58 protein-coding genes (2 of these 58 running past the window's edge) are annotated in these 55,642 nt (G+C 64.8%); 32 read left to right on the forward strand and 26 right to left on the reverse strand.

Going from position 1 to position 55,642, the window contains the following annotated elements; translation table 11 throughout:
• The 6 genes from P6U30_RS14360 to P6U30_RS14385 form a co-directional block, all read right to left on the reverse strand.
• Positions 1-425 carry the 5' portion of a branched-chain amino acid ABC transporter substrate-binding protein gene (locus P6U30_RS14360; protein ID WP_407169640.1) on the reverse strand. Its footprint begins 694 nt before the window's first position, so 425 of the gene's 1,119 nt are visible here — the first part of the coding sequence; it begins with the start codon at positions 423-425; its stop codon lies beyond the left edge, outside the window.
• A 159-nt stretch (positions 426-584) separates the two neighbouring features.
• Positions 585-1,319: an ABC transporter ATP-binding protein gene (locus P6U30_RS14365; protein ID WP_407169641.1), complete on the reverse strand. Its 735-nt coding sequence runs from the start codon at positions 1,317-1,319 to the stop codon at positions 585-587.
• On the reverse strand, positions 1,316-1,837 hold the full coding sequence (locus P6U30_RS14370) for an endonuclease domain-containing protein (RefSeq protein WP_407169642.1): 522 nt from the start codon (positions 1,835-1,837) through the stop codon (positions 1,316-1,318). Before P6U30_RS14370 ends, P6U30_RS14365 begins: the two co-directional genes overlap by 4 nt.
• Positions 1,834-2,667 (reverse strand): ABC transporter ATP-binding protein, encoded by an 834-nt coding sequence (locus tag P6U30_RS14375; protein ID WP_407151705.1) that lies wholly within the window; start codon positions 2,665-2,667, stop codon positions 1,834-1,836. Before P6U30_RS14375 ends, P6U30_RS14370 begins: the two co-directional genes overlap by 4 nt.
• Entirely contained in the window at positions 2,664-3,986 is a 1,323-nt protein-coding gene (livM, locus tag P6U30_RS14380) for a high-affinity branched-chain amino acid ABC transporter permease LivM (RefSeq protein ID WP_407169643.1), read from the reverse strand. The genes P6U30_RS14375 and livM overlap by 4 nt, the downstream gene beginning before the upstream one ends.
• Positions 3,987-4,000: 14 nt before the next feature.
• Positions 4,001-4,918, reverse strand: coding sequence for an ABC transporter permease subunit (locus P6U30_RS14385; RefSeq protein WP_066499910.1), 918 nt, complete (start codon positions 4,916-4,918; stop codon positions 4,001-4,003).
• A gap of 532 nt (positions 4,919-5,450) precedes the next feature.
• Between P6U30_RS14385 and P6U30_RS14390 the strand changes: the two genes are divergently transcribed.
• On the forward strand, positions 5,451-5,975 hold the full coding sequence (locus P6U30_RS14390; RefSeq protein ID WP_407151707.1) for a hypothetical protein: 525 nt from the start codon (positions 5,451-5,453) through the stop codon (positions 5,973-5,975).
• Here P6U30_RS14390 and P6U30_RS14395 read toward each other — a convergent pair.
• From P6U30_RS14395 to P6U30_RS14405, 3 genes are all read right to left on the reverse strand, one after another.
• Positions 5,955-6,347: a carboxymuconolactone decarboxylase family protein gene (locus P6U30_RS14395; protein ID WP_407169644.1), complete on the reverse strand. Its 393-nt coding sequence runs from the start codon at positions 6,345-6,347 to the stop codon at positions 5,955-5,957. The genes P6U30_RS14390 and P6U30_RS14395 overlap by 21 nt on opposite strands.
• 142 nt (positions 6,348-6,489) lie before the next feature.
• Positions 6,490-7,272: a 3-oxoadipate enol-lactonase gene (pcaD, locus tag P6U30_RS14400; protein ID WP_407169645.1), complete on the reverse strand. Its 783-nt coding sequence runs from the start codon at positions 7,270-7,272 to the stop codon at positions 6,490-6,492.
• Between the two features lie 120 nt (positions 7,273-7,392).
• Positions 7,393-8,748, reverse strand: a complete 1,356-nt coding sequence (locus P6U30_RS14405; protein ID WP_407169646.1) for a 3-carboxy-cis,cis-muconate cycloisomerase — start codon at positions 8,746-8,748, stop codon at positions 7,393-7,395.
• Positions 8,749-8,968: 220 nt separating this feature from the next.
• On the opposite strand from P6U30_RS14405, the gene P6U30_RS14410 reads away from it, so the two are divergent.
• From P6U30_RS14410 to P6U30_RS14445, 8 genes are all read left to right on the forward strand, one after another.
• A complete protein-coding gene (locus P6U30_RS14410) occupies positions 8,969-9,415 on the forward strand; it encodes an SRPBCC family protein (RefSeq protein WP_407151711.1) in 447 nt (148 codons plus the stop codon).
• 155 nt (positions 9,416-9,570) lie between these two features.
• Positions 9,571-10,056, forward strand: coding sequence for a (2Fe-2S)-binding protein (locus P6U30_RS14415; protein ID WP_407169647.1), 486 nt, complete (start codon positions 9,571-9,573; stop codon positions 10,054-10,056).
• Between the two features lie 104 nt (positions 10,057-10,160).
• Positions 10,161-10,967: a xanthine dehydrogenase family protein subunit M gene (locus tag P6U30_RS14420; protein ID WP_280977140.1), complete on the forward strand. Its 807-nt coding sequence runs from the start codon at positions 10,161-10,163 to the stop codon at positions 10,965-10,967.
• Positions 10,968-11,015: 48 nt separating this feature from the next.
• Entirely contained in the window at positions 11,016-11,924 is a 909-nt protein-coding gene (locus tag P6U30_RS14425; RefSeq protein WP_407169648.1) for an AAA family ATPase, read from the forward strand.
• A 119-nt stretch (positions 11,925-12,043) separates the two neighbouring features.
• On the forward strand, positions 12,044-13,246 hold the full coding sequence (locus P6U30_RS14430) for a vWA domain-containing protein (protein ID WP_407169649.1): 1,203 nt from the start codon (positions 12,044-12,046) through the stop codon (positions 13,244-13,246).
• Between the two features lie 25 nt (positions 13,247-13,271).
• On the forward strand, positions 13,272-13,595 hold the full coding sequence (locus P6U30_RS14435) for an XdhC family protein (RefSeq protein ID WP_280977144.1): 324 nt from the start codon (positions 13,272-13,274) through the stop codon (positions 13,593-13,595).
• Positions 13,596-13,597: 2 nt separating this feature from the next.
• Positions 13,598-14,299, forward strand: coding sequence for an XdhC family protein (locus P6U30_RS14440; RefSeq protein ID WP_407169650.1), 702 nt, complete (start codon positions 13,598-13,600; stop codon positions 14,297-14,299).
• On the forward strand, positions 14,296-15,900 hold the full coding sequence (locus P6U30_RS14445) for an NTP transferase domain-containing protein (protein ID WP_407169651.1): 1,605 nt from the start codon (positions 14,296-14,298) through the stop codon (positions 15,898-15,900). Before P6U30_RS14440 ends, P6U30_RS14445 begins: the two co-directional genes overlap by 4 nt.
• Positions 15,901-15,972: 72 nt before the next feature.
• Here P6U30_RS14445 and P6U30_RS14450 read toward each other — a convergent pair whose 3' ends face one another.
• Entirely contained in the window at positions 15,973-16,761 is a 789-nt protein-coding gene (locus P6U30_RS14450) for a DUF4239 domain-containing protein (RefSeq protein WP_407169652.1), read from the reverse strand.
• Between the two features lie 445 nt (positions 16,762-17,206).
• Between P6U30_RS14450 and P6U30_RS14455 the strand changes: the two genes are divergently transcribed.
• The 7 genes from P6U30_RS14455 to P6U30_RS14485 all read left to right on the forward strand — a co-directional run bounded on the left by P6U30_RS14455 (position 17,207) and on the right by P6U30_RS14485 (position 24,328).
• Entirely contained in the window at positions 17,207-17,617 is a 411-nt protein-coding gene (locus P6U30_RS14455; RefSeq protein WP_407170450.1) for a DUF2000 family protein, read from the forward strand.
• A 603-nt stretch (positions 17,618-18,220) separates the two neighbouring features.
• A complete protein-coding gene (locus P6U30_RS14460; RefSeq protein WP_407169653.1) occupies positions 18,221-18,946 on the forward strand; it encodes a TetR/AcrR family transcriptional regulator in 726 nt (241 codons plus the stop codon).
• Positions 18,943-19,728, forward strand: coding sequence for an HlyD family secretion protein (locus P6U30_RS14465; protein WP_407169654.1), 786 nt, complete (start codon positions 18,943-18,945; stop codon positions 19,726-19,728). Before P6U30_RS14460 ends, P6U30_RS14465 begins: the two co-directional genes overlap by 4 nt.
• On the forward strand, positions 19,725-20,681 hold the full coding sequence (locus P6U30_RS14470) for an ABC transporter ATP-binding protein (protein WP_407169655.1): 957 nt from the start codon (positions 19,725-19,727) through the stop codon (positions 20,679-20,681). The genes P6U30_RS14465 and P6U30_RS14470 overlap by 4 nt, the downstream gene beginning before the upstream one ends.
• On the forward strand, positions 20,678-21,841 hold the full coding sequence (locus tag P6U30_RS14475) for an ABC transporter permease (protein ID WP_407169656.1): 1,164 nt from the start codon (positions 20,678-20,680) through the stop codon (positions 21,839-21,841). The genes P6U30_RS14470 and P6U30_RS14475 overlap by 4 nt, the downstream gene beginning before the upstream one ends.
• 191 nt (positions 21,842-22,032) lie before the next feature.
• On the forward strand, positions 22,033-23,274 hold the full coding sequence (locus tag P6U30_RS14480) for an adenylate/guanylate cyclase domain-containing protein (protein ID WP_407170451.1): 1,242 nt from the start codon (positions 22,033-22,035) through the stop codon (positions 23,272-23,274).
• Positions 23,275-23,410: 136 nt separating this feature from the next.
• Positions 23,411-24,328, forward strand: coding sequence for a PhzF family phenazine biosynthesis protein (locus tag P6U30_RS14485; protein ID WP_407169657.1), 918 nt, complete (start codon positions 23,411-23,413; stop codon positions 24,326-24,328).
• A gap of 386 nt (positions 24,329-24,714) precedes the next feature.
• Here the strand turns inward: P6U30_RS14485 and P6U30_RS14490 are convergent, their stop codons facing one another.
• From P6U30_RS14490 to P6U30_RS14500, 3 genes are all read right to left on the reverse strand, one after another.
• Positions 24,715-24,945, reverse strand: coding sequence for a hypothetical protein (locus tag P6U30_RS14490; RefSeq protein ID WP_407169658.1), 231 nt, complete (start codon positions 24,943-24,945; stop codon positions 24,715-24,717).
• A gap of 546 nt (positions 24,946-25,491) precedes the next feature.
• On the reverse strand, positions 25,492-25,953 hold the full coding sequence (locus tag P6U30_RS14495) for a DUF488 family protein (RefSeq protein WP_407169659.1): 462 nt from the start codon (positions 25,951-25,953) through the stop codon (positions 25,492-25,494).
• 6 nt (positions 25,954-25,959) lie between these two features.
• Positions 25,960-26,799, reverse strand: a complete 840-nt coding sequence (locus tag P6U30_RS14500) for a DUF72 domain-containing protein (RefSeq protein ID WP_407169660.1) — start codon at positions 26,797-26,799, stop codon at positions 25,960-25,962.
• Positions 26,800-26,925: 126 nt separating this feature from the next.
• On the opposite strand from P6U30_RS14500, the gene P6U30_RS14505 reads away from it, so the two are divergent.
• From P6U30_RS14505 to P6U30_RS14530, 6 genes are all read left to right on the forward strand, one after another.
• On the forward strand, positions 26,926-27,282 hold the full coding sequence (locus tag P6U30_RS14505) for a hypothetical protein (RefSeq protein ID WP_407169661.1): 357 nt from the start codon (positions 26,926-26,928) through the stop codon (positions 27,280-27,282).
• A gap of 69 nt (positions 27,283-27,351) precedes the next feature.
• The gene (locus tag P6U30_RS14510; RefSeq protein WP_407169662.1) at positions 27,352-27,558 is read left to right on the forward strand and encodes a hypothetical protein; all 207 of its coding nucleotides are present in this window, start codon (positions 27,352-27,354) and stop codon (positions 27,556-27,558) included.
• Between the two features lie 247 nt (positions 27,559-27,805).
• The gene (locus P6U30_RS14515) at positions 27,806-28,939 is read left to right on the forward strand and encodes a glycosyltransferase (protein ID WP_407169663.1); all 1,134 of its coding nucleotides are present in this window, start codon (positions 27,806-27,808) and stop codon (positions 28,937-28,939) included.
• 7 nt (positions 28,940-28,946) lie between these two features.
• Positions 28,947-30,449, forward strand: coding sequence for a glycosyltransferase family 39 protein (locus tag P6U30_RS14520; RefSeq protein WP_407169664.1), 1,503 nt, complete (start codon positions 28,947-28,949; stop codon positions 30,447-30,449).
• Positions 30,450-30,528: 79 nt separating this feature from the next.
• Positions 30,529-31,224, forward strand: coding sequence for a DUF899 family protein (locus tag P6U30_RS14525; RefSeq protein ID WP_407169665.1), 696 nt, complete (start codon positions 30,529-30,531; stop codon positions 31,222-31,224).
• A gap of 425 nt (positions 31,225-31,649) precedes the next feature.
• Positions 31,650-32,801 (forward strand): tlde1 domain-containing protein, encoded by a 1,152-nt coding sequence (locus tag P6U30_RS14530; RefSeq protein ID WP_407169666.1) that lies wholly within the window; start codon positions 31,650-31,652, stop codon positions 32,799-32,801.
• A gap of 60 nt (positions 32,802-32,861) precedes the next feature.
• Here the strand turns inward: P6U30_RS14530 and P6U30_RS14535 are convergent, their stop codons facing one another.
• A complete protein-coding gene (locus P6U30_RS14535; protein WP_407169667.1) occupies positions 32,862-34,274 on the reverse strand; it encodes an amidase in 1,413 nt (470 codons plus the stop codon).
• Between the two features lie 185 nt (positions 34,275-34,459).
• On the opposite strand from P6U30_RS14535, the gene P6U30_RS14540 reads away from it, so the two are divergent.
• Complete coding sequence (locus P6U30_RS14540; RefSeq protein WP_407169668.1) at positions 34,460-35,956, forward strand: AMP nucleosidase; 1,497 nt, start codon at positions 34,460-34,462, stop codon at positions 35,954-35,956.
• 22 nt (positions 35,957-35,978) lie between these two features.
• Here P6U30_RS14540 and P6U30_RS14545 read toward each other — a convergent pair whose 3' ends face one another.
• Positions 35,979-36,608, reverse strand: coding sequence for a glutathione binding-like protein (locus P6U30_RS14545; protein WP_407169669.1), 630 nt, complete (start codon positions 36,606-36,608; stop codon positions 35,979-35,981).
• Positions 36,609-36,618: 10 nt separating this feature from the next.
• On the reverse strand, positions 36,619-37,212 hold the full coding sequence (locus P6U30_RS14550) for a cysteine hydrolase family protein (RefSeq protein ID WP_407169670.1): 594 nt from the start codon (positions 37,210-37,212) through the stop codon (positions 36,619-36,621).
• Positions 37,213-37,337: 125 nt separating this feature from the next.
• On the opposite strand from P6U30_RS14550, the gene P6U30_RS14555 reads away from it, so the two are divergent.
• Both P6U30_RS14555 and P6U30_RS14560 read left to right on the forward strand, forming a co-directional pair.
• A complete protein-coding gene (locus tag P6U30_RS14555) occupies positions 37,338-38,177 on the forward strand; it encodes a LysR family transcriptional regulator (RefSeq protein ID WP_407169671.1) in 840 nt (279 codons plus the stop codon).
• A 296-nt stretch (positions 38,178-38,473) separates the two neighbouring features.
• Entirely contained in the window at positions 38,474-39,280 is an 807-nt protein-coding gene (locus tag P6U30_RS14560) for a Crp/Fnr family transcriptional regulator (protein ID WP_407169672.1), read from the forward strand.
• A gap of 16 nt (positions 39,281-39,296) precedes the next feature.
• Here P6U30_RS14560 and P6U30_RS14565 read toward each other — a convergent pair whose 3' ends face one another.
• The 5 genes from P6U30_RS14565 to groES form a co-directional block, all read right to left on the reverse strand.
• Positions 39,297-39,494, reverse strand: coding sequence for a hypothetical protein (locus P6U30_RS14565; RefSeq protein ID WP_407169673.1), 198 nt, complete (start codon positions 39,492-39,494; stop codon positions 39,297-39,299).
• A gap of 21 nt (positions 39,495-39,515) precedes the next feature.
• On the reverse strand, positions 39,516-39,737 hold the full coding sequence (locus P6U30_RS14570; protein WP_407151737.1) for a hypothetical protein: 222 nt from the start codon (positions 39,735-39,737) through the stop codon (positions 39,516-39,518).
• Between the two features lie 214 nt (positions 39,738-39,951).
• Positions 39,952-40,383, reverse strand: coding sequence for a phasin family protein (locus tag P6U30_RS14575; protein WP_407169674.1), 432 nt, complete (start codon positions 40,381-40,383; stop codon positions 39,952-39,954).
• A 462-nt stretch (positions 40,384-40,845) separates the two neighbouring features.
• Positions 40,846-42,492 carry a chaperonin GroEL gene (groL, locus tag P6U30_RS14580; RefSeq protein WP_407169675.1) on the reverse strand — a complete coding sequence of 549 codons (1,647 nt, stop codon included), beginning with the start codon at positions 42,490-42,492 and terminating at the stop codon, positions 40,846-40,848.
• A 46-nt stretch (positions 42,493-42,538) separates the two neighbouring features.
• The gene (groES, locus tag P6U30_RS14585; RefSeq protein ID WP_407151740.1) at positions 42,539-42,853 is read right to left on the reverse strand and encodes a co-chaperone GroES; all 315 of its coding nucleotides are present in this window, start codon (positions 42,851-42,853) and stop codon (positions 42,539-42,541) included.
• A 378-nt stretch (positions 42,854-43,231) separates the two neighbouring features.
• Here groES and P6U30_RS14590 point away from each other — a divergent pair, with 378 nt between their 5' ends.
• Together P6U30_RS14590 and P6U30_RS14595 are read left to right on the forward strand one after the other, a co-directional pair.
• Positions 43,232-43,522 carry an usg protein gene (locus tag P6U30_RS14590; RefSeq protein WP_407151741.1) on the forward strand — a complete coding sequence of 97 codons (291 nt, stop codon included), beginning with the start codon at positions 43,232-43,234 and terminating at the stop codon, positions 43,520-43,522.
• Positions 43,523-43,676: 154 nt separating this feature from the next.
• On the forward strand, positions 43,677-44,243 hold the full coding sequence (locus P6U30_RS14595) for a cupin domain-containing protein (protein ID WP_407169676.1): 567 nt from the start codon (positions 43,677-43,679) through the stop codon (positions 44,241-44,243).
• A 96-nt stretch (positions 44,244-44,339) separates the two neighbouring features.
• Here the strand turns inward: P6U30_RS14595 and P6U30_RS14600 are convergent, their stop codons facing one another.
• Positions 44,340-45,590, reverse strand: coding sequence for a NupC/NupG family nucleoside CNT transporter (locus P6U30_RS14600; protein WP_407169678.1), 1,251 nt, complete (start codon positions 45,588-45,590; stop codon positions 44,340-44,342).
• Positions 45,591-45,705: 115 nt separating this feature from the next.
• On the opposite strand from P6U30_RS14600, the gene P6U30_RS14605 reads away from it, so the two are divergent.
• A complete protein-coding gene (locus P6U30_RS14605) occupies positions 45,706-46,929 on the forward strand; it encodes an MFS transporter (protein WP_407170452.1) in 1,224 nt (407 codons plus the stop codon).
• A 172-nt stretch (positions 46,930-47,101) separates the two neighbouring features.
• On the opposite strand, the gene P6U30_RS14610 is transcribed toward P6U30_RS14605, so the two are convergent.
• Both P6U30_RS14610 and P6U30_RS14615 read right to left on the reverse strand, forming a co-directional pair.
• A complete protein-coding gene (locus P6U30_RS14610) occupies positions 47,102-47,863 on the reverse strand; it encodes an SDR family oxidoreductase (RefSeq protein WP_407169679.1) in 762 nt (253 codons plus the stop codon).
• Positions 47,860-48,636, reverse strand: a complete 777-nt coding sequence (locus tag P6U30_RS14615; RefSeq protein WP_407152516.1) for a peptidase — start codon at positions 48,634-48,636, stop codon at positions 47,860-47,862. Before P6U30_RS14615 ends, P6U30_RS14610 begins: the two co-directional genes overlap by 4 nt.
• Positions 48,637-48,996: 360 nt before the next feature.
• Here P6U30_RS14615 and P6U30_RS14620 point away from each other — a divergent pair, with 360 nt between their 5' ends.
• On the forward strand, positions 48,997-50,595 hold the full coding sequence (locus P6U30_RS14620) for an ABC transporter substrate-binding protein (protein ID WP_407169680.1): 1,599 nt from the start codon (positions 48,997-48,999) through the stop codon (positions 50,593-50,595).
• Between the two features lie 149 nt (positions 50,596-50,744).
• On the opposite strand, the gene P6U30_RS14625 is transcribed toward P6U30_RS14620, so the two are convergent.
• Complete coding sequence (locus P6U30_RS14625) at positions 50,745-51,038, reverse strand: GYD domain-containing protein (RefSeq protein ID WP_407169681.1); 294 nt, start codon at positions 51,036-51,038, stop codon at positions 50,745-50,747.
• A 445-nt stretch (positions 51,039-51,483) separates the two neighbouring features.
• On the opposite strand from P6U30_RS14625, the gene pdhA reads away from it, so the two are divergent.
• The 3 genes from pdhA to P6U30_RS14640 are packed head-to-tail and all read left to right on the forward strand — an operon-like array spanning position 51,484 to position 54,675.
• Positions 51,484-52,581, forward strand: a complete 1,098-nt coding sequence (gene pdhA, locus P6U30_RS14630; RefSeq protein WP_407169682.1) for a pyruvate dehydrogenase (acetyl-transferring) E1 component subunit alpha — start codon at positions 51,484-51,486, stop codon at positions 52,579-52,581.
• On the forward strand, positions 52,574-53,554 hold the full coding sequence (locus P6U30_RS14635; protein WP_407169683.1) for an alpha-ketoacid dehydrogenase subunit beta: 981 nt from the start codon (positions 52,574-52,576) through the stop codon (positions 53,552-53,554). Before pdhA ends, P6U30_RS14635 begins: the two co-directional genes overlap by 8 nt.
• 20 nt (positions 53,555-53,574) lie before the next feature.
• Positions 53,575-54,675, forward strand: a complete 1,101-nt coding sequence (locus tag P6U30_RS14640; protein WP_407169684.1) for a dihydrolipoamide acetyltransferase family protein — start codon at positions 53,575-53,577, stop codon at positions 54,673-54,675.
• 258 nt (positions 54,676-54,933) lie between these two features.
• Here the strand turns inward: P6U30_RS14640 and P6U30_RS14645 are convergent, their stop codons facing one another.
• Positions 54,934-55,642, reverse strand: the 3' portion of a protein-coding gene (locus P6U30_RS14645) for a transglutaminase domain-containing protein (protein WP_407169685.1). 131 nt of this gene lie beyond the right edge of the window; 709 of the gene's 840 nt are visible here — the last part of the coding sequence; its start codon lies beyond the right edge, outside the window — the gene reads right to left on this strand; the stop codon is at positions 54,934-54,936.

The following is a 55,642-nucleotide window of genomic DNA, read 5'->3' on the forward strand; positions in this document are numbered from 1 at the left end:
CCGCAGACGCGCGCCACGTTCCAGAGCTTGCGCTCGGTGAACAGCGGGTTGGTCGAGGCCGGCGTGATCTGCAGCACGTTGCCGTCGGCGTAAGCTTCCGACGCCGGAATCGATGACGACGAGCAGAAATGACCGGCCACGAACGGAATTTTCGCGCCGCCGATCTTCTCCGCCACCGAGCGCGCCTGCTTGGGATCGCAGGCGTCGTCGTCGGTCTCGAGCGCGAGCTTCTTGCCGAGCACGCCGCCGGCGGCGTTGATATCGGCCACCGCCATCTCGGCGCCGTTCTTCATCTGTCGGCCGAACGCGGATTCGGAGCCCGTCATCGGGCCTGCCACTGCGACGGTGATGTCCTGCGCGAACGCGCTCGCCGACAATGCGAACGAAGCGCCCAAAGCCAGGCCGATGAGCTTCAATGATTTCATGACAAGTCCTCGTGGTCGTTGCCTCTTGGGAAGAACCCGGCAGGCGGGTTCAATAACCGGCTCCATTCTCGGCTGATTTTCCGGCGAAGTCACCGGCAATTTTCAGGCAATTGGATGCTTCGCGCGCAGCATCGTGCTGCAAGGGGATTGCGGCGCAGGCTAGCCGCGGCGGCCGCCTTCCAGATAGGCGGCGCGGATTTCTGGGCGCTGCAGCAATTCGTTGCCAGTTCCCGCCAGTGTGATCAGGCCATTGACCATGACGTAGCCGCGATGGGCGAGCTTCAGTGCATGGTTGGCGTTCTGCTCGACGATCAGCACGGTAAGGCCATCCTGCCGGTTCAGCGTGCGGATGGCCTCGAAGATCTGTCGCGCAATCAGCGGCGCCAGGCCGAGCGAAGGCTCGTCCAGCATCAAGAGGCGCGGCCGGCTCATCAGCGCGCGGCCAATCGCGAGCATCTGCTGCTCGCCGCCCGACAGCGTGCCGCCGCGCTGCGCGACGCGTTCCCTCAGCCGCGGGAACAACGCGAAGACGCGTTCCAGCGCGACGGCGCGTTCGGCCTCGCTGCTGTCAGTGGCATCGGCGCCCATTTGCAGGTTTTCCGCCACGCTCATGCGTGGAAAGATCCGGCGTCCTTCCGGCGACTGCGCGATCCGCAGCCGCGCGATCTCGTGGGTCGGCACGCCGGTGATGTCGTGGCCATCGAACTCGATCCGCCCGGCGCGGGCACGCGGCTTGCCGAAGATCGTCATCATCAGCGTCGACTTGCCGGCGCCGTTGGCCCCGATCAGCGCCACGATCTCGCCGGGATTGATCTCGACGTCGACGCCCTTCAGCGCCTCGATCTTGCCATAGGCGGCGCGCAGGCCGCGGACCGCGAGCAGGGGTGTGGTCATGACCCGCTCTCCTTCTCGCCCGCCGTGACGACGCTAGTTCTCCCTCCCCCTGAAAGGGGGAGGGTTGGGGTGGGGGTTGGCGCCGCTTGCGCCAATCTCTCGATTTGCGCGAGCAGGTCGCTCAGCACACCCTCCAAATTCGACAGCACATCGTTGTTCCAGTAGCGGATGACGGTCACGCCTTTCTCGGCCAGCCATTGCGTTCGGCGGTCGTCGCTTTGCTTGCGTTCCTCAGCATGTTGTCCACCATCGACCTCGACAGCGAGACGCAGGCGCGAGCAATAGAAGTCGACCGTATATGGTCCGATCGGGTGCTGCTTGCGAAACGAGAAACCGTTGAGTTGATCGCGACGCAACGATTGCCAGAGCCGCGCTTCTGCTTCGGTCAAGTTCGCGCGGAGGGAGCGTGCACGTGCCGTCATATCTTTGGTGCGGGAAAAGCGGGACCCCCACCCGCCCGCTTCGCGGTCGACCTCCCCCTTGCAGGGGGAGGTGTCACCTTTGGCGGCCGCGCTCACGGGGTGCTCTCCATCACGGCGATCGCTTCCTCTTCGTCGGCGCCGAGATAGGCGGCGATCACCTTGGGGTCGTCGCGCACGGCTTGCGGGGTGCCCTCGGCGATCTTGACGCCGTAGTCCATGACCACGACGTGATCGGAGATCTCCATCACCACCGACATGTCGTGCTCGATCAGCAGGATCGAGGTGCCTTGCTCGGCGCGGATCGACAGCAGGAGCTCGTTGAGCGCGCCGCTCTCGCGCGCGTTCAGGCCGGCCGCCGGCTCGTCGAGGCAGAGCAGCGCGGGCTCGGTGCACATCGCGCGCGCGATCTCGAGCCGCCGCTGGTCGCCATAGGGCAGGTTGCCGGCGGCGTCGTCGGCGCGCGCCAGCAGCCCGACGCGTCCGAGCCAGGTCCGCGCCAGCTCGATGGCGCGCTGCTCGGCCTGGCGCCACACCGGTGCGCCGATCAGGCCGAGGAAGGTCAGCCCGGAGGCGCGCATCAGCGCGTTGTGCTGGGCGACCATCAGGTTCTCCAGCGCGGTCATGCCGGGAAACAGCCGGATGTTCTGAAAGGTGCGCGCGACCTTGGCCTGCCTGGAGATGCGGAAATCGTTCAACCGCTCGAGCTGAATGACGCGGCCGTCGTCATGAGTCAGACGGATGGCGCCACCGCTCGGCCGGTAGAAGCCGGTGATGCAATTGAAGACCGTGGTCTTGCCGGCACCGTTCGGGCCGATCAGCGCGGTGATCTTGCGCCGTTCGGCGGCGAAGGAGAGGTCGTTGACCGCGACAATGCCGCCAAAGCGCATCATCAGATGGTCGACGGTGAGGATGTTGTCGACGCTCATCCGTGGCCCTCCTTGACGAGGTCGGACGAGATCGCTTGTTGCCGCTCCAGGAATACGGTCGGGGCGCGATGGCCGATCAGCCCGCGCGGCCGCCAGATCATCAGCAGCACCATGGCCATGCCGAACACCAGCATGCGGTACTGGTCGAGGCCGCGGAACAGCTCGAAGCCGCCGATCATGGTAAGCGCGGCCAGCGCGACGCCGAGCTGCGAGCCCATGCCGCCGAGCACGACGATCGCGAGCACCAGCGCCGATTCCTGGAAGGTGAACGATTCCGGGCTGATGAAGCCCTGGCGCGTGGCGAAGAACGCGCCGGCAAAGCCGCCGAACATCGCGCCGGTCGCAAACGCGGTCAGCTTGGTCGTCGTGGTGTTGATGCCGAGCGCGCGGCAGGCGACCTCGTCCTCGCGCAGCGCCTCCCAGGCACGACCGATCGGCAGCCGCCGCAGCCGGATCGTCACCCAGTTGGTGAGCAGCGCCATCGCCAAGATCAGGTAGAACAGGAAGACCAGGCGATGGGTCGGCGAGAACTCGATGCCGAGCTTGGCCGCGAGCCCATCATCGCTGTTGTCGAGCGGGATACCGAATACGGTCGGACGCGGAATTCCCGACACGCCGTTCGGGCCGCCGGTCAGACTCTGCCAGTTGATGATGACCAGACGGATGATCTCGCCGAAGGCAAGCGTGACGATGGCGAGATAATCGCCGCGCAGCCGCAGCACCGGGAAGCCGAGCATCACGCCCCACAGCGCTGCCAGGATGCCGGCGAGCGGCAGGCACACCCAGAACGACAGGTCGAAATTGGTGGCGAGCAGCGCGTAGGAATAGGCGCCCACGGCGTAAAAGGCGACGTAGCCGAGATCGAGCAGGCCGGCGAGACCGACCACGACGTTCAAGCCCCAGCCCAGCATCACATAAGTCAGGACCAGGATGGCGAGGTCGAGAATGTAGCGCTGATTGTAGAATATCACCGGGACAAACAAGGTGAACGCCAGCAGCGCCGGCGCGAGCCAGCGCCCCACGAAGGACGTCGCGGCTTGCAGCGGCTTGGGAACAACCCGGTCGGTATCGACCGGGCCCCACCATTGTCGCAGCAGCTCGATGATGATGCTGCCGCCGAATACGATTCCGACGATGGCGGCGAGATCGCCGAACCGCGTCCAATAGATCAGACTGCCTTCGGGACCGGCCTCGGTGCGCAAGCCGATCATCAGCGAGAACAGGACCAGCGCGACGGCCGCGCTGATCAGGGCTTTCTTGAGGATGAAGGCGCTGCCCGAGGGCTGCGAAGCGTGGGGGCGGGCTGGTGTCGCGCTCACGTAGTGCAGCCTCGTCAGACTTTTTCGACTTCGGGACGGCCGAGCAGGCCGGTGGGCATGAAGATCAATACCACGATCAGGATCGAGAATGCGGCAACGTCCTTGTACTCGACCGAGAAATAGGCTGACCAAAACGTCTCGATCAGGCCGATTGCGAGCCCGCCGAGCATCGCGCCGGGCAGCGAGCCGATGCCGCCGAGCACGGCGGCGGTGAACGCCTTGATGCCGGCCACGAAGCCCATGAAGAAATCGACCAGGCCGTAATAGAGCAGGTACATCATGCCGGCGACGGCGGCGAGCGCGGCGCCGATCACGAAGGTCATCGAGATGGTGCGGTCGACGTCGACACCGAGCAATGCTGCCATAGTCTGATCCTGCTCGCAGGCGCGCATGTCGCGTCCAAGCCGCGTGCGCGAGACCAGCCAGGTGAACAGCGCAAGCACCACGATGGTGGCGAGCACCACCAGGATCTGGATGTTGGAGAGCTGTACCGCGAAGCCCTCCGCGCCTTCATGCAGCGTGTAGCCGCCGGTGATGATCGGCGGTACCGGCTTTACTCGCGCGCCCTGCGACACCTGCGAGAAGTTGGTCAGCACGAATGACATGCCGATCGCCGAGAGCATCGGCGCGAGGCGGAACGAATGCCGCAACGGCCGGTAGGCGATCCGCTCGATGGTCCAGCCATAAAGCGCGGTGATCGCCATCGAGACCAGGAGCACGATCAGGAGGATCACCGGGATCGCGGTGAGGCCGAGCGAGACCAGCACCAGGAACGAGATCAGGGCGATGAAGCCGCCGATCATGAAGATGTCGCCATGGGCGAAGTTGATCATGCCGACGATGCCGTAAACCATCGTGTAGCCGATGGCGATCAGGCCGTAGATCGAGCCGAGCACGAGGCCGTTGATCAGTTGCTGAGCGAAATAATCCATGCGCCGCCGCTAGAGCCCGTTCGATGGAGAACCAGACAGGCTCTCGTTTTGCTTTGAACGCGTTTTCTTCACGCGAACCGGTCTCCACTTCGCTCGAAAACGCTACGTCGAGAGTGACGCGGCGAGGGCCCCGGCAGCCTGAGCCGACGCGTCGTATCATTTTCTAACAGCGGAACTACAGCCGCGGCAACAGTGCCGGCGGCCGCAGGAGGGGCTTGTACATAACTACTTTGGGGGGTGCGGTTCCGTTGTCACACAATGATCGCGCCGGAACCGTTGTTCCATCGAAACTCCGGATCGGGCTGGAGGGTGGCTCGTCCCCATGCTTCCCGAGATGGAGCGAGCGGCCAACCCCGGCCGGCCGTCGGCTGGAACCGCGGCCAGCAGAAATCCTTGCTTCAGAAAAAGAGGGCCCCAAGGCAATCCCCTGGGAGTTAGGGTTAACAAAGGGTTTAAATTGCCGCTAGCCGTCCGACGGCGTTAGCTCGCCAGTCAGCCGCCCGCACAGGGCCGCGCAAGCGTGGGAAGCGACATGTCCAGCAATTGGCGGATCAGTTCATGCAACGGCGCGCTGCTCGCGGCCTACTTCATCCCGGTCTGGACGCTGATCGCCTTCAATATCATGGCCTCGCCGATCCACGGGCTCTATGAGCGGCCGAGCGTCTCGATCGCGCTGTACGCCAGCGATCATCTGCAACTCGCCAAGATGGCGACCGTGCGGCTCGCCTGGCTGCTGGCGTTGGCGCGGATCACGGTGGTGGCGTTCTTCGCGGTCTTTCTTGTGATGCTGACTCGCCCATCGCTGCGCAAGAGCGGCGCCTGCGACGAAGCGCTCGCCGTCGCGCTCTGCCTCGGCAGTGTGCTCAGCTTCACCAGCATGCTGCTGGCCTCGAACGTCGGCGAGCTGGAAGCGCTGCGCATGCATGCCGCCGAGCTACTGATGCTGCTCGGCACCGCGATCGTGATGCTGGTCGAGAAGCCGGTGAGGTCTCCTGTCGATGCAGGCGCTGCCAAGGCATCAGCGCCGGCCGGCAAGCTATCCCTTCAGCAGCCCTAATTCGGCGATGATCGCATTGGCTTCCTTGACGGCGTGATTGGCAGCCGGCACGCCGCAATAGATCGCCTGCTGCAATAGGATTTCCTTGATATCGTCCGGCGTGAAGCCGCCCTCGGTGAGCGCCGCCCGCACATGCAGGCGAAATTCGTCCCACTGGCCGAGCGCGACCATGGTGCCGATCACCAGCAGGCGCCGCGTGCGATGATCGAAGTGCGGCCGCGTCCAGATGTCGCCCCATGCATAGCGGGTGATCAGGTCCTGGAAGTCGGTGTTGAACGCGTTGCGGTTCTTGATCGACTTGTCGACCCATTCGTTGCCGAGCACCTGACGGCGCTGCGTCATGCCGGCATCGCGGCGTTGGTTGTCGTCCATGGCTGTCTCCTTCGTCATTGCGAGCCACCCGGTCGGCGCGGAGCGCCGCCGGATGACAGGCTCCGCGAAGCAATCCATCTCACCACTTGCGGAAGCATGGATTGCTTCGTCGCTACGCTCCTCGCAATGACGCCCTTGGCTGTTAGCGTTGCGTCAGGAAGCCGACCACGGCCTCGGTGAAAGCGTGTGACTGCTCGACATTGGAAATGTGCGCGGCATCGAGCAGCGTCATGCTGGCGCCAGGGATGCCGCTGCGGATCATTTCCGCCGCCGACACCGGCGTCGCCATGTCCTGCCGTCCCGCGATCACCAGGGTCGGGCTCTTGATCTTTGGCAGCAGCGCGCGCTGGTCGAGTGTGGAGAGCGCCTCGCAGCAGGCGAGATAGCCCGCAACAGGAGAGGCGAGCAGCATCGCCTTCAGGCGCGCCGTGGTCTCAGGCTCGCGCTCACGGAAATCTGCGGTCAGCCAGCCGGCGATCACGGTGTCCGCGACCGCTGCGATGCCGCCTTCCTTCACCGCCCTGATGCGGTTCAGCCAGTTGGTCGGATCCGGATAGTAGCAGGAGGTGTTGGAGAGGATGATCTTGCCGAATCGTTCGGGCGCGTTGGCGCCGAGCCATTGCCCGACCATGCCGCCCATCGACAGCCCGCACCAGTGCACCTTCTCGATGTTGAGGTCGTCGAGGATCGCCAGCACGTCGCGGCCGAAGCGCTCCATCGAGTAGGGGCCGGGCGGCACGCTCGATTTGCCGTGGCCGCGGCGGTCGTAACGGATGACGCGGAACATCTGCGTCAGCGCCTTCATCTGCGGCTCCCACATCTGCAGGGTGCAGCCGAGCGAGTTCGACAGCATCAGCGTCGGGCCGCCGTCGCGGCCGTCGACCTGGACATTGAGCAGGCATCCATCGGCGTCGATCATTGGCATCGGCTTAATCCTTTCACGCGCGGCGAAAGCGCGAAGCGCGTCTTTCCTCCCTCGCGCATCCATCTAGCGAAGAGTCTCTTGCGATGGATTGCCCGGTCAAGCCCGGCAATCCCATTCTTGCTACTTTTCATCCAGCGAGGCCAGCAGGCGGTCGATCAGCATCTGCGAAGCGCCCTGATAGGCCATCGGCTCGAACAATCTTGCGATTGCAGCGGCATCGAGATGCGCGGTGACCTTTGCATCCGCGCTCAGCACCTCGCGCAAATGCTTCTTCTCTGCGACAGCCCGCTTGCTGGCGGTCTCGATCACATGATGGGCATCGCTCTTGCCGATTGTCTCGGCGAGCGCCATCGCCACCGCTTCGGCCATGATCAGCCCGCCGGTCGCGTCGAGATTGGCGCGCATCCGTCCCACGTCGACCTCCAGCCCCTCGGCGAGATCGACGATCGCGGCAAGCGCGCCCGAGGTGACCAGCATCAAGGCGGGCAGGGTGGGCCATTCCGCGTGCCACGGACCGGCGCTGCGCTCGTGGTCCTGAACCTGCGCGGCAAAGATCGTCGCCGCGAAGTTGGGCGCCATGGTGGCGGCGCCGAGCGCGCTCGCCGCGGCCACCGGGTTGCGCTTGTGCGGCATGGTGGAGGAGCCGCCGCGGCCAACACCGGCTGGCTCGAAGGCTTCGGCGACGTCGGTCTGCATCATCAGCGAGACGTCGCGCGCGATCTTGCCGCAGGTGCCCGCTGTTATCGCGAACACCGCGGCCACCTCCGCGATGCGGTCGCGATGGGTGTGCCAGGGCGCGGCGGGCAGCGGCAGGTCCAATTCGTTCGCAAGCTGCTCGGCGACCGCAAGCCCCTTGTCGCCGAGCGCGGCCAGCGTCCCGGCGGCGCCGCCGAATTGCAGTGCCAGAGTCTCCTTGCGCAGGCGTCGCAGCCGCGTGCGGGAACGGTGCAGCGCCGCGGCATATTCGGCGAGCTTCAATCCGAACGGCATCGGCAGCGCGTGCTGGAGCCAGGTGCGCGCCACCACCGCGGTGCTGCGATGAGCGCGTGCCAGTTTGGCAAAGCCCGCGACGGCGCGATCGAGATCGGCGAGCAGCGGGTCGATCCCGGCGCGCACCGTCAGCATCGTTGCTGTGTCGATCACGTCCTGGCTGGTCGCGCCCCAATGCACGTAGCGGGCCGCCTCGGCATCGGCCTTGGCGACATTGGCGGTCAGCGCCTTGACCAGGGGAATCGCCAGATTGCCCGATCGCGTCGCGGCGTCCGCCAGCGCGTCGCGGTCGATTGATTCGCCCCGGCAGGCAGCGCCGATCGGCCCTGTGGCTTGCTTGGGAATCACGCCGCGGGCGGCCTCGGCGCGGGCCAGCGCGGCCTCGAAGTCCAGCATGTTCTGCAGGTAAGCCGCGTCGTCACAGATCGCGCGCATCGCGGCGCTCGACAGCATCGGCGCAAGCAGGGGAGAGAGGGCTGTGCTCATGGCGTGCGACCTAACCACTCCGGCGCGCCCGTGCCAATGCCTGGCCGCGGCTCGCGGACGTTATCCAACCACAACGTCGATTACGCAATTTTGTGAATAGCGAGATCGTCTTGCTGCGGTTGCGAATATGCATCGCTCATCCTCCGAAGGTGCCCTTTCCTTTGTTCGCCGGCTGCTTTAGTTGGAAAGACGAAGGTTCTAGCGACAAGGAGGGTCCCCCATGGCCATGACGATGACCGGCGAAGTCCAGCTTGCGGCGGCGCGCCAGACCGTGTGGGACAAGCTCAACGATCCCGAGGTGTTGAAAGCCTGCATCCCCGGTTGCGAGGAGCTCGAGAAGACCGACGAGCATGGCTTCCGCGCCACAGCCAAGATGAAGGTCGGACCGGTCTCGGCCCGCTTCAAGGGCAAGGTCACGTTGAGCGATCTCGACCCGCCCAACGGCTACAAGATATCAGGCGAGGGCGAGGGCGGAGTTGCCGGATTCGCCAAGGGCGGCGCCACCGTCGCGCTGGCCGACAAGGATGGCGGCACGCTGCTGAGCTACAACGTCGAGGCCCAGATCGGCGGCAAGCTCGCCCAGCTCGGCCAACGCCTGATCAACGGCGCCGCCAAGAAACTGGCCGACGAATTCTTTGCCAATTTTGCCAAGGCGGTGCAGGGTTAGCCCTGACGCCAGACTGGATCACACCGGTCCGGCCATGCCCTGGATGAGTGGCTCGAAAGGTTGCTCATTGGGGGGCCCGCCCATATTATGCCGTCTGGAATGATTTTAAACCGCCTGTTCTGCCGATGTGCGGCAGGGCAGATAAGAGAGTGCTGATGGCCAAGATTTCAATGATCGTGAACGGCAATCCCGTTACCGCGAACGTCGACCCCCGTACCCTTCTGGTTCAGTTTCTGCGCGAAAATCTGCGGCTGACGGGGACGCATGTCGGCTGCGATACCTCGCAGTGCGGCGCCTGCGTCGTGCATCTGGACGGCAAGGCGGTGAAGTCGTGCACGACGCTCGCGGTGATGGCCGACGGCCATGAGGTCCGCACCATCGAGGGGCTCGCGCCGGACGGCGCGCCGCTGCATCCGATGCAGGAGGCCTTCCGCGAGCATCACGGCCTGCAGTGCGGCTTCTGCACGCCCGGCATGATCATGACCGCGGTCGACCTGGTCCATCGCAAGGGCCACGATCTCAGCGATGAGGTGATCCGCGAGGAGCTGGAAGGCAATCTCTGCCGCTGCACCGGCTATCAGAATATCGTCGCTTCGATCGCCGCCGGCGCCAAGGCGATGGCGAAGTCGGACATCGCCTAAAACATGATCCGGCCCCGGAGGGCCGCGTTAGCGCAAAGCGTGAAGCGGTTTTCCGAACAGATCATGCTCCAGTAACTATCGCGACACGCGATCAGGACATTCCAATGTACGAATTCAAATATCATCGTCCCGGGACCGTGCGGCAGGCCGCCAACCTCCTGGTGAAGAACGAGGACGCCAAGCTGATCGCCGGTGGTCACACCCTGGTGCCGGTCATGAAGCAGCGGCTGGCAAGCCCGCCGCATCTGGTCGACCTCTCGCACATCGAAGGTCTCGACACGATCGAGATGAAGGGCCGCTCGCTGGTGATCGGCGCCACCGCCAAGCATGCCGATGTGGCGACTTCACCGATCGTCGGCGAGGCGATCCCGGCGCTCGCCGAGCTCGCCGGCGGGATCGGCGATCCGGCCGTGCGTCACCGCGGCACCATCGGTGGCTCGCTCGCCAACAACGATCCGACCGCCGACTATCCGGCGGCGGTGCTGGCGCTGGGCGCGACCATCGTCACCAACAAGCGCCGTCTCAAGGCCGAGGAGTTTTTCCAGGGCCTGTTCTCGACCGCGCTGGAGCCGGACGAGATCATCACCAGGGTGATGTTCCCGCTGCCGAAGAAGGCGGCCTATGTGAAATTCCGCAACCAGGCGTCGCGCTACGCGTTGGTAGGCGTGTTCGTGGCCAAGCGTCCGTCCGACGTGCGCGTCGCGGTGACCGGTGCCGGCTCGGACGGTGTGTTCCGCGTCACCTCGTTCGAGGAGGCCCTGAAGAAGCGCTTCTCGCACAAGGTGCTCGACGGCATGACCGTTCCGGCCGAAGGGTTGAACAGCGACCTGCACGGCAGCGCGGAATACCGCGCGCATCTGATCGGCGTCCTGGCGCGCAGGGCCGTGGAAGCCGCGACCGCCAAGGGCTAAAGACCAAGGCGTGATTTTGCTAACTCCTGCTTCAAGATTGGCCGTTCCATGAGTGCATCGGCGTTTCCCACTTCCGTCGATGCGCTCGTGGAGCTCTTGAGCTCGCGCGGCTATCTTGCCGAACGGTCGCTGGCGACAGTGACCTATCTCGCGCTGCGCATGGGCCGGCCGCTGTTTCTCGAGGGCGAGGCCGGCGTCGGCAAGACCGAGATCGCCAAGGTGCTGTCATCAGCGCTCGGGCGCAAGCTGATCCGCCTGCAATGTTACGAAGGCCTCGACGTCGCCTCCGCCGTCTACGAGTGGAGCAGCGCGGCGCAGATGATCGCGATTCGGCTCGCGGAAGCCTCCGGCGACACCGACCGCGACCAGCTCGCTAGCGACATCTTCGCCGAGCGCTTCCTGATCAAGCGACCGCTGCTGCAGGCGCTCGAGCCCGATGTCGCGGGTCCCCCGGTGCTGTTGATCGACGAGCTCGACCGCGCCGACGAGGCGTTCGAGGCGTATCTGCTGGAAATCCTCAGCGACTTCCAGGTGACGATCCCCGAGCTCGGCACCGTGAAGGCGCCGGCGCCGCCGATCGTGATCATCACCTCGAACCGCACCCGCGAGATCCACGACGCGCTGAAGCGCCGCTGCCTCTATCACTGGGTGGATTATCCCACCGCCGAGCGCGAGCTCGCGATCGTCAAGTCGCGGGTGCCGAACATCTCGGCAAAGCTGTCGCAGCAGGTCGTCCGCTTCGTGCAGGCGCTGCGCAACCAGGACTTCTACAAGTCGCCGGGCGTCGCCGAGACCATCGATTGGGCGACCGCGTTGTCCGAGCTCGACGCGCGCTCGCTGACGCCGCAGGTGGTCGGCGACACGTTGGGCGCGCTGCTCAAGTACCAGGACGATATCGCGCGCATGCAGGGCGATGCGCTGCAGAAGACATTGAAGGACGCGACGAGCGACATCTAGCTCGCGCGTTGCAACCGTCATTCCGGGGCGCGCGAAGTGCGAACCCGGAATCTGGAGTTTGTAGCGCGAGATTCCGGGTTCACGCTGCGCGTGCCCCGGAATGACGAGGCAAAGACAACATGGCGATCAATCACCTTGCGCCGCCGACCGGGCATATGGCCGACAACGTCATCGGCTTTGCCCGCGCGCTCAGGGCGGCCGGGCTTCCGGTCGGTCCCGGCTCGGTGATCGACGCGCTGAATGCGCTGCAGTTGATCGAGGTCGGCAACCGCGCGGATTTCTACGCCACGCTGGAAGCGATCTTCGTCAAGCGCCACGAGCACGCGCTGATCTTCCGCCAGGCCTTCGACCTGTTCTTCCGCGCCGCCGAGGAGTGGAAGAGCATGCTGGACTCGGTGCCGCTGCCCGACCACGCCAAGAAGAAGCCACCGCCGGCCTCGCGCCGCGTCCAGGAGGCGATGTCGCAGCCTGCCACCCGCGACGAGCGGCCGCAGGCCCAGGAGCAGGAGCTGAAGCTCTCGGTGTCCGACAAGGAGGTGCTGCAGAGGAAGGACTTCGCGCAGATGACTGCGGCCGAGATCGCCGAGGTGGTCAGGGAGATCGCCCTGATGCGGCTGCCGCAGGCCGAGCTCGTGACCCGCCGCTACCAGCCGGACATGCGGGGCTTGCGGCTCGACATGCGCCGCACCGTGCGCAACTCCTTGCGCACCGGCGGCGAGATCATCGACATCAGAAAGCTCGGCCGGATCGAGAAGCCGGCGCCGATCGTGGCGCTGCTCGATATCTCCGGCTCGATGAGCGAATACACCCGCCTGTTCCTGCATTTCCTGCATGCCATCACCGATGCCCGCAAGCGCGTCTCGGTATTCCTGTTCGGCACCCGGCTCACCAATGTGACGCGGGCGTTGCGGCAGCGCGATCCGGACGAGGCGCTGGCGAGCTGCTCGTCCTCGGTGGAGGATTGGGCCGGGGGGACGCGGATCGCGACCTCGCTGCACAGCTTCAACCAGCTCTGGGCCCGCCGGGTGCTGGGGCAGGGGGCGATCGTACTCCTTATATCCGATGGACTAGAACGGGAGGCCGATGCCAAACTGGCCTTCGAGATGGACCGATTGCACCGTTCCTGCCGCCGCCTGATCTGGCTCAACCCGCTGTTGCGCTACTCCGGCTTCGAGGCCAAGGCCCAAGGCATCAAAATGATGTTGCCCCACGTTGACGAATTCCGCCCGGTGCATAACTTGACCTCCATCAAGGGGCTGATCGAGGCGCTGTCATCCCCGCCGCCGGCGCATCATCGCAGCCTGATCCGCTCCGTAGCCTAAAGAAGCATCCGAACAGGAGGCCGCCATGCTGAACCGCGACGAAGACATTCTTCAGGCCGCCGAGACCTGGCAGAAGCAGGGCCACGGCGTGGCGCTCGCCACCGTGGTCGACACCTGGGGCTCGGCGCCGCGTCCGGCGGGCTCCAGTCTCGTCATCAATGACGAGGGCACCTTCCTTGGCTCGGTGTCCGGCGGCTGCGTCGAGGGCGCTGTGGTCACCGAGGCGCTCGACGTGATTTCGAGCGGCCAGCCCAAGATGCTGGAATTCGGCGTCGCCGACGAGACGGCCTGGAATGTCGGCCTGTCCTGCGGCGGCACCATCCGCGTGTTCGTCGAGAAGGTCGGCTAGCCGTGAAGCTCGAAACCCTGAAAGAACTGAATGCCGAGCGGGCCGCGCGCCGCCCGGTCATCGTCGTCACCGACACCTCGAACGGCGAGCAGCGCCTGGTGAAAGCCAAGGACATCGCTGCCGATCCGCTCCACGCCGAGCTTGCAAAGCAGTTGCGGATGGGCAAGAGCGGCAATGTCGAGGTCGGGGCTAAGAAGCTGTTTCTCAACGTCTACGCGCCGACCGCCAAGCTCGTGATCATCGGCGCGGTCCATATCAGCCAGGCGCTGGCGCCGCTGGCGCGCGCGCTGGACTATGACGTCACGGTGGTCGATCCACGCACTGCCTTTGCCAGCCCCGAGCGCTTTCCCGACGTGCCGCTGATCGCGGAATGGCCCGACGTCGCGCTGCCGCCGCTCAACATCGATCCCTACACCGCCTTCGTCGCGGTGACCCATGATCCCAAGATCGACGATCCGGCGCTGCTGCACGCCTTCGATCGCGGCTGCTTCTATATCGGCGCGCTGGGCTCGCGGAAGACCCATGCCAAGCGCGCCGAGCGGCTGCGTGCGCAGGGCGCGAAGGACAGCGACATCGCGCGCATCCACGCGCCGATCGGCCTCGACATCGGCGCGGTGTCGCCGGCGGAGATCGCGGTCGCCATCATGGCCGAGATCACCGCGCAGTTGCGCCTTCCGCCCAAAGAAAAAGAAGAAGCGGCATGAAGTTCGGTCCCGCCAGTCCGGCCGACGCGATTGGCGGCGTCACCGTGCACACGCTCCGCCAGGGCTCGCTGGTGCTCAAGAAAGGCACCACGATCGGGCCCGCGGAGGTCGAGGCGCTCACCAAGGCCGGCGTCAACGAGATCGTCGTGGTGCGGCTCGAGCAGGGCGACGTCTCCGAGGACGTCGCGGCCGCCAGCATCGCACAGGCGGTGGCGGGCGACGGCGTCAATGTCGAGCGCGCCTTCACCGGCCGCGCCAATCTGTTCGCGGCGCGCCCCGGCGTGCTGGTGGTCGATCGCGCCGCGGTCGACCGCATCAACGGCGTCGACGAGGCCATCACCTTCGCCACGCTCGCGGCCTTTAAGCCGGTGGTCGAAGGCGAGATGATCGCGACCGTCAAGCTGATCCCGTTCGGCGTCGAAGCCAGGCTGCGCGACGCGGCGGTTGCGGTGGCGGGCAAGGATACGCTGCGGATCGCGCCTTACGTGATCAAGAAGGTCGGCGTGGTCTCGACGATGCTGCCGGGCCTCGTGCCCAAGGTGATCGACAAGACGCTGCGGGTGACCGCGGAGCGGCTGGCGCCGGCGGGAGCCGCGATCATCGCCGAGCGGCGCATTCCGCATGACGAGGCGGCGCTTGCGGCCGCGATCAAGGAATTGCTCGGCTTGGGGGCCGAGCTTGTCATCGTGTTCGGTGCTTCCGCGATCGCAGACCGGCGCGACGTGATCCCGGCCGCTATCACCGAGATCGGCGGCGCGGTCGAGCATTTCGGCATGCCCGTCGATCCCGGCAATCTGCTTCTGATCGGCAGTGCCGGCGGCGTCCCGGTGCTGGGCGCGCCGGGCTGCGCGCGCTCGCCGGTCGAGAACGGCTTCGACTGGGTGCTGATGCGGCTTTTGGCCGGCATCAAGGTGACGCGATCAGATCTCACCGGCATGGGCGTCGGCGGCCTCCTGATGGAGATTGTGACGCGGCCACAGCCGCGCACCGTTCCGGACACCGAGGGCAACCGCAACGTCGCGGCAATCGTGCTCGCGGCCGGGCGCTCGACCCGGATGGGTGGCCCCAACAAGCTGCTGGCCGAGATCGACGGCAAGAAGCTCGTGCGCATCGTCACCGAGCAGGCACTGGCTTCCAAGGCGTCGGAGGTGATCGTCGTCACCGGGCATCAGGGCGAACTGGTCGAGCAGACGCTTGACGGTCTCAAGGTGAAGTTCGTCCGCAATCCGGATTTCGCCGGCGGGATCGCGAGCTCCGTGAAAGCAGGCATCACGGCGGTCTCCGACAATGCCGATGGCGCCATCGTCTGCCTCGGCGACATGCCGTTGATTTCGGCCCAATTGATCGATCGTCTGATCGAGACCTTCGCGCCCGACCGCGGCCACCTGATCGCGGTGCCGGTCAGCGAGGGCCGCCGCGGCAATCCTGTCTTGTGGTCGCGCCGCTTCTTCAAGGAATTGATGACGCTCGACGGCGACGTCGGCGCCCGCCATCTGATCGCCAAGCACGCCGAGGCGGTTGCCGAGGTGCCGGTTGAAGGCGACAGCGCCTTCCTCGACATCGACACCCCGCAGGCACTCGAAGCCGCACGGCGCGGGTAATTGTTGTCGGTGGGATAGCGGCCACAGCCTCGCGCAATTACCACGTTCGGTGGCTGTGGGCCGCTATAGCGGCTACCGGCCTGCCTCCTTGTCCGGCATGATCTGCAGCAATGGCGTGGGCGCAATCGAGATCTCACCGGTGAACGGCCGGTCGTGCGCGGCGATCAGCAACACCGCGGTTGCAACCCCGCTGGCGAACAGTCCCATTGCGATCGCCGATCCGAGCCGGTTGTCGCAGTGGACGAGCGCGATCGCCAGCAGCTCGCAGATGGCCTGCAAATAGAGGCACCACCACTTCACCGGATTGACTTCGGACTGGCTGATGATGATCCGCTGTCGCCGCGCATCCAGCGCCGACTCCAGCGCGGCGACGATTTCGCGCTGCGCCGTCTGCTGGCCCGAGCTCTGCGTCGGAATCGCGACCACAAGCTGCAGCGCCTCGGTGAGGGCGGGAGGAGCCGGCTTGAGCGAGGCCGCTTCCAGCGCCATCATCGGCCATTCCTCGGCGACCGTCCGCTCAATGTAGTCGCGTACGAGGCCGCGCACGCGCGTCGCCTGCTCCGGCGGCAGGGCGCCGGCGAGCAGCACAATCGCGCGCAGCGAACTCGCTTCGCGGCTCACCGCCGCGCCGGCACGGTCGCTGTCGCCCCAGACCTGTGCCGCGACGAAAGCGACGAACAGGCCGAACAGGATGCCAAGCACCGGCAATATGCCGGGCGAGATCGATTTGAATGAAGCCGCGCGCTCCTTCGTCGCCAGGATCGTAACGACTGCGAAAACCAGGATGGCAAGAAGATAGGTAAAGCCAAAGATCACCAGCGCCATCCAGGGCACTGAAAGATTATGTATCCAGTTGCTCATCTTGGGTGTTTCCCCAGCGTGGGTTGAAATGCGTTTCGGCCATACGCTCGATGCGTACGCCACTATTTCGATTGGGGTACGTGGCCCGGATGAGCGCAGCGACATCCGGGGTGCAATGCTACTCAGACGGCGCCGCAAAAGTGACGGTAGTGCCAGGCGGCTTCGGTCTGCAATTCAGATTCAGACCACGAATGGTCTTCAACAACATCGGCCTTGCTGATCATGATGCAATGCCTCGAAATATGCTGGTGGTTGCCGAACCTACTACACGGCCCAGGAACTGACCATTGCCTTCCTTCTCGGTGCGAACGGCTTTGCGCGACCAAGGCGGACGTGTCGGCAGCCGCTCCGAGATCAGGTTCGGGGCAGCTCTCGCCATGCCGCGGCATCTGCCATGTGCGCATTGTGCTGGTCTTGTCCGATGATCTTCCGCTACATTTGCGCCATGCAGTTCGACACCAAGATCGCGGTCGTGATCCGCAACGACCTTGAAGTCTGGCAGAAGCTCAACGTCGCGTCCTTTCTGTCCGGCGGTATCGCGGCTTCCTACCCGGAATGCGTCGGCGAGAATTACGAAGACGGCTCGGGGACAAAATATCTGTCCCTGATCGGCCAGCCGATCCTGATCTACGGCGCTGATCGGCCTGCGCTGTTGCGGGCGCTGGAGCGCGCGCTCACCCGCAACGTGGTGCCTGCGCTCTACACCGAGGACATGTTCAAGACCACACATGACGCCGCCAACCGCGAGTCGGTGAGGGCGGTCGCGCGTGCCGATCTCAATCTCGTCGGTCTCGCCATCCGCGCCGAGCGCAAGGTGGTCGACAAGATTCTCGATGGGTTGAAGTTTCACAGCTAGCAATGGATGCATGGCGTGTCGAGCGTGAGCGTCAATGTGAGCTCGTGTAAGGTGAGCACCCCTGTTCGGGCTCCCTCCCCCCTTGCGGGGGAGGGTTGGGGGAGAGGGGTAAGCCGCGGGCGAGATCATCGATGTGGACAGTGTGCTCGCAACGTCGTTTGCCTGTCGTTGTGACGAATGCGGAGAGGGCGCGTCGTGTGGCTACCCCTCTCCCTAACCCTCCTCCGCAAGGGGGGAGGGAACCCGCCCACCGGTGCGTCCCTGACGCGCCAGTCACTGGGCTGCCCGACGTGGCAAGCGCCTCGCGCAAAAATAGTTCGGTTTATCGTAATGGTGACTCACCCGTCTCGCCCGCCTGAGGGGCGCTTCGCGATCGTCACGAGTGGTCGCCGGGGCGAGCACCTATAAGCCGTAACCCGTCGCGCAGGGAGAGCCGGGATTGCTCCGGTTACGCAAAGCTCGCACGAACCCTGTCGCGAGACGTAGTTGCGCGGCGACAGGCGCGGGATCCCTCGATACCCGGCGGCAGACCCCGGGATACCCGGCGGGGTATTCCGATCTTCCGGTATTGACACTGACTGACCAGTCAGTCATAACGTGACTATGGCAAAGCGCAACAAACCATCGATCGCAACGCCCGCCGCAAGCCGCCGGACCATCGCGAGGGCCGCCTCGGCCAATGTCCCGAAGGTGACCTCGCCGAACCCGCTGGGTGCCGCGCGAGCCGCGAACCGCTCCGAGAGATCGGCGGAGCGGCGCGCCGCGATCGTCGCGGCGGCGATGGAGGAGTTCGTCGCGCGCGGCTTTGCCGCAACTCGGCTCGACGACATCGCCAAGCGGGCGGGGGTCGCCAAGGGCACCATCTACCTGCACTTCAAGGACAAGGAATCGATGTTCGAGGAGCTGATCCGTACCGCGCTGGTGCCCTTGATCGATCGGATGGCCGCGCCGCCCGCCATCGCAGGTCGGGTGCGCGATGCGGTGGAGCGGTTCGCGGAGACCTTTATCCGCGAGATCGTCGCGACTCCGCGCGCCGACATCATCCGCCTGATCGTGGCCGAAGGACCGCGCTTTCCGGCGCTCGCCGACTTCTATTTCCGCGAGGTGGTGTCGAAGGGGCTGGCGGGCATGACCGCCTTGGTCCAGCTCGGGATCGCGCGTGGCGAGATCCGGCAGAAACAGCTTGCGCAATTCCCCCAGTTGCTCGTCGCGCCCGCGATCGTCGCGGTGATCTGGCAGAGCCTGTTCGCCAGGCATGCGCCGCTGGACGCGATCGCGATGTTCAGGGTTCATCTCGATCTGATCTTCGGCGAACGGAGGGCGTCATGACCTCGTCGCACGCGGTGAAGCTGCTGGCGGTGTTCGCGCTGACGGCGGTGCTCGCCGGCTGCAAGGATACGCGGGATCCCGGCTTCCAGGGTTGGGTCGAGGCCGACATGATCTTCGTCAGTCCCGACGAATCCGGCCGGGTCATCAAGCTCAATGTGCGCGAAGGCGACGAGGTCAAGCCGGGCGATCTGCTCTATTCCGTCGACGACGATTTGCAGAAGGCCGATCTCAACCAGAGCAATGCGACGCTGGCCAACGCGCAGCAGAGTTATGACCGCGCTGCGTCCTTGAGGAACACCGGCGCCGGCACCCAGGCGACTTTGGATTCCGCGGTCTCGTCGCTGCGTGTGGCCGAGGCCCGCGTCAAGACCTCGCAGACCCGGCTGGACCGGCGCAAGGGCTTCGCGCCGATCGCCGGTACGGTCCAGCAGATCTATTTCCGCGAGGGGGAGATGGTGCAGGCGCAGCGGCCGGTGCTGTCGATCATGCCGCCCGGCAACATGAAGCTGCGCTTCTTCGTGCCGGAGAGCGAGCTGCCGAAGCTTGCGATCGGAGACGAGGTGAGGGTCACCTGCGACAACTGCGCCGCCGATCTCACCGCCAAGATCTATTTCATCGCCACCACGGCCGAATATACCCCGCCCGTCATCTACAGCCTCGATGAGCGCAACAAGCTGGTCTACCTGATCCAGGCGCGGCCAAGCCGCCCCGATGCGCTGCGCGTCGGTCAGCCGATCAGCATCTATTTCAACCCCAAGACTCCGGTGGCGGACCGGCAATGAACGGCGCCTCGACCAACGCGCGGTCCACCGCACCTGGCATCGCCATCGATGTCGAGGGCCTGTCCAAATCGTTCGGCGGGCGCGAGGTGGTCCATGACTTGTCGATGCAGGTCAAGCGCGGCTCGATCTACGGCTTCCTCGGCCCCAACGGCAGCGGCAAGACCACGACGATCCGCATGCTCTGTGGCCTGCTGACGCCCGACAGCGGCAGCGGCACCTGCCTCGGCTACGACATCCGGCGCGACGCCGACAAGATCAAGCGCAAGGTCGGCTACATGACCCAGCGCTTCAGCCTTTACCAGGATCTCTCGGTGCGGGAGAACCTCGAATTCGTCGCGCGGCTCTATGGCCTGCCGGACCCGCGCGGCGCCGCAGCCGACATGATCGCCCGGATCGGGCTCAGAGGGCGCGAGGAACAGCTCGCCGGCGAATTGTCCGGCGGCTGGAAGCAGCGGCTGGCACTCGGTGCATGCACGCTGCCCAATCCGCAACTGCTGCTGCTGGATGAGCCGACCGCCGGCGTCGACCCGAAGGCGCGGCGCGATTTCTGGAACGAGATCCACGCGCTCGCCGCCGAAGGACTCACCGTGCTGGTCTCGACCCACTACATGGACGAGGCCGAGCGCTGCCACGAGATCGCGTATATCGCTTACGGCCACCTCCTGGTCCGCGGCACCGTGGACGAGGTGATCGCGAACTCCGCGCTATCGACCTACACGGTGACCGGCGACGATCTCAACGGCCTGCCGGCCGAGCTGACCGGCAAGCCCGGAATCGACATGGTGGCGCCGTTCGGCACCAGCCTGCACGTCTCCGGCCGCGACAAGGCGGCGCTTGAGGCGGCTATTGCGCCGTATCGCGACGATGCGAAATGGCACTGGCAGGCAAGCGAGCCGTCGCTTGAAGATGTCTTCATCGATCTGATGGGGCGCTCGAAGGACAATTTCCAATGAGCGCGACTGATACGACCCGAAATGGCGAACAAAGGGAGCCGGCCTTCGGCTTCTGGCGGCGCAGCTATGCGATGCTGGTCAAGGAATTCATCCAGCTTCGCCGCGACCGCGTATCGTTCGCCATGATCATCATGATCCCGGTGATGCAGCTATTGTTGTTCGGCTACGCCATCAACACCACGCCGCGCCACTTGCCGACCGCGGTGCTGTTGCAGGAGGACACCGACCTCGGTCGCTCGATCCTGAAGGCGATGGAGAACACCGCCTATTTCCGCTTCACCCGCGAGGTGCACAACGTCGAGGAGTTCGACGATCTCTTGCAGTCCGGCAAGGTGCTGTTCGGCGTCGAGATCCCGCGCGGGTTCGAGCGCGCGGTGCGGCGCGGCGACAAGCCGGCGCTGCTGGTCGCGGCCGACGCCACCGATCCGGTGGCGGCCGGTTCGGCGTTGGGCGCGCTGGGGCCGCTGGTGCAATCTGCGCTGGCGCACGATCTGCATATCGGCGATCCGCCCGAGATGCCGTTCGAGATCCGCGCTCATGCCCGCTACAATCCGGCGGCGGAATCGCGGCTCAACATCGTGCCCGGCCTGGTCGGCACCATCCTGACCATGACCATGCTGATCTTTACCGCGCTCTCGGTGACGCGCGAGATCGAGCGCGGCACCATGGAGAGCCTGCTGTCGATGCCGATCAAGCCGGTGGAGGTGATGTTCGGGAAGATCATTCCTTACGTGATCGTCGGCTTCGTGCAGGCCGCATTGATCATCGGCATCGGCGTCCTGCTGTTCGGCGTGCCGGTCCTCGGCAGTCTGCTGCTGCTCGGGTTGCTGACCACGCTGTTCATCACCACCAACTTGTCGATCGGCTACACCTTCTCGACCATCGTGCAGAACCAGCTACAGGCGATGCAGCTCTCGATGATGTTCTTCCTGCCGAGCATCCTGCTTTCCGGCTTCATGTTTCCGTTCGCAGGCATGCCGGTCTGGGCGCAATATATCGGCGAGGTGCTGCCGCTGACCCATTTTGTGCGGATCGTCCGTGCGATCATGCTGAAAGGCGCCGGCATGCAGAACCTGCAATATGACACGATCGCGCTTGCCGCCTTGATGTTGTTCGCGATGACGGTCGCGGTGACACGCTTCCGCCGCACGCTGGATTGAGCTTAGGATGTGAGAAGTTGGTTATCGTCGTTCCGGGCGTCGCGGCAGCGACGAACCCGGAACCTCGAGAGTCCGGGTTGGATGCGACGCATCGCCCCGGGATGACGGGTTAGGAAGTGATCGGGCTCTGGCGCAAACAGAAAACTGCGGTGCAACTCGCGTCCGTATCGGCCGACTTCCATCACGCGCTGATGCGCGAGGTCATGCGCACGGAATTGCTCCGCATCAGGGTGCTGATCGGTACCGCTGTCGTGCTCGGCGCAGTCAGTCTCGCCATTGACTTCCTCGCGCCCGAGGCGGTCAGCCGCGTCTGGCGCGGCAATCTCAGCCCCGTCTACGTCTTCTACGTTATCATTCCGCTGATCCTGTTCGAACTGTGGGTGCATGGCGCGATCACCTGGCACATACGCAAGGGACGCGACTTGCCGGTGATCCGCCGCTACATCGGCGTCGTGGTCGAGACGTCGCTGCCGACCGTCGTGCTGGGCATGCACATCAACAGCATGGGGCCGGAGCAGGCGCTCGGCTTCGTGGCGCCGTTGGTCTATTTCGTCTTCATCATTCTCTCGACGCTGCGGCTCGATTTCTGGCTGTCGACTTTTACCGGCTTCGTTGCGGCGTCGGAATTGTTCTACATGGCGGTGTTCTTCCACCCCGCAGGACCCGGCGCGGCGGAACAGGGTGTCTACTATCACGCGGCGCGCAGCACGATCGTCCTGATCTGCGGCGTGCTCGCCGGCGCGGTCGGCATGCAACTGCGCCGGCAGTTCGAGGCCAGCATCGCGGCTGCCACGGCGCGCGACCGCATTACCAATCTGTTCGGTCAGCACGTCTCGCCGCAGGTGGTCGAACGGCTGATTGCCGAAGGGGCGAGTACGGAGAGCGACATCCGGCGCGTCGCGGTGATGTTCGTCGACTTCCGCAGCTTCACCGCCAGCGCCCGCACGCGCTCGCCGCAGGAGGTGGTGGACCGGCTCGACGGCGCCTTCGCCGTGCTGGTCGACATCCTGGATCGCCATGGCGGCATCGTGAACAAGTTTCTCGGTGACGGCTTTCTTGCGCTGTTCGGCGCGCCGCTTGAGTCAGGCGATGCTGCACAGCATGCGGTCGCGGCCGCGCGCGAGATGCTTGCGGCGAACGAGCGCGCCAATGAGTCGTCGAGCTGGCCGCTGCGGATCGGCATCGGCGTTCACGTTGGCGAGGTCGTCGCCGGCAATATCGGCTCGCCGCGGCGCAAGGAATACACCGTGATCGGCGACACCGTGAATTTCGCCGCGCGGCTCGAGGCGCTCAACAAGGAGCTCGGTTCGCAATTCCTGATCTCCTCCGCGGTGCGCGATGCGCTCGGTGACCACGGCAAGGATGCCGTGCCGCGCGGCGAGGTGCCGGTGAGGGGCTACGACCGCCCTGTCCCGGTCTGGCAATTGGGGTAGGCATACCGGCATCGCTGCGCGAGCTGTTTCGGGTCCAAGACTTGATTGCACCGAATGCTCTGAAGAGCGTTCTCTCGCCCGTGTTACGATCCGAGCGTCCGGTCGATGACGATCGGCAAGCGTGAGGACAGGAAAGATGCAGCGGCGCTATATCACCGTCGACGTTTTCACCGACCAGGCGTTCGGCGGCAACCCGCTCGCCGTGGTGCTCGACGCCGGCGGGCTCTCGACGGCACAGATGCAGGCGATCGCGACCGAGTTCAACTATTCCGAGACGACCTTCGTGCTGCCGCCGCAGGACTCGGCGCACGATGCCCAAGTGCGCATCTTCACGGTGCGCTCGGAAATTCCGTTCGCGGGCCATCCCAATGTCGGCACGGCGTTCGTACTGGCAACACAGGCCGCAAAGGCCCCGGCGCGGCTGGTCTTCGAGGAGAAGGCGGGGCTGGTGCCTGTCGAGATCCTCACCGATGGCGGGCGCGTGATCGGCGCCGAGCTGACCGCGCCGGAGAAGCTGCAGCGGACCAACGAGGTGAGCGCGGCCGAGGCGGCCGCGTGCCTCTCACTGTCGGCAAGCGATGTGAGAACCGATCGTCACGCGCCGCAAGTCGTCTCGGTCGGGCTGCCGTTCCTGGCGGTGGAGATCGCCTCGCGCGAGGCGCTGAAACGGGCCCGGCCGGATGCCGCGGCCTTCGACAGGGCGCGGGCGCGCATCGGACGTGATGTCCTCTATTTCTACACACGCGACGTGCCGGCAAGCGAGCAGCCGCTGGATCTGCAGGCGCGCATGTTCCATCCGGGCGCGAGCGGGATGTCCGAGGATCCCGCCACGGGCAGCGCTACGGCGGCCACGGCGGCGCTGCTTGCGGATATCGATCCGCTGCGCGACGGCGAGTTGCGGTTGCGGATCGGGCAGGGCGTCGATATGGGCCGGCCAAGCTTGCTGCTGACGCGGGTGCGCAAGCAGGGCGGGGCGGTCGCATCGGTGCATGTCGGCGGCGGCTGCGTGAAAATGATGGAAGGGGCGCTGAACGTGCGGGGCGCGGAGGGCTAAAACGGGATGAAGCCAAGCTGAATCGGTTTCGCCACAGATGCGGTTCACCGAAGGGGCCCCGACGGGGAGGCGTCGATTTGCGTAGCAAATCGGGTGAGGGGCCGCGGTGTTAACGAGAGACCGTATTCCCTCACCCGGCGCTACGCGCCGACCTCTCCCAAGGGAGAGGTAAGCCCCCGACCGCTTCAGGCGAGCCGGATCTCATCATGCTCGAGGCTCGTGCTTATAAGTCCGCGATGTTCGCTTATCCCCAACAGCGGCGAAGGAGCGGATATTGTGCGCGGTCCGAGAAGGGCCACTTCCGGAAATCTCCGCACGAACGAAACGGTCGGCGACCGAGACTAAAATTGGCTTGCGATCCAGATAACCAGGAAAGGCGTGGGCAATTACGCCAAAGTAACAAGCTCAGCTCGTTTCGCCTTTTTGAGATATTGTTGGCCAACTTCTGTGTAGTCCGCAGGGTCTTTCTGAAACTGGCGTCCCCCGTAGAGGTGCCGCTGCTCCGGCTTCGGAACGAGATTGTTCACCATCTGCGCAGGCAAAATCATATTCCACACCCAGATAATGACGCCCATACCGATCCACAGCGCTACACCGATGTAAACAAAGACGCGCATCCGACGCTCCGCAACTAGTATCGGGTCAGACAGTCAATCACGAACAATAGGGGAAGCTGGGCAATTCCAGCGCCAGCGATGCAGATCGCTGTCAAGACATAGTGTGCAGGCAAGTAGACCTGTTCATCCGTTTCGACGACCCGTCGCAGATACCAGTCCCAGCGAAGAACGACGTAACATGCGAATGCTAGAAGCGGAGCCGTGCCAACGAACTCCAACCAAAGAGAGTGAGAGGAACCTCGCGGATGCCATTCGGGACAGGCGAGCGGAGGGGCGACCAACACCAGTACGGCTGCCGTGCCGACAGCGAGGAGCACACCGACAGAAACTGCAATACGCGCTAAATTCATGGGAACGTGAACGTTACGAAGCCGGAGTGGAGCATTAGGTTGTGCCGGATCGTTCCGTCAACCCGCATCGTGCCAAGTGCTCAATTTTGCATGAACGCGGTGCGACCTCCGCTTCGGGTCCAAACCGGCAATATTCTGATTGAGCGAGCAGAACGTTTCCGCTCATACCCCAAGCCGACGTCTACGCCTTCGTGAGCTAAACCTGCGGCGCCACCAGGTTCTCGATCCTGACGCCCTCGCGCTCCTCGATCGCCTCCGCGATCCAGCGTCGATGGCAGTGCTGGTGGTCGCGCTCGTAGCAGAGGATGCAGACCGGGCCCGATTTCTTCACCAGCGCCGACAGCTCGTCGAGCTCTTCCTTGGCTTGCGTGGTCTTGAGGTGCGCCGAATAGATCTTGTGCAGCAGCTCATACTTGCCGCTGCGTGCTGCCTCACGGCCAGTCTTCGGCGTGCCGAGGCCGCGCAGATGGACGTAGGCGATGCCGCGTTCATCGAGGCCCGCCGCGAGCTGGGTCTTGGAAAAGCCCGGCCGCCGCGACGAGGCGATGGCGCGGACGTCGACCAGCAGCTTGACGCCGGCTTGCTCGAGCTCATCCAGCACTGCCTTCGACGGGGTCTGCTCATAGCCGATGGTGAACAGCGTCTTCGCTCTCGCCATCGCCGCTCACTTCACGCGTTCGATCAATTCCATCGCACCGGCCGGCGCGCGGACCTTGCCCTCGTGGATCACGTAAGCGAACACATCGCGCGGGGCCTTTTTCGGCTTGCCCTTGTCGACGCGGGGCAGGTCGTCCGGCTCGCCGCCACTAGCCCAGTCCTGAAAGCGCTTGGCCCAGGCGTCGAGCTGCTTCGGCGGATAGCAGGTCTTCAATTCGTCATTGCCCTTCTGCAGCCGCGCATAGACGAAGTCGCCGACGACGTCCGCGATCGCGGGATATTTGCCGTGCTCGGCGAACACCACGGGAATCTCGAACTCGCGCAGCAGCGCAACGAACTCGGGCACACAGAAACTGTCATGGCGCACTTCGACGACATGGCGCAATGCGCGGCCGTCGAGCTTGCGCGGCAACAGCTCGAGGAACTTGCCGAAGTCGGCGCCGTCGAACTTCTTGGTCGGCGCGAACTGCCAGAGCACCGGCCCCAGCCGGTCCTTCAGCTCGAGCACGCCCGAATCATAGAAGCGCTTCACGGAATCGCCGGCTTCTGCGAGCACGCGGCGGTTGGTGGCGAAGCGCGGTCCCTTCAGCGAGAAGATGAAGCCATCGGGCACCTCGCCGGCCCATTTGCGAAAGCTCTCCGGCTTCTGCGAGCCGTAATAGGTGCCGTTGATCTCGATCGAGGTCAGCTTCGATGCCGCATAGGCGAGCTCCTTCGATTGCGCGAGCTTCTCGGGATAGAACACCCCGCGCCATGGCTCGAAGGTCCAGCCGCCGATGCCGATATAGATGTTGCCTGCGTCCGTCTTGGTTGTCTTGCTGGGAGCTTGGGCCACGATTGCACTCATCGCGAGAAGGAAGGAGCGGTCAGACTAGTCAAAATAATCGTGATTGGCCAGTTCGCCAGATTTGCGGCGGCGATGCTTATCGTGTTGATCGGTCTTCGTTAGGATGCGACGAACGGGAGAACAATAATGCGCATGCTGGTCGCAGCCGTCCTCTTGATCACCTGCTCCGCCGCTGTTGCCGACGAGGTCGACGATGCACATAAGCTCGCGGTCAGCGGCCGCGACGCTTACTGGAATTGTCTCGCCCGCGAATATCCCCGCGACAGCAACAAGACGATGTCGGACCAGGAGTTCACCTCGCTGATTGCAAGCGTCTGCGCCTCGGAGCGGCAGAATTTCCGGGTGTCGCTGATCGATTTCCTGTCGCTGCAATTTCCGAAGGAGGGACCCGACGCGAATCTGGCGACCGCCAATCGCGCTATCGAGCTCGCGCAGAAGGACATCGTGAACGCGTTCGTCCGGCGCGGAGCGGCGGCCAAATAGACAGCCAAGTCCTGTTGCGCCTGACCGATTTTTGATATCAATCGGCCCACAGGCGAGGGACGATCCGGCATGAGTTCTCAATCGATGGCAGGCTTTCTGGGCGCCCTGGTCGCGGCCGTCGTGCTGGCGGCGGCGTTTATCTACGGGCCGTCGCCGAGCCAGATCCATAATCCGCCGCCGCCCGCTCCGGCGCAGCAGCAGGCGGCCCCCGCCCCGGAGCCCGCACCCGCTCCGACACCACGAGGCCCGGTGATCCGGGAAGTCCCGAACAACTAGCGAGCCTGGCCCTTGCGGACTGCCCCGCGCCTTCCTATCTGGCATTGGACGGCGACGTTGCAGCTCGCAAGGGCTCCGGCGCCGGGACGACCACGACAATGCTGGCTGCGCCGGATGTACGCGCGCCCCTTGTTGTGGTCGTTGGCATTTCCGGGGGTATTTCGACCCCGTTTTCCCGCCTTCCGAGATGTGTTTGGTCCCCGTCCGCCTTGGCAGCGGGAGAGGCTGCGGCTATACGCTGGCGCTCATGAATGACGCCATCAAACCGGGCCCCGAAATCCCGTCGCAGGCCGCTGGTTTGCCGCAACTTTCGGTCGTCGTCCCGACCTTCAACGAACGCGACAATGTCACGGTCCTGTACCGGCGCCTCGACGCGACGTTGAAGGACGTGGCCTGGGAAGTCATCTTCGTCGACGACAATTCACCCGATGGAACCTGGGATGTGGTGCGCGGTCTGGCGCGGCTGGACCCCCGCGTCCGCTGCATCCGCCGGATCGGCCGGCGCGGCCTGTCGGGCGCCTGCATCGAGGGCATCCTCGCCTCGAGCGCGCCCTATGCAGCGGTGATCGATGCCGACCTCCAGCACGACGAGGCCCAGCTCCCGCAGATGCTGGCCCTGCTGCAGAGCGGCAAGGCCGAACTGGTGGTCGGCAGCCGCTACATCGAGGGCTATCGTGCCGAGGGCTTCAACAAGAGCCGTGCCGGCGCCAGCGCCTTCGCCACCGAGATCGCGCGCCGCGCGCTGAAGGTCGAGATCGCCGATCCCATGAGCGGCTTCTTCATGATCCGCCGCGACCGCTTCGAGCAACTCGCGCCGCAACTGTCGACCCAGGGCTTCAAGATCCTGCTCGACCTGGTCGCCACCGCGCATGGCAAGCTGCGCACGGTCGAGATCCCCTACACGTTCGGCGCGCGACAGCACGGCGAGAGCAAGCTCGACTCCATGGTTGCGCTGGACTTCGTCGGGCTCGTGCTCGCGAAGCTGACGCATGACGTGATCTCGCTCCGCTTCCTGTTGTTCGCGATGGTCGGCGCGCTCGGTCTGGTGGTGCATCTTGCCGCACTCTTCATCGCGCTCGAGGTGTTCCGCGCGCCATTCCCGGAGGCGCAGGCCACCGGCGCGATCGTCGCGATGACCAGCAATTTCATTCTCAACAACTTCCTGACTTACCGCGACCAGCGGCTGAAGGGCTTTGCGATCGTGCGCGGCCTGCTGCTGTTCTATCTCGTTTGCGGCGTCGGTCTGCTCGCCAATGTCGGTGTCGCGTTCTCGGTCTACGATCAGGAACCGATCTGGTGGCTTGCGGGGGCGGCGGGCGCGTTGATGGGCGTGGTCTGGAACTACGCGATGTCCGGGCTGTTCGTCTGGCGCAAGCGATGACGTTGACATGAATCCGAACGAGGGGCGGCTTGCCCTCAACACGGCGCTCGTGGTCTGCGCGCTGGTCGCGTTGCGGCTTGCGGCCGCGGCCTGGACGCCGCTGACCTTCGACGAAGCCTATTACTGGATGTGGTCGAAGGCGCTGGCCGGCGGCTATTACGATCATCCGCCGATGGTGGCGGTCGTGATCCGGCTCGGCACGATGATCGCGGGGGATACGCCGCTCGGCGTGCGGCTGGTCTCGGTCCTGCTTGCGCTGCCGATGAGCTGGGCGATCTACCGGTCGGCCGCGATCCTGTTCGGTGGCCAGCGTGTTGCCGCAGGCGCCACGATCCTGCTCAACGTCACGCTGATGGCTGCCGTCGGCACGCTGATCGTGACACCGGATGCGCCGCTGTTGGTCGCGGCGAGCCTGCTGCTGTTCTCGCTCGCAAAGGTGCTGGAGAGCGGCCGCGGCGCGTGGTGGCTTGCGGTCGGCGCCAGCGCCGGCGCGGCGCTATTGTCGAAATACACCGCGCTGTTCTTCGGACCTGCGATCCTGATCTGGCTTGCGATGGTGCCGAAGCAGCGCCGCTGGTTTCTCTCGCCCTGGCTCTATCTCGGCGGCCTGGTCGCGCTGGGAATGTTTGCGCCGGTCATTCTCTGGAATGCCGATCACCATTGGGTGTCGTTCATCAAGCAGATGGGCCGCGCCCGGATCGAGGATTTCCGGCCAACCTACATCGCCGAGCTGATCCCGACCCAGTTCGCGTTTGCGACTCCGCTGGTCTTCATCCTCGGCGTGATGGGACTCTATGCGCTCTCCAAGCGCCGCGCCGGCGCAATGGCTGCGCGGGTGCTCGTCAACACCATGTTCTGGACCATCGTGGTCTATTTCGCCTGGCACGCGCTGCATGCGCGGGTCGAGGCCAACTGGTTTGCTCCGGTCTATCCGGCCTTCGCGGTCGCGGCCGCCGTCGCTGCTGTCCAGGTGCAATGGGCGCCGCGCGAGCAGCGGACGATCGATTTCTGCCGCCGCTGGGCGGCCCCAAGCGGCGTCGTGCTGTTTGCGCTGTTGATCGTGCAGGCCAACACCGGTGTCCTGTCGGGCTATCGCCGCGACGCCACTGTGCGGAGCGTCGGGGTCGGCTGGCAGGAGCTCGCGGACGAGATCGAGACGGTGCGGGTGCGCATCGGCGCGACCTGTGTGCTTGCGCCGGATTACGGCACCACCGGCTGGCTGGTGTTCTATCTGCCCAAAGGCACCTGCGTTGTGCAGCAGGGGCAGCGCATCCGCTGGGTCAACATGCCCGAGCCAAGCCCTGCGGCGCTTTCCGGCAAGCTGCTGTATGTGCATGAGGTCGAGCAGGCCGTGCCGGCGTCGATGCGCGCCGATTTTGTCCGCATCGAGACCGTTGCCGAGGCCAAGCGCATGCGCGGTCCGCTGACCATCGAGACCTATGCGCTCGATGCGCTGGAGGGCCCGAAGGGCGACGTTCTCGATCGCTCACCGCCACCGGAACTGGAGTAGGAACATTTGTCGATGATGTCGGATCATCCAGCTCCGACTCGTCTTCCAGGAAGCCCGTCAACCAAACGAGGTTCCACTCATGACCGGTTCCAATCTCAAGCCCGCTGCCGAACTCGCCAAGGCCAACACCACGCGCTTTCCCAATGAGAGCGCCGAGTATCGTCGTGCCCGCCAGGCGCTGCTCATCGAGGAGATCGAACTGCGCCGCCACATCGAGCGCGTCGCCGAAGTGCGCCGTGCGTTGCCGCCGGGCGGCGAGGTGACCAAGGCCTATCGGTTCATCGGCGAAGCCGGCCCGGTGTCGCTGGCCGACCTGTTCGGTAACAAGCAGACGCTCGTCATCTACAGCTACATGTTCGGTCCGCAGCGCGAGAAGCTGTGTCCGATGTGCACGTCGTTCATGGGCACATGGGAGGCCAAGCTGCCTGACGTCGCGCGGCGCGTCTCCTTCGTCTTCGTGGCGCGTTCGCCGATCGCGCGGCTGATCGAGGCGAAGAACGCCCGCGGCTGGACGCGCCACCAGGTCTACTCCGATGCATCGGGCGACTATACACGTGACTATGTCAGCAAGGATGATGCCGACGTGCCCGGCTACAACGTGTTCACGCGGCGCGACGGCACGGTCCGTCATTTCTGGGCGAGCGAGATGGGGCTGGGCACCGCCGATCCTGGCCAGGATCCGCGCGGCGCGCCCGATCTCGATCCGCTCTGGACCATCCTTGACACCACGCCCGAAGGACGCGGCAAGGACTGGTATCCGAAGCTGTCCTACTGAGGAGATTGTTGTTGCAAAATCCCCGCGAGATTGCGGGGCGATCGGCAAGGACATTCTTCCCGCGCATGCCGCTGCCGGCGCTGGCCCCCGGCGGCATCTGCGGATGTCCCATGATGAGACAGAAAATCCGCTTTCGCGATCCAATGTGATCTTAAAAAAGCCCCACGCCACAGGCACTTCCCGCGCTGCAGGGGATCGCATCCAGTTAAGTCGCATTTAACTAAAAGTCGCCTTAATGGGCATCCGCGTCCCTGCGAGACGCTGAGCCGAAACGTCGTTCGGCTCCGAGTCGAGTGGGACAAGGTGGACCTGTTTTGAGCGCCGGGCGTATGGGTACGAGTGCGACTGCGTATGGTCTTGGGGCGCCACGCCGCAAGAAATCCTCCCGAAGGATTCTCCCTCAGCATTTCCTCGGCAGTGCCGCGGTGGCGGGATTGGTGCTTGGCTGCGCCTGGACTGTCTACGCCAATATCTTCGCGGCGAGTGTCTATCCATCGGTGAGCAGCGCGGGGCTCGATGAGCCCGTCGTCAAGCACCGCGTGGCGGTCGCTGAACGGCCTGCGCCGTCGTTCGACGAGGTGTTCGCATCGTTGACGCCTCCACCTGGGAAGGCCGAGGTCGCCAAGTCAGATTCTGCCAAATCGGATTCTGCCAAGTCTGAGCCCGCCGTACCGGCGCTGATGTTTAACGAAAGGTTTGCTGCGGCCTCGCCGGACGGCGTTCCGTCCAGCGTCGTAGTGGCCGATGCCGCGCCGCAGACCGATCCGGTCAAGACGGCCGATGCGCCGAAGCCGGCCGCCGCAGCGAAGGTCGCCGAAGCCAAGGCGCCTGCGCCGAGGTCGGTCGAGGCCGCGAAGAAGGAAGCGGCCGCCAACCTGCAGGTCGCGCTCAACACGCCTGCCGAATCCGTGGAGCCCAAATCCGCCGAGCCCAAGCGGGCTGAGGCCAAGTCGGCCACGTCGAAGTCGGCCGCAAGATCCGGTGGCGTCACGGTGCGTGACATGGCCGCGCGCGCCAAGGCCGCGGTGATGTCGATCGCGTCGAACGAACGGCAGACCATGGTCGAGAAGCTGTGGGGCAAGCGTGAGTCGAGCGGCGGGCTGCTCTCCTACGCGTCCGCCGATGCAAACGTCACCGGCAGCATCCCCTCGACCCTCGACCAGGACCCGACACGTGGCGGCTCGCCGCCTTATGACCGCCAGACCGCGGTCTACGACATTTCGGCCAAGACCGTGTATCTGCCGGACGGCACGCGGCTCGAAGCGCATTCGGGTCTCGGCTCCCGGCTCGACGATCCGCGCTCCGCGAGCATGAAGATGATCGGCGTGACACCGCCGCACATCTATGAGCTGAAGCCACGCGAGGCGCTGTTCCACGGCGTGCCGGCACTGCGGCTCAACCCGATCGGCGGCGAAGGCCGGATCTACAACCGCGTCGGCCTGCTCGCGCACACCTACATGCTCGGCCCGAACGGCGACTCCAACGGCTGCGTCTCGTTCAAGAACTACTACGCATTCCTCGACGCCTACCGCAACAAGGGCATCCGCCGCCTCGCCGTGCTCGCAAGGATCCAGTAGGCCGAGCGGACCGCGGCGATCGTACCTCCGGCGCTATAACCTTCAGCCTGACCGAGCACTTCAACGCCCGGGATCGATCGGCGTCGTGAGCCCAAGCCGAGCCTCGATAGCCTCCGCTGCCTCAAGGCACTGGTCCTCACGAAAACGCCGGCCGGTGATGAGCACCCCGATCGGCAACCCGGTCGCTTCATCGCGCCCAGCCGGTACGCAAGCCGATGGCAGCCCGAGCAGGTTCGCCGGCACCACCGGACGCATCAGCTCCTTGGCAGTCGCAGCGCCTGCTGCTGTGGCCGAATCGGCGCCGTGCTCGAACGGCAATTGCGTCCAGGTCGGTGACAGCAGCAGCGGCCAATCCGCCATGAAGCTCGACCAGGCTCGCCCGATGCCATGGCGCTCGACCATGAGGTTCGACCAAGCTGTGGTGTCGGCCAGCGGCGGTACGAGTGCCTGGAAGCTCTGCAGGAACGTCATCGCGTCCGGACCCATCATTTGTGACACTGGAGCGAGCACCGACACGAGGTCACCCATGATCAGGCGTGACCAGCATTCGATCGCTTGCTCGTAGCGCGGCGGCGCGATCTCTGCGACCGCATAGCCGGCATCGGCCAACGCTTCTGCAGCGCGCCGGACGGTCGCTGCGATCACCGGATCGGTACGTCCACCGAGGGGCTCGGGCAAGACCGCGACACGGATGGGACGGGGCGCGGCCGGCCCCTCGAACGGGGCATCGATCGACCACGGATCGCGTGGATGCGCTCCCATCAAGATGCGCAGCGCGAGCCGCACATCGGCGACACGGCGGGCCATCGGCCCCTGAACGTTCATCAACTGGACGGCCAGCAGGCTGCCATCGATCGGTCCGCAATCCGCGTCGGGCACGCGTCCCGCCGACGGGCGGATCGACGCGATGCCGCAGGCGTTGGCGGGATTGCGTAACGAGCCGCCAATGTCGTTGCCCAAGCCGATGGGAGTCATGCCGCTGGCAAGTGCTGCAGCGTCGCCTCCGCTCGAACCGCCAGCGGTGCGCTCCGGATGCCAGGGATTGCGCGTGAGTCCGTGCAGCGAACTCACGGTGTGGATGCGCAGCGCCATGTCTGGCAGATTGGTGCGGCCGATGGGGATCGCGCCGGCGGCGCGCATTCGCTCGACCACAGGCGCATCCATCGGAACTACAGCTTGCGCCAAGGCGGGCACGCCCCATGTGGTGGGCAGGCCAGCCATGTCGATGTTCTCTTTGACCGTGAAGGGAACGCCATGCAGCGGGCCGACCTTCTCGCCGGCCGCCAGCCGCCGGTCAGCCAATGCTGCCGTGGCGCGGGCCTGATCAGCCAACACGTGGACCACGGCATTCAGCGCCGGATTGACCGCATCAATACGCGCCAGGTGCGCATCCACGACCTCCGTCGAGCTCAGTTGTCGTTCCGAAATACGGCGCGCGAGGTCGATCGCAGACAATTGCCGGATCTCGCTCATCGTTAACCCCCTTTGTCCGGCCCGGCTCGGGCTTCGCGTTTCTTGGGCTATCCTGAGAGGCTCGATCGGAAGCGGCCAACGCCATCGGTCCGACAACTCCGACAACATGCATCATTCCGGGCCCGGCTGGAACCAACGAGTCGATTGTTGTTATACTTCAACGGCCCATTACCGGTTGAAGCGAAATGCCTCCTGCACCGCCCATCGAAACTCCGCCCCCGTTCGCTACCGAAGCCTTCGTCGATGCCGGTGCGGCCGTCGGCCGTCTCGAAGAGATTTACGAGCGCAACACCCAGTTCCTTCGCGATCGCTTCGAGGCGTATGTCAACGGCGTGTCGTTCACGACGCGCGTGCGGGCGCATTATCCGTTCGTGCGCATCACGACATCGTCGCATGCGCGGCTCGATTCCCGGCTTGCCTACGGCTTTGTCGCGGGGCCGGGCGTGCATGAGACCAGCGTCACGCGCCCCGACATCTTCAGAACCTACCTTACCGAGCAGATCGGCCTGTTGATCAAGAATCACGGTGTGGCCGTCGAGATCGGCCAGTCGAACGAGCCGATCCCGATCCACTTTGCCTACCGGCGAGACATCAACATCGAAGCGGCGCTGACGATTGCCGACAGTTCGGCCTTCACGCGATCGCTGCGCGACGTGTTCGACACGCCCGATCTCGCCGCGATGGATGATGCGATCGCCGACGGCACGTTCGAGCTGGCGCCGGGAATGCCGGAGCCGCTGGCCCTGTTCCGTGCGGCGCGGGTCGATTACTCGCTGCGCCGACTCTATCATTACACCGGCACCGATCCGGAGCACTTCCAGAACTTCGTGATCTTCACGAACTACCAATTCTATGTCGATGCCTTCGCGCAATCGTGCCAGCAGCGCCTCGCGTCAGGCGAAGCCGGCCTGGACGCCTTCGTTGCGCCCGGCAACATGATCACGCGCAATGCGCGGCTCGGCGGCGGCACGAACGGGACCGCGCCGGACCGCGTGCCGCAGATGCCGGCTTTTCATCTGGTCGAGCCTGACTATCGCGGCATCACCCTGATCAACATCGGGATCGGTCCGTCCAACGCGCGCAATATCACCGATCATGTCGCAGTGCTGCGGCCGCATGCCTGGCTGATGATCGGGCACTGCGCGGGTCTGAGGAATACGCAGCGGCTTGGCGATTACGTGCTTGCCCATGGCTATGTGCGCGAGGATCACGTGCTCGATCACGAGCTGCCGCTCTGGGTCCCGATCCCGGCGCTCGCCGAGATGCAGGTCGCCCTGGAGGAGGCGGTCGGCGAGGTCACGGGCGTATCCGGCTTCGAGCTCAAGCGGCTGATGCGCACCGGCACCGTCGCCAGCGTCGACAACCGCAACTGGGAGATCAGCGGGCCGTCGGTGATCAGGCGCATGTCGCAATCGCGCGCCATCGCGCTCGACATGGAGTCGGCGGCCATTGCCGCCAACGGCTATCGCTTCCGGGTACCGTACGGCACGTTGCTGTGCGTCTCCGACAAGCCGCTGCACGGCGAGATCAAGCTCGCGGGCATGGCGAGCGAGTTCTACCGGCAACGCGTCGGCCAGCATCTCGAGATCGGCCTGAGGGCGCTGGAGCGGCTCAAGCAGCAGGAATCCGAGCGGCTGCATTCGCGCAAGCTGCGGAGCTTTGCCGAGGTCGCGTTTCAGTAGCGCCGGGTGACACTTATCTCGCTCACGCGGCGAGCGACTTCCACAACTGCATTTCGGTGGCGACGGCGGCCTTGACCTGCGGCCGCGCCTGGATGCGTGCGAGATAGGCTGCCAGCGACGGCCATTGCGCAACGTCGACGCCGGCGGCGCGGAGCAACAGCAGGGCCCAGGCGAGATGCGCGTCGGCAACGGTGAAGCGGTCTCCGACCAGAAATTCGCGGTCCGCCAGATAGGCCGATGGCACCGACAAGGTTTGCCCGATCCTGGCACGCGGCTTGGCCAGCGATGCGTCGTCCTTGTACCAGAAGGTCGGGAACAGAAACCCCTTGTGGATCTCGGTGCCGACGAAGCTCAGCCACTCCTGCAGCCGATAGCGATCCAGCTCACCCGGCCGCGGCGCGAGGCCGAGTTCGGGCTTCAGGTCGGCGATATATTGCAGCACGGCTGCGCTCTCCGTCAGCCGCTCGCCGTTCTCCAGCACCAGCACGGGCACCGCGCCCTTCGGCGAGACCGCGCGGAAATCGGCGTCGTCTTCCAGCACCTTCTTGGTCCAGAGATGGACGAGGTGGTAGCGCACCTCGACGCCGGCCTCCATCAACGCGATGCGGCTGGCGAGCGAGCAGGCCATCGGCGAGAAATAGAGCTGGAGCATGTTGGTCGTCTCAGGCGAGGGCGTTGCCGCGGGCGATGATGGCGAAGCGGTCGGACAATTCGGCGAGCGCGACGTCGTGAATGAGCTTTGCCGCAATCGTGCCGCCGGTGCCGTCCGGCAGGTCGCGGGTGGCGCAGCCCTCGGCATCGATGGTGGTACGGAAGCCGAGGTCGAGCGCGGCGCGGGCGGTGGAGCTGACGCACATATGCGTCATGAAGCCGGCGAGAACCAGCTCCTTGCGTCCGGTCGCGGCTAGCTGCGCGTTGAGGTCGGTGCCGGCGAATGCGTTCGGCAATTCCTTCTCGATCACCGCTTCGCCCGGCCGCGGCGTCAGCGGTGCGACGATGGCGCCGCGCTCCGCGCTGCGATCGAACAGGCTGCCGGGCCGTCCCCTATGCGCGATGTGGAAGATCGCGGCGCCGCTCTCGCGGGCGCGGGCGAGCAATGCGGTCGCGCGCGCGATCGCGGCGTTGGCCTCGGGCAAAGCGAGGGGACCTGCGAGATATTCGTTCTGGATATCGATCAGCACCAGGCAGGCGTCGCCGAGGCGAGGCGGGGTGAGGTCGATACCGGCAAGCTGCATCAGCGTTTTGGCGGCGGTCATGGTTCGAAAGGCTCCGGAGAAATGTTGATCGAGGATAGCTCTGGAGCCTCCTGCCGTTATGCAGGGATATTGCAGCCGGTGGCTGCGTTATTGCAGGTAGGCGCCGCGCGAGGTAGCCTGCCGCCATGAACTGGGACGATCTTCGCATCATCGCGGCCGTCAGGGACGAGGGCACCTATGCGGGCGCCAGCGCGCGGCTGCGCATTGACGAGACCACCGTCGGCCGCCGCCTGGCGCGCATCGAGCGTGCGCTCGGCCTGCGGCTGTTCGAAGCGGCCGACGGCGTCCGTACGCCAACCCGGCAATGCGAGATGGTGCTGGCGCATGTCCAGGCGATGGCGGCGCATGCCGAGGATATCGGCCGCATCGGCGCGAGCCTGCCGGGTCCGGTGGGGCGGCTGCGCATCGCGTCGACCAACGCGGTCGCGGAGGAGGTGCTGGCGCCGCGCGCCAGCGAATTCCTGCGCGCCAATCCGGGGCTGACGCTGCAGTTCCTGACCTCGAGCGACAACGTCAAGTTCTCGCGCTGGGAAGCCGATCTCGCCATCCGCCTGCGCAAGCCCGACAAGGGCGACTTCGCGATCTCGAAGCTCGCCGAGGTCCGGCTGTATTTCTTCGAGCCGGTTGCGGTCGGCGCAGACGAAGCGGTGACCTGTGCGTATCCCGACGAGCTCGAAGGCATCCCCGAGATGCAGTTCCTGCGAGCGCGGCGAGTTCGCTCGCGCTGCGTCACCGACAACGTCCGCGTCATCCGCACGCTGATCCAGTCGCATCAGGCTGCCGGCGTGCTGCCCGAATATGGTTCCGCGGCGTTGCTGGCTGACCGCCGACTGCGCGCCACGCTGCTGCCGAAGCGCCGCGATGTCTGGCTGCTGGTGCAGAACCATCTCAAGCGCGATGCCGCAACGCGCGTCACCATCGATTGGCTGCGCGCCTGCTTCCAGGATGTCGCGCGCGGCGCGTGAGGTTGGAGCCCACTCGTCATTCCAGGCACTCGCGTCGCGAACCCCGGAATGAAATCGAGGGGCCGCTCGCGGGGCGGCCCCTCCAATGTCACGAACCCGGTCACTGAACCGAATTGCGATGTTTACCGCGCGCCGAAATTGGAACCCCGATTTTCGCGGGCGAGCAGGCACATTTGGTGTTGCGTCTATCAGCCCATTGCATCTAACTCGTTTGCGTACTGCCTACAGCAAATTCCGCCTTACGGCCAAGCGTTTGGAGTTGGTTTTTTGAACGTGTGTCTGAGTGAGTTGGTTATGTGTCGCTTCACCACGGGTCGGCGCCGGTGAGGCCTTCTCCCGGAACCGGTAATCGCCTTCTCGCAACCTTGCCGGCAGCGGACCTCGAACTGCTTGGGGCCGAGCTGGAAACCGTGGCGCTCGATCAGGATGCGGTCCTGGCGCGGGCCGGCGAAGAGGTGGACTATGTCTTCTTTCCCCATAGCGGCGCCATCCTTCTGATGATCGACATGGCGGACGGGCACACGGTCGCGACCGGTGTGGTCGGACGCGAAGGGATGGTGGGCAGCCTCTCGGTGCTCGGCCCGTCACCGTCGGGCATCACCGCGGTGGTCGCTGCCGCGGGCACCGCTTCGCGGCTTCCGGCGGCGCGGTTTCATGCTGCTTTTGGCCGCAGCCCCGCGATCCGACGGGTGATCCAACGTCACATCGCGGCGATGCTCGTACAGTTTCAGCTCGGTTCGGCCTGCAACGCGCTGCATCCGGTCGAAGCCCGCATGGCGCGATGGCTGCTACAGCTTCGCGACCGTATCGACAGCGACATTCTCCCGCTGACCCAGCAGGCGCTCTCGCAAATCCTCGGTGTGCGGCGAACGACGGTAACGCTGCTCATGCGCAATCTGCGCGCGCGCGGCGCGATCAGGTCCGATCAACGAGGTCGGATCGAGATCGACCGGTCGCGGCTATCGGCGGTGGCGTGCGAATGCCACCACGTCATGCGTCTCGAAGCCGAGCGGATATTCGCGGACGACAAGATCCGACCTCGCGCAGCGGCTCGGACCGACGACCCGTTCATGCCGGAAACGGAAGCGGACGACGCGGTGTGAGCGCGGTTCGGCGCGATCAACTCCTCTGTCGTCGATCGGGCTCCCGCGCCGCTTTGGACGCCGTCTCCAGCCTTGCAATCTCGCGCAGCACCTTCGCCGTCTCGCGCAACTCATTGCGCTCTGGGCCGGGCTTCAGCCGTCGTGCTTCGTCGAGACAATCCCTGGCCTGCAGCAGCCAGACGGAAGTTTCGGTCGAGGTTTGCATGAGCCCCATGGTGTCCCTCCATCGCGATCATCAATGATCTGTATCGACCGCCAGGCTACTGAACCGCCGCACACGGATGCTAGGCTCAGCGACCCAGGCGTCCCGCGCGAACCAGGCGTGATCGGTGCGGCAGAATGGGCAATGTGTGCGCGAGAAAAATACCGCGCTACGTCCAAAGCTTTCGCGATCGGCTTTGATGCCGGTGGGAATCGCGTGCGCGGTTTGCGGACATTTGACCATGAGCATGCCCATGTGACCCTCCCTCGATATTGGCTTTTTGTTTTTTTGCAGAAAAGCACCGGCCGGTTGGATGGCGCCTTGTCGGTGCGACCAGTTGGGGGGCATCGCGCACCTGCGGCTTGACAGAGCATCGGGCAGTGGGGGCTGACATGCTCGTCACTGAGCGTCTCCAACCGGCCGGATCCCTCCTCAATCGAATCCTCGACGTGAATTGCGGGCCGCCTTCTTAACCGGCTGGGTGGAGAACCTTCTCGAAATGCTTCCTGACCGGCTCACTCACGTCCGACGCGAGCTTCTGGCCAAGCGCCCACAATTCCTTGTTCTGGTCCGATGCCATGTCGAGAGCCTTGCGGGTTTGCTCGGTGGACAAGGTCAAGACATCGCTCGCTGACCTGCTGCCGGCGAGATGGATGACAAAATCGAGCGCGGAGGCGGCATTGGCGTATGAGATTTCAAACACCTTCAGCCCGTAGTCGGCCGCGCCTCGTGCGTTGCGCGAATATGTTTCGCCCAACGTCTCTGTCATCTGTTCGGATGCGGCCCGCGCGCGGGCAAGACCCTGTTCGGCAAGATCGCCGATTACGCCGGGCAAGGCGATCTTCGGGAAGCTCGACAACGGCATGCCAAAGATATTCGTGCCGTTCACTGTGACTTTCATTTCTGTTTCACTCAAGACGCAGTTCCTCTCTCAAGCGAAAGCATTCCCCGCAACGCTCGCTCGCGTCACGAGAGCTGACGCTCCGTGTTCGGTTCAGATTCCAGGTGAGCAGTTTTGATCCAGTCCCAATCCTACTGTGCGGGACGAACGTGCGACTGTCGGTTCGGTTTGCGACTCTCGCGAACAATTTTTTTGAAGTTGTCAACTCAGACCAAGGTATGTTTGCGGGCGTGGCTGTGCATAGCGTGGACATCGTGAGCGTCAGATGACTCCGCGCTTCAGCGTGAGGTTGTGCAGAGCGCCCACCATGAGCTGCGCTGCGGCAAGCACCCACGTGGCTTGCCGCAAACAAAAACCCCGGCATCGTTGCCGGGGTTTTGCATTTTTCGCTTTCGTTGAGCGAGATCCCGGCTCTGCGGTGCACCGCTGCGCGCTGCACCGCGTCCGGGATGACTTCGTCGCTTAGAAGTCCATGCCGCCCATGCCGCCGCCCGGAGGCATTGCGGGGCCGGCAGCGTTCTTCTTCGGCAGCTCGGCGACCATCGCTTCCGTGGTGATCAAGAGCGCCGCAACCGAGGCAGCGTTCTGGATCGCGGTGCGCACGACCTTGGTCGGGTCGATGATGCCCTTCTTGACGAGATCGGCATAGTCGCCGGTCTGGGAGTCGAAGCCATGGTTGTAGGCCTTGTTCTCCAGGATCTTGCCGACGATCACCGAGCCGTCTTCACCGGCGTTGATCGCGATCTGGCGAGCGGGAGCCGACAGCGCCTTGCGCACGATCTCGACGCCGGTCTTCTGGTCGTCGTTCTTGGTGCGCAGGCCCTTGAGCTGCTCGGAAGCACGGAGCAGGGCGACGCCGCCGCCCGGGACGATGCCTTCCTCGACAGCCGCGCGGGTCGCGTGCATCGCGTCATCCACGCGATCCTTGCGCTCCTTCACCTCGACTTCGGTCGCGCCGCCGACGCGGATCACCGCGACGCCGCCCGCGAGCTTGGCGAGACGCTCCTGCAGCTTCTCACGGTCGTAGTCCGAGGTGGTCTCCTCGATCTGCGCCTTGATCTGGGCAACGCGGGCGTCGATGTCGGCCTTCTTGCCGGCGCCGTTGACGATCGTGGTGTTCTCCTTGTCGATCATCACCTTCTTGGCGCGGCCGAGCATCTGCAGCGTGACGTTCTCGAGCTTGATGCCGAGGTCTTCCGAGATGGCCTGGCCGCCGGTCAGGATCGCGATGTCCTGCAGCATGGCCTTGCGGCGATCGCCGAAGCCCGGAGCCTTGACGGCTGCGACCTTCAGGCCGCCGCGCAGGCGGTTGACGACGAGGGTGGCGAGCGCTTCGCCTTCGACGTCTTCAGCGACGATGACCAGCGGCTTGCCGGTCTGCACCACGGCCTCGAGCAGCGGCAGCAGCTCGTTCAGCGAGGAGAGCTTCTTCTCGTTGATCAGGATGTAGGCGTCGTCCATCTCAACGCGCATCTTGTCGGCGTTGGTGACGAAGTAGGGCGAGATGTAGCCACGGTCGAACTGCATGCCCTCGACGACGTCGAGTTCGGTTTCCAGCGACTTGGACTTGGCTTCCTCGACCGTGATCACGCCCTCGTTGCCGACCTTCTTCATGGCGTCGGCGAGGAACTTGCCGATCTCGGCGTCGCCGTTGGCCGAAATGGTGCCGACCTGGGCGATCTCCTCGTTCGAGGTGACCTTCTTGGAGTTCTTCTGGAGGTCCGCAACGACGGCTTCGACCGCGAGGTCGATACCGCGCTTCAGATCCATCGGGTTCATGCCGGCGGCGACCGACTTGGCGCCTTCCTTCACGATCGCCTGGGCGAGCACGGTGGCGGTGGTGGTGCCGTCGCCGGCCGCGTCAGCGGACTTGGAGGCGACTTCGCGCACCATCTGGGCGCCCATGTTCTCGAACTTGTCGTCGAGCTCGATCTCCTTGGCGACGGTGACGCCGTCCTTGGTGATGCGGGGAGCGCCGAACGACTTCTCGAGCACCACGTTGCGGCCCTTCGGACCGAGGGTGACCTTCACCGCGTTGGCGAGAACGTCGACGCCGCGCAGCATCTTGTCGCGCGCCTCGACGGAGAATTTGACTTCTTTGGCTGCCATCTGAGTTTTTCCTTGAGAGATTTAACCAGGGAGGGAGAGGGGGCGCTTAAGCGGCCTTCTTCTTGGAAGCGGGGACGTCGAGCACGCCCATGATGTCGCTTTCCTTCATGATCAGCAGGTCTTCGCCGTCGATCTTGACCTCGGTGCCCGACCACTTGCCGAACAGGACGCGGTCGCCGACCTTGACGTCGATGGGGACCAGCTTGCCAGCCTCGTCGCGGCCACCCGGGCCGACGGCGATGACTTCGCCCTGGGAGGGCTTTTCCTTGGCAGTGTCCGGAATGATGATGCCGCCAGCAGTCTTCTCTTCGGCGTCGATGCGCTTGACCACGACGCGGTCGTGAAGCGGACGGAATTTCATGCAGTCCTCCTAAACATTTGTATATGCTGTAGATTTTGGAGTGTTAGCAGTCCAGCCTGGCGAGTGCCAGACTGGCTGCGGAGGAGATAGGCCAAGCGGTTGCAGCGGGCAAGAGCCTCTAGCAGAAATTTTGGCACTCGCGGACGGGCGCTGCCAGGATCATTTCGGCATCCTTAATGCGGCCGCCATCGCCTTCCAGGCGCTATTAGCAGATGCGGTAAGCTGCTGCCAACGCAGGAAATTTCAACAACCTTTTAAACATTCAGGCTTGAGATGGGTTAGTCGCGTGCGTCACATTTCTCTCATGTGAGCGCATCCATGCCGGTGGTCCGGTGGGGTCGACCACCATGTGAATGCGCTCCGTCACAGGAGGTTGGCATGGTCTCGCGAGTTGGTGGGGTTGTTTCCGACGATTTCCGGAAGCAGTTGCTGGGATATGGGCTGACGACGGCGCAAATTCTCTATCGGATGCCGGATCACCCCTCGCTGCTGCAGACCTACATCTGGCAGAACTACGATCTGTTTCCGAAATTTCCGGCGCTGCAGGATTTCCTCGCCTTCTGGCAGCAGGAGCTCGAGGGGCCGCTGTTCTCGGTGACGGTCGCGCACTCCAAATTGGTCAAGCCCGCGGAGCTGCGCGCCGTCGACGGCGTCTTCCGGCTGCATTGACCGGCGGAGGGGCCACGACACAATCGTGCCGTGGCGACCATCTGGCCACCTGCCTGAGCGCGCAGGCAAGTTCGCGCGTACCCGGTGCTTTCGCCCATCTCCCGAGAGGCTTTTGTGCTAGCCTCGTCGTGATGAAAGACGGGAGGAGCAACCAATGGCCAAGCGAAAGCCGGCATCAAGACCAGCAGTCAAGACCGCGGTAAGGAAGAAATGGACTGGGCTCGGGAGCGCCGCCAAACCCTCGGCGCGCAAGACCATCAAGTCGAAGGGCCGCGTCTCGACCGCCGGGAAGACAACAACGAAGACGGCAACAAAGTCCAAATCCAAGGCGCGGCCGAAGCAGCGTATCGCCATCAGCCATCACCGCGAGGAAGCCTTCAAGGCCGATGGCTTGCGCGCCTATGCCAAATATCGCGACCTCGGCATCGCTGACGCCACGCACGGCCTGGCGCGGGCGCATGTGATCCGGCTGCAGGGCCCCTGCAACCCGGACGAGGTATCGAAGCTGCATTATCACGACGTCGAATTCCAGATGGTCTACGTGCTCAAGGGCTGGGTAAAGACCTACATGGAAGGCGAGGGCGAAACGCTGATGCAGCAAGGCAGTGCCTGGACCCAACCGCCGCGCATCCGGCACATGATCCTGGATTACTCCGATGACGTCGAACTGCTGGAAGTGATCCTGCCGGCGGAGTTCAAGACGGTCGAGTTGACGGCGTAGGATACTGTCGTTCCGGGGCGATGCGAAGCATCGAACCCGGAACCTCGAGATTCCGGGTCTGGTCCTTTGGACCATCCCGGAATGACGACTTCGTCGTCACGTCAACACCCCCACAATCGCGCCCATCAGGCACGTCGTCAGCGTGCCCGATACGATCGACTTCAGGCCGAGCGCATTGATCTCCTCGCGCCGCTCCGGCGCCATGATGCCGAGACCGCCGATCATGATGCCGAGGCTGGCGAAGTTGGCGAAGCCGCACATTGCGTAGAGCATGATCAGCCGCGAGCGTGGATCGAGCACGTCGGGGCCGAGCTTCGACAGGTCGACATAGGCGATCAGCTCGTTCAGCACGGTCTTGGTGCCCATCAGGCTTCCCGCGGTGACTGCCTGCGACCAGGGCAGGCCCATCAGCCAGCACACCGGCGCCATCGCATAGCCGAGCAGCCGCTGTAGTGAGATCTTTGCGCCGCCGATCTCCGGCAACAGGCCGACGATCGCATTGAGGAGATAAACCAGCGCGACCAGCACCAGCAGCATCGCGGTGATGTTCATCAGCAATTCGAGCCCGGCCGCGGTGCCCTTGACGATCGCGTCCATCGTCGACGAGACGTGGATGTCGGGATCGTCCAGCGATCCGCCAGTGCGCTTGTCCGTCGTCTCCGGCACCATGATCAGGCTGACCAGGATCGCGGCCGGCGCGCCGAGCACCGAGGCAATGACGAAGTGTGCGGCGGCATCCGGGATCAGCGGCGCCAGCAGCGTGGCGTAAAGCACCAGCACGGTGCCGGCGATGCCCGCCATGCCGCCAGTCATCACCAGAAACAATTCGCTGCGGCTGAGCTGCGCCAGATAGGGGCGGATGAACAACGGCGCCTCTACCATGCCGAGAAAGATATTGGCTGCGGTCGAGAGCCCGACCGCGCCGCCGACGCCGAGCGTGCGCTCGAGCAGCCAGGCCATGCCGCGCACCACCGGCGGCAGCACGCGCCAATAGAACAGCAGCGTCGTCAGCACGCTCATGACGAGCACGATCGGCAGCGCCTGGAAGGCGAGGATGAAGTCGGTGCCGGGCGCCTTGGGATCGAACGGCGCGGGGCCGCCGCCGACATAGCCGAACACGAAGGCCGTGCCGGCGTGCGTCGCGGCGGCGATGGTGCCGACCGCATCGTTGATCGAGCCGAAGGCCTTTGTCACCAGCGGCACCTTGATCAGCACCAGCGCGGTGACGATGGTGACCGCCAGCCCGATGGCGGCCTGACGCAGCGACACCGCGCGGCGGTTCTCCCCGAATGCCCAGGCGAGCGCAAGCAGCGCTACCACGCCAAACGCCGATTGCAATTGCAGCATCAAGACCCCGAAAACCCGTCGCGCGATTATGGCAGGGACCTCGCGCAGCGCAATGCTGTTGCGCGTTGACGTCTCCGGGATTGACAAGTTGCAGGCGGTCGGCCACGGCTCGGCGATGTCTTCCGCAACGACAGTCGGCGCCCGCGATCTGCTCGGTCACAGGTCCTTCCTGTTCTTCCTGTCGTCGCGCAGCCTGTCGCGCTTTTCCAGCCAGATCGGCGCGGTCGCGATCGGTTGGCAGGTCTACGACTTGACAGGCAGCGCCTTCGCTCTCGGCATGGTCGGCCTGGTTCAGTTCCTGCCGACGGCGCTGCTCGTGTTCGTCGCTGGCCACGCCGCCGACCGGTTCGAGCGCAAACGCGTGGTGCAGGCCTGCCAGCTCGCCGAGGCGCTGACCGCGCTGTTCCTCGCGGTGAGCACCTACGCCGGCACCATCTCCGAGGTGCAGATCTTCGCCGCCACCTTCGTGCTCGGGATTGCCGGCGCATTCGAAAGCCCGGCGACCGCGGCGCTGCTGCCGCTGATCGCCCCGCAAGGCTCGCTGCAGCGGGCGACCGCGATCTCGAGCGGCGCGGCGCAAGTCGCCACCATCACCGGGCCCGCGCTCGGCGGCTTTGCCTATGCCATGATGCCAAGCGTGCCTTATGCCGTGATGATGGTGTTCTGGCTGTTCGGGATGATCCTGACCGGCGGCATCGGCCGGCTGCAGCAGGTGCCGGCGAAGAATAGCGCATCATCGGATGATGTGTTCGCCGGCGTCACCTTCGTTCGCCGCAATCCGGCGATTCTCGGCACCATCTCGCTCGATCTGTTCGCCGTGCTGTTCGGCGGCGTCACCGCGCTGCTGCCGATCTATGCCCGCGACATCCTGCAAACCGGTCCGCTCGGCCTCGGTATCCTGCGCGCCGCGCCCGCGGTCGGTGCGCTGTTGATGACCATGGTGCTGGCGCGGCATACGATTAGCCGCCGCGTCGGATTGAGGATGTTCCAGGCGGTCATCGTGTTCGGCGCGGCGACGGTGGTGTTCGCGCTGTCTCATTGGATGTGGTTGTCGGCGCTGGCGCTCGCGGTCCTTGGCGCGGCCGACACGATCAGCGTCGTGATCCGGTTCTCGCTGGTGCAGTTGGCGACGCCCGACGAGATGCGCGGCCGGGTCGGCGCCGTCAATTTCCTCTTCATCAACGCCTCGAACCAGCTCGGGCAGTTCGAAAGCGGCGTCACCGCCGCGCTGCTCGGCACGGTGCCGGCCGCGGTGCTTGGCGGCGTCGGCACGATCGCGATCGCGCTGCTCTGGATGAAGCTGTTCCCGACGCTGCGGACTGTGGAGAAGCTGGAGTAGGGGGCTCTTTACCTCGCCCCGCTTGCGGGCGGAGGTCGGATCGCATGAAGCGAAGCGAAATGCGATCCGGGTGAGGGGGCTTTCCGCTCATTCATCTCTGACTGGTCTTGCGGCGGCAGCTCCTCACCCCAACCCTCTTCCCGCAAGAGCGGAGCGAGGGAGCGGACACGGCCTAGCCTCGTCCCACGAACGGCATCTTGGTCGCCATCACGGTCATGAACAGCACGTTGGCGTCGAGCGGCAGGCTCGCCATGTAGGCGACGGCGTCGCCGACCGCCTTCGCGTCCATGCGCGGTTCGTGCTTGGTCGTGCCGTCCGGCTGCAGCACGCCGGGGCCGTTGACCATGCGGTCGGTCATCGGGGTTGCGGCGTTGCCGATGTCGACCTGTCCGACGGCGATGTCGTACATGCGTCCGTCGAGATTGGACGACTTGGTGAGGCCGGTGATGGCGTGCTTGGTCGAGGTGTAGGCCGCCGAGAACGGCCGCGGCGCGTGCGCAGAGATCGAGCCGTTGTTGATGATGCGGCCGCCGCGCGGCTTCTGGTCCTTCATGATGCGGAAGGCGTGCTGCGTGCACAGAAATGGCGCGGTGAGGTTGGTGTTCACCACCGCCTGCCACTGCTCCAGCGGCAGGTCTTCGAAATTGACCGGCGGCGCGCCCATACCGGCATTGTTGAACAGCACGTCGAGCCGGCCGTAGGTGGCCTTCACCTTGTCGAACAGCGCGGCGATCGCGGCCGGACTGGTCATGTCGGCGGTGACGCACAGGCTCTTGCCGGCAGGTCCGAGCTTGGCGGTCTCTTCCAGCATCTCCAGGCGGCGGCCGGCGAGCACGACGGTATAGCCTGCATTCATCAAAGCGAGCGACGCGGCGCGTCCGACGCCGGTGCCGGCACCGGTCACGACGGCGATCTTGTTGGCTGCCTCAGTCATCTGGTTTCCTCTTGCTTGGCTTTTGCTTCGATCTCGGTCTTGTAGGGCGGTCGCGGAATATTCTGGTGCGCCGCGCGCAGCGCCGCCGACCAGCGCGAGCGCAGGTCATGGAAATAGGGCTCGCCGACCTCGATGCGATGGTTGAGGTCGGCCTCGCAGGCGTCAGTGCGCACCACCAGCACGTCGATCGGCAGGCCGACGCCGAGATTGGAGCGCATCGTCGAATCCATCGAGATCAGCCCGGTCTTCAGCGCCTCATAGAGCTCGACGTCGTAATGCATGGCGCGGTCGAGCACCGGCTTGCCGTATTTGTGCTCGCCGATCTGCAAATAGGGCGTGTCGGTGGTGCATTCGATGAAGTTGCCGGCGGTGTAGACCATGAACAGGCGCATCCGCGAGCCCTTGATCTGGCCGCCGAACAGGAAGGAAACATCGAAGGTGATGTCCTCGGCGCGCAGCGCGTCTCCTTCGGTCGCGTGCACGGAGCGGATGGCGCGGCCGATCCGCTGCGCCGCCTGGAACATGGTCGGGGCGTTCATCAGCGTCTCGAGCTCGCCGGTTTGCGGGTCCTGCATGCCCTCGGTCAGGGTCGAGAGCACCGACTGGCTGATCGCCAGATTGCCGGCGCTCGCGACCGCCATGATGCGTTCGCCGGGGGTTTCGAAGATGTGGAGCTTGCGAAAGGTCGAGACGTTGTCGAGGCCGGCATTGGTGCGGGTATCGGCGATCATGACGAGGCCGTCCCGCACCAGAATCCCGCAGCAATAGGTCATTTCCAGTCCCCAACGGTCCGAGCTTCTCGGCGTAAGACTAGTAGCCAATTTCACGATGCCATCCAACCCTAATTCCCTTCTGCGGAACATGCTGTGAATGGTCAAAATTAATGACCTCTCGACCGCGTCGATGCTCTGGCAATCGCTCGCCTGGTCTGGCCCTCAACAAGGAGCGGCGATCCCGAGCCCCGCCCCCGGAACGAGGTTCACTGCGCTGCGTCACCCGCAGTGATGCGACGACGTGCCCGCTCTGCGTTGCTCGTAGTGAGCAATGATCCGCGCCCCGCATCGTTGCGGCGCGCGCCGCGTTGTGCTCGACTGTTCGTGATCGACAAGAACAAGAAATTCCGGGAGGCGAGAATGTCGTTCAGGCTGGCCGCATGCGTTGCGGCGTTGGGGCTCGTGACCATGGCGGCAAGCCCAGCATTGGCGCAGAAGAAGGGCGGCACGCTGCGGCTCTATCACAACGACAATCCGCCCTCGACCTCGCTCCTCGAGGAATCCACCATTGCCTCGGTGATGCCGTTCGCGGCCGTGTTCAACAACCTCGTGGCGTTCGATCCTGCCAAGGTCCACGAGAGCATCGATACCGTGACTCCCGATCTCGCCGAAAGCTGGTCATGGGACGCGACCAACACCAGGCTCACCTTCAAGCTGCGGCAGGGCGTGAAATGGCACGACGGCCAGCCGTTCACGGCAAAAGACGTGCAATGCACCTGGCGGATGCTGATCGGCAAGGGCGAGACCCAGGACTTCAAGCGCAATCCGCGCAAGGTCTGGTACACGAAGCTCAAGGACGTCAGCATCAACGGTGATGACGAGGCGACGTTCGAACTGAGCGAACCGCAGCCGGGGCTGCTGGCGCTGCTCGCCAGCGCCTTCTCGGTGGTCTATCCCTGCCACGTGCCACAGCAGGTGATGCGCACCAAGCCAATCGGCACCGGACCGTTCAAATTCGTCGAGTTCAAGCGCGGCGATTCGATCCGGCTCGTGCGCAATCCGGATTATTTCAAGAAGGACCGGCCGTATCTCGACGAGATCACGGTGCGCACCATCGACAGCCGCGCCACCCGCATGCTGGCGTTTGCGACCGGCGACTACGACATCACCTTTCCCTCCGACGTCACGATCCCGCTGATGAAGGACGTCAAGGCGCGGGCGCCGAACGCGATCTGCGAGATGACAGCGACCAATACCCAGATCAATCTGCTGGTCAACCGCGTCAATCCGCCGTTCGACAATCCCGATATCCGCCGCGCGATGTCGCTGGCGCTGGATCGCAAGGCCTTCAACACGATCCTGTTCGAGGGCAACGGGCGGCTCGGCGGCGCGATGCTGGCGAAGCCGGAAGGCGAGTGGGGCATGCCGCCTGACGTGCTGGCGACGTTGCCGGGTTACGGGCCTGATATCGAGAAGAATATCGCGGAGGCGCAGGCGATCATGCAGAAGCTTGGCTACAGCGACGCCAAGCCGCTGCCGATCAAGATCCAGACCCGCAATTTGCCGACCTATCGCGATCCGGCGGTGATCCTCGCCGACCAGCTCAAGAAGATCTACATCGTGGCCGAGCTGGACATCCTGGATACGCCGCGCTGGTACTCGCGCTTGCAGCGTAAGGACTACACCATCGGTCTGAACGTGACCGGCGTCAGCGTCGACGATCCCGACGGCAATCTGGTCGAGAACTACTCCTGTCACTCCGAACGCAACTATACGCAATATTGCAACGCCGAGGTCGACAAGCTGCTGGCTGCGCAGTCTCGCGAGCTCGACAAGGACAAGCGCAAGCAACTCGTGTTCGATATCGAGCGGCTGCTGGTCGAGGACGCGGCACGGCCGATCATCCTGCATTCATCGGCCGGCAATTGCTGGCAGCCCTATGTGAAGAACTTCCATCCGCACGACAACAGCCAATACAACAACCTGCGCTTCGAGGACGTGTGGCTGGATAAACAATAAATGCCATCGCCCTCGTGCGCTCTGTGTCCATACTCGGTCGCACGAGTAAAGCTGGGTTTTGGCGCACGCGCGGAGCGGCCGGGTGTCGAGATCGGGACAGCACCCGTCAATCAGAATCGCGCAGATGCCCATCAGGGCATTCGGAGCCGCTACGGAAGCTCGGATATCAACTTCGTCCACTCGGCCTCGGGCCAGGCTCGTGACGTGCAGGTCCGTACGTTTCCCTGAGAACTGAGGGCAAGTGCGAACTTTGTGATGTGGTCGCCGACAGGCGCTTCGGCGAGGAGAAGGATGTCGTGCTCGCCGGAGGTGAGATAGACCTCCTTGATTTCGACGCCGAGCGTCTTGGCGAGTTCTCTCGCCGCTCGGCTGCGCTTGGGAGCTTCCTTGACATTACGAATTCCCTGGTCGGTCCAGTCGATCCTCAAGATGAATGTCGCCATGTCGTCCTCCAAGGGTTATGCATTTCCCTTGTCTGCCGCGCACGCGGCAGGCCAACCTGCTTCATGTTGAAGTTGAGGGAGCGCCACATAAGGCAGGCGCTGCTTTCAGACTGAGATGCCTGCCGACGGCCTGACCGCTGCCCGTTCCGTCAAACGGAGACGTCGGCCCGTCCCGTCTCAAAGGGCAACTCGCGGCAGATTACGCCATGTCGCTTGGTCGAGAAAGAGGGCTCCCTGCGTTGTGATCGCAAACGCGGTGGCAAGGCCATCGCGTCAGCGGGACACTGCGTGAAAACCACAGGCTCCGCGCAATCCCGTTGATCGATCGCCGCAAACCGGCCGCCACTGAGCGCGTGAAAAGCGAAGCCGCCGCGCTATTGCATCGGCGCAGCTCGAACACCAGATAGCTGGATGTGGGAGGCAGGACCGCTCCAGGAGAGAGAGCGTGGCCAGCAAAAGAGCAAACGAAGAGCTGCCCATCATTGCGCGCTTTGAGGTGCGCCGCCGCAATTACCTCGCGCCGGACGGCGCGATGAACCGACCGCTTCCCGCCTTCGCCACAGATGCCAAGCTGCTTGTCGAGCTTTATCGGTCGATGGTGCTGTTGCGCCTATTCGACCGAAAAGCTGTTGCATTGCAGCGGACAGGTCGGTTGGGAACCTACGCCGTTTCGCTCGGCCAGGAGGCCGTGTCGGTTGGCATCGCGAGTGCGATGCGGGAAGAGGACGTTCTGGTACCTTCCTATCGCGACAATGGCGCATTGCTCTGGCGGGGCGTCAAGTTGGAGGAGATCCTGCTGTTCTGGGGCGGCGATGAACGGGGCAATCAATCCTCCGGTCCGGTCCATGATTTTCCGTTCTGCGTTCCCGTCGGATCACAAGCGCCGCATGCGGCCGGCGTTGCCTATGCCTTCAAGCTGCGCAAGCAGCCACGTGTCGCCGTCTGCTTGTTCGGCGACGGCGCCACCTCGAAAGGCGACGTCTACGAGGCCATGAATTTTGCCGGCGTGCACAAGTTGCCGGTCGTATTCGTCGCGACCAACAATCAATGGGCCATATCGATGCCGTTGCGGCTGCAGACCGCGTCGGAGACGCTGGCCCAGAAGGCCATCGCCGCAGGGTTCAGCGGCGAGCAGGTGGATGGATGCGACGTGGTGGCGATGCGCGCCGCGGCCGAGGAGGCCATCGCCGCGGCCCGCGACGGCAAGGGTCCTCGCTTGATCGAAGCGGTCACTTACCGGCTCGGCGATCACACGACATCGGACGACGCATTGCGCTATCGCTCGGCCGAAGAAGTCCAGGCGCATTGGAAGGAAGAGCCGATCGCGCGGCTCAGGTCTTATCTTGTCGGGCAGAAGATGTGGACCAAGGCGGACGAGGAGCAGCTTGCCGCAGAGTGCCATCAGCGCATCGAGGCTGCGGTGGAGCGCTATTTGACGACGCCGACGCGCCGGGCGGAGACCATGTTCGACAACCTCTATGCCGATCTGCCCGAGGTCTATGCCGCGCAGCGTCGCGAACTCGCGGGAGAGGACGATGCCTGAGGTCACGTTGGTCGAAGCGGTCAATCTGGCGCTCGGCCGCGCCATGGCTGATGATCCCGATGTGGTCGTGCTCGGCGAGGATGTCGGCGTCAATGGCGGCGTCTTCCGCGCGACTGTCGGCTTGCAGGAGCGCTTCGGTCCGGAGCGCGTCCTGGATACGCCGCTTGCCGAGCTCCTGATCAGCGGGCTCTGCGTCGGCATGGCCGCGCAAGGACTGCGGCCCGTCGGCGAAATCCAGTTCATGGGATTCATCTATCCCTGCCTCGACCAGCTCGTGAATCATGCGTCACGGATCCGCAACCGCACCCAGGGGCGGCTCACCTGTCCGATGGTTCTGCGCACGCCGCACGGTGCCGGCATTCGCGCGCCCGAGCATCATTCCGAAAGCACCGAGGCGATGCTCGCCCACATTCCAGGCTTGCGTGTCGTGATGCCTTCGTCGCCGGAGCGCGCTTATGGACTTCTTCTCGCCGCCATCCGCGACCCCGATCCGGTGGTGTTCCTGGAGCCGACGCGGCTGTACCGCGCAGCGAAGAGCGAGGTGGAGGACAACGGTGAAGCCTTGCCGCTCGATACGGCTTTTGTCCTGAGGGAAGGTCGCGACGTCACGCTCGTGAGCTGGGGCGCGATGTTGAAGGAAACGATGGCCGCGGCTGATGCGCTCGCCGACGAGGGCATCGCTGCCGAGGTCGTCGACCTCGCTACGCTCAAGCCTTACGATGAAAGCACCGTGCTCGGCTCGGTCGCGAAGACCGGGCGCTGCGTCATCGTGCACGAGGCAGCGCATACTGGCGGATTTGGCGCGGAGATCGCCGCCCTGATCGCCGAGCGCGGCCTATCGTCGCTGCTCGCACCCGTCGCCCGCGTGACCGGCTACGACACGATCGTTCCCATGGCCCGCCTCGAGCAACGCTACATGCCATCGGTCGGACGCATCGCGGCTGCAGCCCGAAAGGCATGCCAGTACAACTGAACACCAACGGACCGCGTCCCATGCGCCAGTTCACGTTGCCGGACCTCGGTGAAGGTCTTGAAGAAGCGGAGATCGTCACCTGGTACGTCAACGAGGGCGACAACGTCGTGACCGACCAGCCGCTCGTTTCGGTCGAGACCGACAAGGCGGTGGTCGAGATACCGGCGCCGTCGAGTGGGCGCATCGCGCGCCTGTTCGGCGCCAAGGGCGATATCGTGAAGGTCGGCGCGCCGCTGGTGGAGTTTGCCGAAGGCGCTGGGCAGGACACCGGCACGATCGTGGGCGAACTTGGCAGCGGCGAGCAACGGCCCGCGGCGGCAGCTCCTGCGGCGCCGACCGGCGAGCAGGGAGCTCACGTGTTTCCGGCGGTGCGCGCCCTCGCTCGCAAGCTTGACGTTGCGCTCGATCTCGTCGAGGCGACCGGGCCCGGCGGTACCATCACGCGAGCCGACGTCGAGCGGGCCGCGAGGCGGATCTCTCACGGCGGACCCGCCGAGCCGCTGCGCGGCTTGCGCCGCGCGATGGCTCAGCGCATGACGGCCGCGCACGCGGAAGTCGTCCCTGCGACGGTGACCGATGAAGCCGACATCGACGATTGGCCAGAGCGCGAGGACGTGACGATCCGTCTGGCGCATGCGATCGGCGCCGCCTGCAAAGCAGAGCCCGCGCTCAATGCCTGGTATCATTCCGGCACGGGAGAGCGCCGTCTCATCGAGCGCATCGATCTCGGCATCGCCGTCGACACCGGCGGCGGGCTGATCGTTCCCGTGCTGCGCAACGTCGCGGAGCGGAGTGTGTCGGACCTGCGGGCCGGGCTCGACCGCCTGCGCGCCGACGCAATCGCGCGCGCCATACCTCCGGAAGAGCTGCGCGGCGCTACGATCACCTTGTCGAACTTCGGAATGATCGGCGGCCGGTTTGCCAATCTCATCATCGTGCCGCCGCAGACGGCGATCGTCGGTGCCGGGCGGATTTCGGAACGCGTGGTCGCGCATCGAGGGCAGGTTGCAGTCCGGCGCACGCTGCCGCTATCGCTCACCTTCGACCATCGTGTGGTGACGGGCGGCGAGGCGGCCCGTTTCCTGGTTGTCCTCAAGTCCGATCTCGAGCGCGTTTCGTGACACTACCCGTTCGCGAGACCGGCATCGGCATCGACGATCCCGACGGAAAACTTGGATGAAAGACAACGCATGCCAGTCCGCGCACAACAATCCGCGCTTCGAGGACATACGGCTGGATAAAAAATGCTCGCCCTCATGGTGAGGAGCGCGGCACGCGCGTCTCGAACCATGAGGCCACGATCGCGCCCGGGGCCTCATCCTTCGAGACGCCGCCTTGCGGCTCCTCAGAGGATGAGGGAGAGTTGGTGGCGGCGGCTATTACTGCGTCTGGCTCTGCCACTGCCCGGGACGCCCGGCCTGGTCGACCTTGACTGCGACCGTGAGCGTCTCGGTGCCGCCGCCATAGCGGGTGCCGCGCACGGGCGCGGCACCGAGGTAATCGAGGCCAATCGCGACGCGGGCGTGAGCATCGGTGGTGCAGATGCCATTGGCGGCGTCGAAGCCCACCCAGCCGAGGTCGGGCACGAAGGCTTCCGCCCAGGCGTGGCCGGCCTGCTGGTTGACCATGCCGTCCGAGCGCAGGAAGTGGCCGGAGACGAACCGCGCCGGCACACCGCCGGCCCGCGCGCAGGCGATCAGGATGTGGGCATAGTCCTGGCAGACGCCGCGCTTCAACATGAACGCCTCGGAGGCCGAGGTGGCGCTGTTGGTCGGATCCTCGTCGAAGGTCATGTGCTCGTAGATTTGCACCATCAGCGCGTGCAGGAAGCCGAGCACGTCGCTGCCGGCTTCCGCGCGCAACTCGCGCACGAAGGTCGTCATCGCCGGGTTGAGATCGGTGAGCGGCGTGGAGCGCAGGAACAGGCTCGGCGGAAACCGCTCGTCGGTGCCGCGCAGCACGCCGCCGGTGTCGTGGGTCTCGATCAGACCTTCACAGTGGATGGCGAGCTCGGCGATCGAGCCATGGGTCAACACGTGGGTGACGTTACCGAAAGCGTCCTCATGAGTGTCCAGCCGCGAGTCGGTG

Origin of the sequence: Bradyrhizobium sp. ORS 111 (assembly GCF_045571485.1) — a bacterium.
Lineage (GTDB): Bacteria > Pseudomonadota > Alphaproteobacteria > Rhizobiales > Xanthobacteraceae > Bradyrhizobium.

Coding starts and splice junctions, on each gene's coding strand:
- pcaD (WP_407169645.1), bottom strand. CDS start 7,272: ATGCCAATGATCGACGCCGATGGATGCCTGCTCAATGTCCAGGTCGAC.
- P6U30_RS14635 (WP_407169683.1), top strand. CDS start 52,574: ATGCCTGAGGTCACGTTGGTCGAAGCGGTCAATCTGGCGCTCGGCCGC.
- P6U30_RS14450 (WP_407169652.1), bottom strand. CDS start 16,761: ATGAGCAACTGGATACATAATCTTTCAGTGCCCTGGATGGCGCTGGTG.
- P6U30_RS14505 (WP_407169661.1), top strand. CDS start 26,926: ATGCGCATGCTGGTCGCAGCCGTCCTCTTGATCACCTGCTCCGCCGCT.
- P6U30_RS14600 (WP_407169678.1), bottom strand. CDS start 45,590: ATGCTGCAATTGCAATCGGCGTTTGGCGTGGTAGCGCTGCTTGCGCTC.
- P6U30_RS14460 (WP_407169653.1), top strand. CDS start 18,221: ATGGCAAAGCGCAACAAACCATCGATCGCAACGCCCGCCGCAAGCCGC.
- P6U30_RS14445 (WP_407169651.1), top strand. CDS start 14,296: ATGAAGTTCGGTCCCGCCAGTCCGGCCGACGCGATTGGCGGCGTCACC.
- P6U30_RS14500 (WP_407169660.1), bottom strand. CDS start 26,799: ATGAGTGCAATCGTGGCCCAAGCTCCCAGCAAGACAACCAAGACGGAC.
- P6U30_RS14390 (WP_407151707.1), top strand. CDS start 5,451: ATGTCCAGCAATTGGCGGATCAGTTCATGCAACGGCGCGCTGCTCGCG.
- P6U30_RS14495 (WP_407169659.1), bottom strand. CDS start 25,953: ATGGCGAGAGCGAAGACGCTGTTCACCATCGGCTATGAGCAGACCCCG.
- P6U30_RS14570 (WP_407151737.1), bottom strand. CDS start 39,737: ATGGGCATGCTCATGGTCAAATGTCCGCAAACCGCGCACGCGATTCCC.
- P6U30_RS14455 (WP_407170450.1), top strand. CDS start 17,207: ATGCAGTTCGACACCAAGATCGCGGTCGTGATCCGCAACGACCTTGAA.
- P6U30_RS14615 (WP_407152516.1), bottom strand. CDS start 48,636: ATGACCTATTGCTGCGGGATTCTGGTGCGGGACGGCCTCGTCATGATC.
- P6U30_RS14425 (WP_407169648.1), top strand. CDS start 11,016: ATGAGTGCATCGGCGTTTCCCACTTCCGTCGATGCGCTCGTGGAGCTC.
- P6U30_RS14545 (WP_407169669.1), bottom strand. CDS start 36,608: ATGCTCCAGCTCTATTTCTCGCCGATGGCCTGCTCGCTCGCCAGCCGC.
- P6U30_RS14490 (WP_407169658.1), bottom strand. CDS start 24,945: ATGCGCGTCTTTGTTTACATCGGTGTAGCGCTGTGGATCGGTATGGGC.
- P6U30_RS14510 (WP_407169662.1), top strand. CDS start 27,352: ATGAGTTCTCAATCGATGGCAGGCTTTCTGGGCGCCCTGGTCGCGGCC.
- P6U30_RS14625 (WP_407169681.1), bottom strand. CDS start 51,038: ATGGCGACATTCATCTTGAGGATCGACTGGACCGACCAGGGAATTCGT.
- P6U30_RS14465 (WP_407169654.1), top strand. CDS start 18,943: ATGACCTCGTCGCACGCGGTGAAGCTGCTGGCGGTGTTCGCGCTGACG.
- groL (WP_407169675.1), bottom strand. CDS start 42,492: ATGGCAGCCAAAGAAGTCAAATTCTCCGTCGAGGCGCGCGACAAGATG.
- P6U30_RS14435 (WP_280977144.1), top strand. CDS start 13,272: ATGCTGAACCGCGACGAAGACATTCTTCAGGCCGCCGAGACCTGGCAG.
- P6U30_RS14395 (WP_407169644.1), bottom strand. CDS start 6,347: ATGGACGACAACCAACGCCGCGATGCCGGCATGACGCAGCGCCGTCAG.
- P6U30_RS14410 (WP_407151711.1), top strand. CDS start 8,969: ATGGCCATGACGATGACCGGCGAAGTCCAGCTTGCGGCGGCGCGCCAG.
- groES (WP_407151740.1), bottom strand. CDS start 42,853: ATGAAATTCCGTCCGCTTCACGACCGCGTCGTGGTCAAGCGCATCGAC.
- P6U30_RS14555 (WP_407169671.1), top strand. CDS start 37,338: ATGAACTGGGACGATCTTCGCATCATCGCGGCCGTCAGGGACGAGGGC.
- P6U30_RS14415 (WP_407169647.1), top strand. CDS start 9,571: ATGGCCAAGATTTCAATGATCGTGAACGGCAATCCCGTTACCGCGAAC.
- P6U30_RS14640 (WP_407169684.1), top strand. CDS start 53,575: ATGCGCCAGTTCACGTTGCCGGACCTCGGTGAAGGTCTTGAAGAAGCG.
- P6U30_RS14590 (WP_407151741.1), top strand. CDS start 43,232: ATGGTCTCGCGAGTTGGTGGGGTTGTTTCCGACGATTTCCGGAAGCAG.
- P6U30_RS14475 (WP_407169656.1), top strand. CDS start 20,678: ATGAGCGCGACTGATACGACCCGAAATGGCGAACAAAGGGAGCCGGCC.
- P6U30_RS14420 (WP_280977140.1), top strand. CDS start 10,161: ATGTACGAATTCAAATATCATCGTCCCGGGACCGTGCGGCAGGCCGCC.
- P6U30_RS14405 (WP_407169646.1), bottom strand. CDS start 8,748: ATGAGCACAGCCCTCTCTCCCCTGCTTGCGCCGATGCTGTCGAGCGCC.
- P6U30_RS14565 (WP_407169673.1), bottom strand. CDS start 39,494: ATGGGGCTCATGCAAACCTCGACCGAAACTTCCGTCTGGCTGCTGCAG.
- P6U30_RS14430 (WP_407169649.1), top strand. CDS start 12,044: ATGGCGATCAATCACCTTGCGCCGCCGACCGGGCATATGGCCGACAAC.
- P6U30_RS14385 (WP_066499910.1), bottom strand. CDS start 4,918: ATGGATTATTTCGCTCAGCAACTGATCAACGGCCTCGTGCTCGGCTCG.
- P6U30_RS14575 (WP_407169674.1), bottom strand. CDS start 40,383: ATGAAAGTCACAGTGAACGGCACGAATATCTTTGGCATGCCGTTGTCG.
- P6U30_RS14540 (WP_407169668.1), top strand. CDS start 34,460: ATGCCTCCTGCACCGCCCATCGAAACTCCGCCCCCGTTCGCTACCGAA.
- P6U30_RS14525 (WP_407169665.1), top strand. CDS start 30,529: ATGACCGGTTCCAATCTCAAGCCCGCTGCCGAACTCGCCAAGGCCAAC.
- P6U30_RS14515 (WP_407169663.1), top strand. CDS start 27,806: ATGAATGACGCCATCAAACCGGGCCCCGAAATCCCGTCGCAGGCCGCT.
- P6U30_RS14365 (WP_407169641.1), bottom strand. CDS start 1,319: ATGACCACACCCCTGCTCGCGGTCCGCGGCCTGCGCGCCGCCTATGGC.
- P6U30_RS14520 (WP_407169664.1), top strand. CDS start 28,947: ATGAATCCGAACGAGGGGCGGCTTGCCCTCAACACGGCGCTCGTGGTC.
- P6U30_RS14620 (WP_407169680.1), top strand. CDS start 48,997: ATGTCGTTCAGGCTGGCCGCATGCGTTGCGGCGTTGGGGCTCGTGACC.
- P6U30_RS14605 (WP_407170452.1), top strand. CDS start 45,706: ATGTCTTCCGCAACGACAGTCGGCGCCCGCGATCTGCTCGGTCACAGG.
- P6U30_RS14480 (WP_407170451.1), top strand. CDS start 22,033: ATGCGCGAGGTCATGCGCACGGAATTGCTCCGCATCAGGGTGCTGATC.
- P6U30_RS14485 (WP_407169657.1), top strand. CDS start 23,411: ATGCAGCGGCGCTATATCACCGTCGACGTTTTCACCGACCAGGCGTTC.
- P6U30_RS14535 (WP_407169667.1), bottom strand. CDS start 34,274: ATGAGCGAGATCCGGCAATTGTCTGCGATCGACCTCGCGCGCCGTATT.
- P6U30_RS14595 (WP_407169676.1), top strand. CDS start 43,677: ATGGCCAAGCGAAAGCCGGCATCAAGACCAGCAGTCAAGACCGCGGTA.
- P6U30_RS14470 (WP_407169655.1), top strand. CDS start 19,725: ATGAACGGCGCCTCGACCAACGCGCGGTCCACCGCACCTGGCATCGCC.
- P6U30_RS14375 (WP_407151705.1), bottom strand. CDS start 2,667: ATGAGCGTCGACAACATCCTCACCGTCGACCATCTGATGATGCGCTTT.
- P6U30_RS14610 (WP_407169679.1), bottom strand. CDS start 47,863: ATGACTGAGGCAGCCAACAAGATCGCCGTCGTGACCGGTGCCGGCACC.
- P6U30_RS14550 (WP_407169670.1), bottom strand. CDS start 37,212: ATGACCGCCGCCAAAACGCTGATGCAGCTTGCCGGTATCGACCTCACC.